Origin of the sequence: Bacillus sp. GC_Bacil_1 (genome assembly GCF_026540675.1) — a bacterium.
Lineage (GTDB): Bacteria > Bacillota > Bacilli > Bacillales > Bacillaceae_G > Bacillus_A > Bacillus_A cereus.
On record NZ_JALNUG010000009.1, the window covers coordinates 168,807 to 225,314 of the forward strand.

The following is a 56,508-nucleotide window of genomic DNA, read 5'->3' on the forward strand; positions in this document are numbered from 1 at the left end:
GAGAATTCTTTTGGATAACAGTTTCACTTTATAGCGTTTTGAACATACTACAAGAAGTAGAACTGAACTTATAGGAGGTCGCAGTTATGAATAAATATAAACGTATATTCCTAGTCGTAATGGACTCTGTGGGAATCGGTGAAGCACCAGATGCTGAGCAATTTGGTGATTTAGGATCTGACACAATTGGTCACATTGCTGAACATATGAATGGGTTACAAATGCCTAACATGGTGAAATTAGGTCTTGGTAACATTCGAGAAATGAAAGGTATCTCTAAAGTAGAGAAACCACTTGGATATTACACAAAAATGCAAGAGAAATCTACTGGTAAAGATACAATGACAGGTCACTGGGAAATCATGGGCCTTTACATTGATACACCATTCCAAGTGTTCCCAGAAGGATTCCCGAAAGAATTACTTGATGAATTAGAAGAAAAAACAGGCCGTAAAATTATCGGTAATAAGCCAGCTTCTGGAACTGAGATTCTTGATGAACTTGGTCAAGAGCAAATGGAAACAGGCTCTTTAATCGTTTATACTTCTGCTGATAGCGTATTGCAAATTGCAGCACACGAAGAAGTAGTGCCACTTGATGAATTATATAAAATTTGTAAAATTGCACGTGAATTAACATTAGATGAGAAATACATGGTAGGTCGTGTTATTGCTCGTCCATTCGTTGGTGAACCTGGAAACTTTACACGTACACCAAACCGTCATGACTATGCATTAAAACCATTCGGTCGTACAGTAATGAATGAATTAAAAGATAGTGACTACGATGTAATTGCTATCGGTAAAATCTCTGATATTTATGATGGCGAAGGGGTAACTGAATCACTTCGTACGAAGTCTAACATGGATGGAATGGATAAGCTTGTAGATACATTAAATATGGACTTTACAGGTCTTAGCTTCTTAAACTTAGTTGACTTTGATGCATTATTCGGCCACCGCCGTGATCCACAAGGATACGGAGAAGCTCTGCAAGAATATGATGCACGTCTTCCAGAAGTATTCGCAAAACTAAAAGAAGATGATCTATTATTAATTACAGCAGACCACGGTAATGATCCAATTCACCCTGGTACTGACCATACACGTGAATATGTACCATTATTAGCATATAGCCCAAGCATGAAAGAAGGCGGACAAGAGTTACCACTTCGTCAAACATTTGCTGATATTGGTGCAACAGTAGCAGAAAACTTCGGTGTGAAAATGCCAGAATACGGAACAAGCTTCTTAAACGAGCTAAAGAAATAGGGGGATAAACAAATGAATCGTGAACTTATTACAAAATCAGCTTCATACTTAAAAGAGAAATTTCAAGAGACACCACAAGTAGGACTAATCCTTGGATCAGGACTAGGTGTATTAGCAGACGAAATTGAGAACGCAGTAACAGTACCTTACAGTGAAATCCCTGAATTCCCAGTATCAACTGTAGAAGGCCATGCAGGTCAACTAGTATTTGGTACACTTCAAGGTGTAACAGTAGTAGCAATGCAAGGACGTTTCCACTTCTATGAAGGATACGACATGCAAAAAGTAACATTCCCAGTTCGTGTTATGAAAGAACTAGGTGTAGAAACAGTAGTTGTAACAAACGCAGCTGGTGGTGTAAATACATCATTTGAGCCAGGCGATCTTATGTTAATTTCAGACCACATTAACTTCATGGGTACGAATCCATTAATCGGACCGAATGATTCTGAAATGGGCGTACGTTTCCCTGATATGTCTACATCATATACAGTAGAACTTCGCGAAATGGCGAAACAAGTTGCAGCAGACTTAAATATTAAAGTACAAGAAGGTGTATACGTAGGAATGACAGGTCCTGTATATGAAACACCTGCTGAAATTCGTATGCTTCGTACACTTGGCGGAGATGCAGTTGGTATGTCAACAGTACCTGAAGTAATTGTAGCGCGTCATGCTGGTATGAAAGTATTAGGTATTTCTTGTATTTCAAATATGGCAGCTGGTATTTTAGATCAGCCACTTCACCACGATGAAGTAATTGAAACGACAGAACGTGTTAAAGCTAACTTCTTAGCATTAGTAAAAGCAATCGTAAAACAAATGAAGGGGTGACTTCACAATGAGAATGGTGGACCTAATTGCAAAAAAACGTGACGGACATGCATTAACGACAGAAGAAATTAACTTTATTGTTGAAGGATATACAAATGGTGATATTCCTGATTATCAAGTAAGTTCACTTGCAATGGCAATTTTCTTCCAAGATATGAACGATCAAGAGCGTGCTGATTTAACGATGGCAATGGTAAATAGCGGTGATACAATCGACTTATCAGCTATTGAAGGTGTAAAAGTAGATAAGCATTCGACAGGTGGTGTTGGTGATACAACGACACTTGTATTAGGTCCATTAGTAGCTGCTTTAGGTGTACCAGTAGCGAAAATGTCTGGACGCGGTTTAGGACATACTGGTGGTACAATTGATAAATTAGAAGCAGTTCCAGGATTCCATGTGGAAATTGAAAACGATGAATTCATGCGTCTTGTAAATGAAAACAAAATCGCTGTTATCGGCCAAAGTGGTAACTTAACACCTGCTGATAAAAAGTTATATGCACTTCGTGATGTAACAGCAACAGTAAACTCAATTCCGCTTATTGCAAGTTCGATTATGAGTAAAAAAATTGCTGCTGGTGCAGATGCAATTGTTCTTGATGTAAAAACTGGAGCAGGTGCATTTATGAAAACGGATGAAGATGCAAAACGTTTAGCAGAAGCAATGGTACGCATCGGTAATAACGTTGGTCGTAATACGATGGCAGTTATTTCTGATATGAGTCAACCACTCGGTGAAGCTATCGGTAACGCATTAGAAGTACAAGAAGCAATTGATACATTACAAGGTAAAGGGCCGAAAGATTTAGAAGAGCTATGTTTAACACTTGGAAGTCAAATGGTGTACCTTGCTGGACAAGCTTCATCTTTAGAAGATGCACGTGAAAAGCTAATTGAAGTAATGAACAACGGAAAAGCGCTAGAATCATTTAAAACGTTCTTATCAGCGCAAGGCGGCGACGCATCTGTTGTTGATGACCCTTCTAAATTGCCACAAGCACAATTTAAAATTGAAGTGGAAGCGAAAGAAGACGGATATGTATCAGAAATCGTTGCAGACGAAATCGGAACAGCAGCAATGCTTTTAGGAGCAGGACGTGCAACGAAAGAGTCTGAAATTGATTTAGCAGTTGGTCTAATGCTGCGCAAAAAAGTAGGCGATAGCGTGAAGCAAGGTGAATCCCTTGTTACAATTTACGCAAACCGCGAAAATGTTGAAGATGTAAAAGCGAAAATTTATGAGAACATGAAGATCTCTAAAGAACACGTAGATGCACCAACTTTAGTACACGGTATCGTAACGAAGTAATAAAAAAAAGCTGAGGAGATTTCTCCTTGGCTTTTTTTACTATTTTTTGTTTATAATAATAATGGGTGAAATTATGATTAGAATTTGTGCAGTAACAAAAACAGATGAAGTATTATATGATGTTTCTCTAGAAGAAACAAAGAAAGACCATATTGTATGGTATTGGCTAGATTTATATAAGCCAACGAAAGAAGAGTATACATATATTTTGCAAGACCATTTTAAGTTCCATCCCCTTGCAATTGAAGACTGTCTAGAATATGTACAGAGGCCAAAAGTTGATTTTTATGATGGATATAACTTTTTAGTTCTTCACGCGTTTGGAGAAGATGGGCTAGAACCACATGAAATTGATTTGTTTGTTAGTGATCGCTATATTGTTTCTTTCCATTTTTCTCATAATAATGCAATTGAAAGAGTATGGAAAACACTTGGTGAGAAGAGGCGGATTAAGAAAGGGCCTTTACATGTAGCACATACGATCACTGATCAAATTGTAGATGATTATTTCGCACCTGTATATTACATTGAAGACCATTTAAATGCGATTGATGATAATTTAACAGGTGAGACAGCAGGAGCCGTGCTAGAAGAAGTATTTGATATTAGGGCAGATTTATCTAAGTTAAGACGTACAATTATTCCAATGCGTGATTTATTGTATCGTATTTTGAATTCCACTCGTTTTTACGGTATAAGTGATCATGAGATTTATTTTAAAGATATACATGATCATTTACTTAAACTTACGGAAATGATTGAGGCAAGTCGAGAGTTAACGGCGGATATTCGGGATAGTTATTTTTCATTAAACTCACATCATATGAATAACATTATGAAAACATTAACTGTATTCTCGACTATTTTCATGCCATTAACATTTATTGCGGGAGTATATGGAATGAACTTTACGCATATGCCAGAGCTTGGTGGACAATATAGTTATTTTATTTGTCTTCTTCTAATGGCATTAATTGGCGGCGGAATGATGGCCTGGTTTTATAAAAAAGGATGGTTTAAGTAAAAAACACCGAGGATTTCCCCGGTGTTTTTTCTTAACCAATAGCATGTAATACAAACATAGCTAAGAATAAGCATGTAATGATATACATAGATGGTGCGACTTCTTTACGCTTTCCAAGAGCAACTTTTAAGATAGGGTAAGCAATAAATCCGAACGCAATGCCATCAGCGATACTATATGTGAGCGGGATCATGACGATAATTAAGAACGCTGGAAATCCTTCTGAAAAATCGTTCAGAGGAATTTGCTGAATGCTTGTAATCATCAGGCCGCCAATAATAATTAAGATTGGTGCAATGGCACTATCAGGAATTAGTTTGACAAACGGAAGTGCAAACAATGATGCAAAGAATAACAACCCCGTAACGATAGACGTCAGACCTGTCTTTCCGCCTGCAGTAATACCTGCGGCACTCTCTACTGTTGATACGGTAGGGCTTGTGCCAAATAGACCACATGTCATTGCTGAAATTGCATTGGCTTGGTAAGCACGTGGGAATTTACGGTCATCTTCTAATAAACCGTGCAGAAGTCCCATGTTCTCAAAAATAAGCACCATGCTTAAGGAGAATGTTGCAATCCAAAACGGTAAGGAAGAAAGTTTGCCAAATGACATAGCTCCAAAGACATCGCCGTAATTAGCGAATGAGAATGAACTATTTCCGATTTGACTTGTATCAACAAGGCCAAATAGCCATGCAATACCAGTTCCTATTGCAATCGTCCATAAAAAGTTTCCACGTACGTTACGAATAAATAGTACAAGTGCAACGATAAGAGTAAGCACGGTCGCAAGAACGACAGGGTTACTTAATTTACCCATTGCAACAGCAGTATTTGGGTTCGAAACGACTAAACCACCTTTTTGCAATCCGATAAACGCTAAAAATAATCCGATGCCGACAGTAATCGCTTCCTTTAATGACTTTGGAATTGATACTGATAGCACGCGAGCGATTGGTGTAAAAGCGGCAATTGCAAAAATAATACCAGAGATAAAGACAGCAGCCAATGCTTCTTGCCAAGTTAGTCCAAGCGTATGCACAGCTGTGTACGTGAAGAATGCATTTACACCCATACCAGGGACAAGAATAGCAGGTGCATTTGCCCAAAATGCCATGAGTAGACATCCGACAAATGAACTGAAAACAGTTGCTAAAATTCCAGCTTCAAGAGGAATGCCAGCATCGGATAAAATTGACGCATTTACAATCATAATATATACGATCGTGAAAAATGACGTAACTCCAGCTAAAACTTCTTGTTTTGGTGATGTTTCGTGTAAACCTAATTTAAATGTTCTTTCAAGTATTCCTTTCATGTTAAACCTTCTTTTTCATATCCCTCTCCCACCCGTGATATCTCTTTCGTAAGAGCTCACCGTCCTTTATTATATCAGAACATCATGTTTTTACAACAAGGAAAATGATAACGTTTACTTATAAATGAAATTATTTATAAATACGTAAAAATTGCCCGTATTGTTGAAATAATTTCTAATTCTCCCGATTGAATAGGTGGAGCTGCTTGCACATGTAAAGTAGCATAAGACGTAACCTCCCTTGGTAATTGGGCAGATTCTTCAACGAATGAGAGGGGAACAGGATTAATATTTAAATTATATGTACTCGCAATAGCACGAGCTTTTTCTACTGCCTGGTGCAGAGCTTGAATGAGAGCTTGCTCATAATATTTATTTGGATGAGATACTCGGAAACGTAACCCTTTTGCTACATTTGCGCCATTTGAAACGGCTATATCATATACTTCCCCAGCTTTTTGTACATTTAAAACGGTAATTTCATACAAATGCTCTACACGGTATCCTTGTAGCAATGCTTTATCATTTACATATTCGTATTGAGGAGTAATTGTATAAGAAATCGTCTCTATATCTTTATCGGCAATACCAAGCTGTTTAAGTGCATCCAGCAATTGTTTGGATTGCACTGCATTTTCTTCTTGAGCCTGTTTTACATTTTTATCATCTGTTCGAATGCCGAGTGTTAATATAACAACATTCGGTTTTGCTTTTACAACACCTTCTCCTTGTACAGTAATAGTAGCTTCTTTACCAGTATTAGCAGTGCGTACGTTGTGTAAATAAGGATTCATTCCACCCTGCATTTTCCATCACCATCCTTTTTATATGTATATGTGTGAACAAAAAAGAAATTTATATGAAAAAAGTTACATAAATGAGAATGTTGAGGAAAGAAAGCATATACAACATAGGTATTTATAGATTATAATATGTGTAAATATGATAAAAAAGGGACGAGGCTATTGAACGAAAAAAGAGAAACGCTGATTTTAGATTTATCTGCATCATTTCGAAAAATGATACGTTTATTACAAAATGATATTAATACACGTTTTGCAGAACATATGCCATATAATGAATTTTCTGTATTACGTGCGTTATTTTTAAACAGTCCACAGATGGCTTCGCAAATTGCGAGTGAAGTAAACGTAACCTCCAGTCATATTACAGCTGTTACAGATCGTCTCGTACGAAAAGGATTAGTAGAAAGAAAACGTTCTAATTCAGATCGTCGAATCGTGTACTTAGAAATTACAGAGCACGGAAGAGAAGTAACTGAAAAACTTGAAGCTGTGCGTAAAGAATATTATAAAGAGAGATTTAAAGGTTGGAGCGACCAAGAAATAGAAATGGTCTTAGAACTATTTGGCCGCGTATTATAATAAATGAGGATAGGAAGCGAAAGCATTCCTATCCTTTTTCTTTTGAATAAAAATATTTTGAAACTCCGATACTTTAATTAAAAGATCGGAGGAAAGATTATGAAATATATTGCTGCACTTACCATTTTATTTGGTAGTTTTTTCTGTTTTCAAACATTCACGTACGCAGATACGCCTATCCAAGTGGTGCGAAAAGAAGTGAAGTACATCGAAAACGATAATACAGTCTTATATTCGAAATTATGGGTTCGTTCTATGCAAAACGCAGTATTATTCCACCATAGCGATAATATTCGTAATCGGGACACATTACGTAATGTAACAAGTTCATCGCTTGTTAAAGCGAAGCAACTATCTTTTCAGAAAGCAGCACTTTATATACCGAGACTATCGCAATACGTATCAAAAATAGGGAAAGAAAACATTCAAGTGTACTACATTGCGATTCACTATAATGTGAAAAAAGAAAATGCATATCAATTAGATGGCATGAACTATTTTCTACAAGTATTCGTAAAAGAGCGTGGGGAATGGAAAATTGCTGAAAGTATAGTTGCACCGACAGAGCAAATTGTGCAAAATGGTGATGGATTTGGGATGAAAGAAGAGATGGTGTATGGGGATAGGAGAGAGAATGTGAAATAACCTCTTTATTTAGATCGGGATATATAATAAAAAAGCATTGCTCTTGTGCAATGCCTTTTTTATTTAGTTCATATAAGAGTTAAATAATTCATAACATATTTCTTTTGTCATTATATACCTTTTTCGTCAGCTTCTATTTAATGTCATTGTTCCGTGTTTATAGTTTCACATCTAAGATGCTTTTGGAAACATGTATCCACCACCTTAATGCATATTTATTTCCCTACAAAAGCAAACTTCAATTTTAATAGACGTGTAAAAATGAAGTAACTTATGGTAGCGAATAGGAAAAATCCAACATAATAAGACAGAAGTGCATCTCGTCCGCCTAATATTCTACCACCAAGTAGTCCGAAGCATAGAACAGTGCAAATTATGAACCATTTTTGCAAGTTAGGAAACAATAGTATTTTTCCACTTTGTTCGTTCGGTGTACGTGTATATAGAAAGGTTGCTATTGATAAAAAGGTAATGATGTAAGAAAATGGTGTTAATAGTGTCCAAGGAGAAGGTACAGAAATACGCTCCGTAGGATTGTCCTGTGATACACTGGGAAGTTTATTGCCATAGTCATCAAATGTTTCTATCGGGTGGTAATCATAAGTAATAGAAAAATATTCTAATGGTGAAATGATACCTATATGTTGTAAGTACTCATGAGTATGGAGCTCTATTTCTCCGATTGCATCTACAGACCATTGTGCGTGTGAATAAATGAATCCGGAAATTAACCATCCAAAACCGTATGGTAAAAATAATAGAATGATAGTTAAAATACTTTGAGAAAATATATGTCCAGTAAAAGTCCCGATAAATAAGGTGAATGTATAAATAGCGATAAGTACAACGGTAGCATATAGAAAGTAACTATAGAACGGAGCAAAGGTTTGATACTCATTGTGAAACGACATGTTCTTTATTCCGTACATGCTAATCCAGCAAACAATTTGTACTATAATAATATTCAAAACACCAAGCCACCATTTTGTTAAAAAAATATCCTTTCGTTTAAAAGGCATCGAGAATAGAAAATCAGTTGATTGATTATTACGTTCCCATCCAATTAAAAGACAAGCGAGTGCAATTAGAGTAGCTCCTTGAAAGAAGACGGCACCATCAGATGTCTGAAAATAGTAGGAGTAGTAATATGCATAGTCACCAAACTTCATTTTTGATAGTTTTAGTTGCATTTGCGCTTCTTGATAATATTTATAAGGTAGTTGATATAAACTAGTTAACCAGAATAATAGAATTATATATTTTCCTTGCTTCCATTGCCTCATCCATAAAGCTTTATGAAACATGTGAATCCTCCTCAAATGTAGTGATAAAAATATCTTCAAGTGACATTGTTAATTCTTCAATGAGTATAGGTTGCTCTTTATAAAACTTCTCAAGCGTTACAGCTACATTTCCTTCAATTAAAATCGTATATACTTTTCCCGTTTGATTTAATATTTTAATATTGCTTAAGTTTTCTAGTTTTTGAGGTAATGATCGTTCATAAGCAACTTGAATTTTAGCAAATTGTGATTTTGCATCGTCTAGTGATGTAATAGAAGATACGGTATGTCCTTTTAATATGATGATTGTATCTGCAATTTGTTCAACTTCATCTAAATGATGGGTAGATATGAAAATGGTAATCTCTTTTTCTGCAACTTCTCCAACGAGAAACTGTAAAATCTGTCTTTTAACGATAGGATCAAGTCCGTTTGTTGGTTCATCTAAAATAATATATTCTGCCTGTGCAGCAACAGCTAAAATGATGGCAAGCAGTGCCTTCATTCCTTTTGAATAACTACGAATTCGTTTGTTTGGTAAGTTGAAACGTTCTAGTAGTTCGTAGAAATATGGTTCATCAAATGCGGTATAAACTGCTTTATAAAACTTCACGATTTCTTTTACTGTATAACCGTTCAGTATGTTAGTAGAATCCGGGACATATACGATTTTTTGTTTCGTTTCAGGATTCTTATGAATGTCGATATCCTCATATGTAACAGTTCCCTCATCGGGGTCTAAAATGCCGACTATCGTTCGTAATAAAGTTGTTTTCCCCGCACCATTTCTTCCAAGTAATCCGACGATACTACCTTTTTGTAATGTGAAAGAAACATCGTCTAAAATTGTTTGATTATCAATTGTTTTCTTCAAGCTTGTCACTTTCAACATTCGTATTCCCTCCAATCTCTTTATAGTATGAATCTATCCAATCATGAATTTTATCTTTCGTAATACCAAGATAAGAGGCTTCTAATAGTAATTGATGAAATTGCTTTTCAACCATAGCGATTTTCCTTTCGTCTAATGTTGGGGTAATCGATTGGGATACAAATGTTCCTTTTCCTCGTAACGTTTCAATAATTCCTTGTCGCTCTAACTCTTGATACGCTTTACTCACTGTATTTGGATTTATAACGAGTAAAGAAGCGAGTTCGCGTACAGAAGGAAGTTTATCACTTGGAGCCAACATGTTTTTCAATACGAGTTCTTTTATATTTTGAACAATTTGTTCCCATATCGGAGTGTTGCTTCTTGGGTCAAGTTGAATATGCAAGAGCAATGTCTCCTTCCTCATATGTATTAAGTGTACTACTATGTGTAATACACTTAATACAATATAGGGGACGAATGTATTTGTCAACTGAAAATAATAGAAAAAATTGGTATTAAAAAAAGGAGAATTGGAAAAAATAGGTCTGATATAGAATGGAGGGTTAGTCATGAAGCGAGTTTTTGGAATACTTGTTTGTTTCATATTATTGCTTTCTGGAACTTCAGTGAGTTTTGCGCAATCTGAAAAAACGAAGCAGGAGAAAACAGAAGAAACAACGCCGAAGTTAGCGGAACAAGCGTCGTCAGCAATCGTAATTGAGCAAGATACAGGTAAAGTTTTATTTGATAAAAACCCAAATGAAAAATTACCACCTGCTAGTATGACAAAGATTATGACAATGCTTTTAATTATGGAACAAGTTGAAAAAGGAAAACTAAAACTGACCGATAAAGTTAGAGCAAGCGAACATGCAGCTTCAATGGGTGGATCGCAAATCTTTTTAGAACCTGGGGAAGAGATGACTGTAAATGAGATGTTAAAGGGTATTGCAATTGCATCTGGAAATGACGCATCTGTTGCAGTAGCCGAGCACATCGCAGGTTCAGAAGAAGGATTTGTAAATATGATGAACAAAAAGGCGAAAGATTTAGGGCTGAAAAATACACATTTTCAAAATCCAACAGGTCTTCCGGCCAAAGACCATTATTCGACAGCAAATGATATGGCTATAATGGCGAGAGAATTGATGAAGTATCCACTTATTCGTAAATACACAGGTAAGTACGAAGATTATTTACGTGAAGATACGGATAAAAAGTTTTGGCTCGTTAATACGAATAAACTAGTACGTTTTTATCCTGGCGTAGATGGAGTAAAAACAGGTTTTACGACAGAAGCGAAATATTGTTTAACAGCATCGGCTGAAAAAAATGGTATGCGTGTCATTTCAGTTGTCATGGGAGCACCAACATCAAAAGAACGGAACAACCAAGTGACAAAGCTTCTTGACTATGCATTTGGACAATATATGACAAAGAAATTGTATACGCGCGGCGAAAAAATTAAGACAGTTCAAGTAGGAAAAGGGAAAAAAGAAAAAGTAGATTTAGTTGCGTCAGATAATGTTTCTCTTCTTATGAAGAAGGGCGAGAATATGGACAAGGTAAAACAAGAAGTAATTGCTGAAAAGAAAGTAAAAGCACCGATTAAAAAAGGTGACGCGCTTGGCACCCTTGTTATAAAAAAAGATAAAGATGTTTTATTAAAACAAACAATTATAGCAAAAGAAGATGTTGCTGCAGCGAGCTGGTGGGAGTTATTTAAAAGAAGTTTTGGGATGTTTTCAACATCAAAATAGCGGCAAATATTTTGCCGCTTTTCTATTCGTATGTAAGTGAATAATGCTGAAAGGTTTCACTTTATGACGAAATAGTTCTTCTTTTGTCAGCAGGAAGGATTCTTATTTTATATCACGAAAATCTTTATGTATGTGAATAAGTAAAGTTTGAGCATAAGGAGGAAATCGTGTGAGTCTTTCCATGCAATTAGAAGTAAAACGTGACGTCCTATGTGTGAGACTAGAGGGTGAATTAGATCATCATACGGCTGAAGAGTTGCGAACGAAAGTAACAGATATGATTGAGACACATGGTGTTCATCATATTGTTTTGAGCCTAGAGAACTTATCGTTTATGGATAGTTCTGGTCTAGGTGTTATATTAGGCCGATATAAACACGTAAAGGGATTAGGTGGAGAAATGGTTGTTTGTGCAATTTCACCGCCTGTTAAGCGTTTATTTGAAATGTCGGGCTTATTCAAAATCGTTCGCTTAGAAGAAAGTGAAGCGCACGCGCTCGCGACGTTGGGGGTGGCATAGATGAGAAATGAAATGAACCTTCAATTTTCAGCATTAAGTCAAAATGAATCATTCGCTCGCGTTACAGTGGCGGCTTTCATTGCACAACTAGATCCAACGATGGAAGAATTAACGGAGATTAAAACAGTTGTGTCAGAAGCGGTTACAAATGCAATTATTCATGGATACGAAGGAAATGCAGAAGGTATTGTTTATATTTCTGTAATTTTGGAAGAAGCAATGGTGAAACTCACGATTCGAGATGAAGGGATTGGAATCTTTAACTTAGATGAAGCGAGACAACCCCTTTTTACAACTAAACCTGAATTAGAGCGTTCCGGAATGGGATTTACTATCATGGAAAATTTTATGGATGAAGTAGAAGTTATTTCAAACGAATCTTTCGGGACAACAATCCATTTGACAAAATACTTATCAAATAGTAACGCTCTATGCAATTAAGGAGAATAGCCTATGGACATAGAGGTCAAAAATGAGAAGAAGAAACCTCAGTTAAAGGACCACGAGCTAAAAGCGTTAATTCAAAAAAGTCAAGATGGAGATCAACAAGCGAGAGATACAATCGTTCAAAGTAATATGCGCCTCGTTTGGTCGGTTGTACAGCGGTTTCTTAATCGAGGATACGAACCAGACGACCTATTTCAAATTGGATGTATTGGGCTCTTGAAATCGGTAGATAAATTTGATTTATCTTTCGACGTGAAATTTTCAACATATGCAGTTCCAATGATTATTGGTGAAATACAACGTTTCTTACGCGATGATGGATCAGTGAAAGTTAGTAGGTCTTTAAAAGAAACGGGAAACAAAATTCGAAAGATGAGAGATGAGCTTTCGAAAGAATTCGGAAGGGCTCCAACGATTAATGAAGTGGCAGAGGCACTAGAACTAACGCCAGAGGAAGTTGTTCTAGCACAAGAAGCGAGCCGGGCCCCTTCATCTATACATGAAACTGTATATGAAAACGATGGAGATCCAATCACTATTTTAGATCAAATTGCAGATCAATCTGAAACGAAATGGTTTGATAAAATTGCTTTAAAAGAAGCGATTAGAGAACTAGATGAACGAGAGCGCTTAATTGTATACTTGCGTTACTATAAAGATCAAACACAGTCAGAAGTAGCCGAGCGCATAGGCATTTCGCAAGTACAAGTTTCAAGACTTGAAAAGAAAATATTAAAACAGATGAAAGATCGAATAGACGAATAATTGTCTATTCGATCTTTTTATGCCGTTAATAGGAGAGAGATGTTAATTTTCGCAAAAATTAACAGAATTTATTGATAATTTAGTCAATTTAAAATATAATCCAAGTATGAACTTGTCATAAAGGGGGAAGGAAACATGGAAACGAGGCAACAATGGGGAACGAGGGCTGGATTTATTTTCGCAGCGGTCGGATCTGCCGTTGGATTAGGAAACATATGGCGTTTTCCTTATACAGCGTATGAAAATGGAGGAGGAGCATTCTTTTTACCGTATTTATTTGCATTATTAACGACTGGTATTTCATTGTTAGCGTTTGAGTTTGCCCTTGGTCATCGTCATCGTGGCTCAGCACCACTTACATTTTTCCGTATTAGCCCGCGTGCAGAATTTATTGGATGGTGGCAAATGTGCGTAACATTTATCGTTTCAACATATTATGCAGTGATTATTGCTTGGTCTATATCGTATACATACTTTGCAATTACTGGAGCATGGGGAAAAGACACGCAATCATTTTTATTTAAAGAGTACTTACATGTTGCAGATAAGCCAGGACAATTTGGAGGACTTGTACCAGAAGTATTAATTCCGTTAGCTCTCGTTTGGATTATTGTGCTTGGCGTTGCATTTAAAGGAGTTAAAAAAGGAATCGAAGTTGTTAACCGTATATTTATTCCTTTATTAGTTGTTATGTTCCTTATTATCGTTGTTCGTGCAGTGACGATGGAAGGTGCTATGCAAGGACTAGATGCATTCTTTAAACCAGATTGGAGTCGTATTTTTGATGGGAAAGTATGGCTTGCTGCTTACGGTCAAATATTCTTTAGTTTATCTTTAGCATTTGGAATTATGATTACGTATTCTAGTTATTTACCGAAAAACTCGGATACAACAAATAATGCCTTTATTACTGGATTTGCAAACTCAGGATTTGAATTATTAGCAGGTATTGGGGTCTTTGCAGCTCTTGGATTTATGGCAAATAATATGGGAGTACCGGTTGATAAAGTAGCAAGTGCTGGCGTTGGGCTTGCGTTCGTAGTATTTCCCCAAATTATTAATGAATTGCCGATGTCACCGTTGTTTGGTGTTTTATTTTTCTTATCGTTAACGGTTGCTGGAATTACATCACTTATTTCACTCGCGGAAGTATGCTTTGCCGCTGTATCTGAAAAATTCAGTTTAAGTCGGGAAAAAACTATTGGAATTATGGGAACCCTTCTCGTGTTAGTTTCTCTTGTTTTTGCAACACGTGGTGGACTTATGTTCTTAGATGTTGTCGACTATTTCGCTAATAATTTCGGATTAATTACAATTGCACTTGCGGAAGTAGTTACGATAGGGCTCATTTTACGCCGTTTACCAGTTTATCAAAATCATGCAAACTTTGTATCTGATATTAAATTAGGAACGTTTTGGAGAGTGAGTTTACTCGTTATTACTCCGCTTATGTTAGGGTATATGCTAATTGATGGTACAATCCAAAATATTAAAAAGAACTACGGAGATTATCCGACTGAGTTTGTTGTAACGTATGGTTGGTCGATAGCAGCAGCATTCCTCATAGTTGCAATAATCATTGGCCTGAAAAAATGGGATGCACAAATTCATTCGGATTCTGCCAAGCTTGAAAAAGAATGGAAAGATCGAGGTGTTTCATAATGAGTGGATCAGCGATTATGATGATGGTTATTGGAATAGTAGTCATTTGGGGAGGGCTTGCATTAAGTATTGCAAACTTATTTAAGAAAAAGGCATAAGTAAAAAACATCTGTACCAAAATGGTGCAGATGTTTTTTTATGAAAAAATTGTATTAGAAAAAAATTCAATAACCATACTACAACTACGAGGAAGAGTGAAGGGGTGAATGAAAGTTGGAACAAACGATTTATATTAAAATGCGCAATCGTTTAAAAGTTTCTCCTTCGTATGAAGTGAAGCTAGGTGATGTTGCTCAGCTTGCTGGAGATGCTTTCGTAGTTGAAGCGTTACAAAATGAGATTGTTTACAAAATAACAGCACACGATAAGACGCATGTTGTAATTGATGTTATGAAGATAATTGAGATCATTAGGCGAAAAGCGGCTCACATACAAATTAATTTACTCGGTTCTGGACAAACTCTTGTTGAAATTATTTATGAAAAAAAGAAAGTGCACCCAGTTTTCTTTGGACTTGTATGGTTATTACTTTTTATTGGAGCAGCTCTTGCAATCATTTATTTCCATGAGGATGTAAGTATGCAACAAGTACATCAACGGTTATATTACATGATTACTGGAGAATTTAATGCACAGCCACTTTTATTTCAAATTCCTTATTCTGTAGGTCTTGGCTTAGGGATGGTTCTATTCTTTAATCATGTATTTCAAAAACGAATTAATGAAGAGCCGAGTCCGTTAGAAGTTGAGATGTTTCAATACCAACAGTCGCTTGATCAATATGTAATCGTTAATGAAAACAAGGATAATATGAAACAACTTGCCGATGATTGAGTCTGGATTTGTTATTTTAATTGGTTTAGCTGGAGGGATAGCGGTAGGTAGCGGATATGTCGCATTTTTAGCTGTACTTGGTATAATCCCCCGTTTAGCTCAATTAACGAGAAGTGGAAAGCATATTCAATATTTTGAGTGGGCAGTTATTGCAGGTACTTTAACAGGGGCTTGGTGCAGTTTGAAAAACATTACATTTCAAACGTCGCAATATTGGCTCGTTATATTAGGGCTATTTTGTGGTACGTTCATTGGAATGCTCGCTGCGGCATTAACAGAGGTGTTAAATGTTCTACCTATTTTAGCGAAACGAGTAGGGATAGAGGGGAAGATTATTGTTTTACTCGTTGCTCTTGTACTTGGGAAAGTAATAGGCTCGTTGTTTCACTGGATTTATTTCGTAAAGTAGGAGGCAGTATATAAATGACAAGTCAGAAATTGAAGGATGATTACATAAATAAAGTGAAGGAGTATCATCCAAAGCCAAACTATTTACTAAATTGTATCAAAGCATTTCTTGTAGGTGGACTCATTTGTACAGTTGGAGAAGTATTGATGAAATTTTATATACATTATTTTCACTTCAGTGAACAAGAGGCAGGAAACCCAACTGTTGCAACGCTTGTTTTATTATCCGCGATTTTAACAGGATGTGGTGTATATGATAAAATCGGTCAATTTGCTGGAGCAGGATCAGCGGTACCGGTAACAGGATTTGCAAATTCTATGGCGAGCGCTGCCTTAGAACATAAGAGTGAAGGGATTGTTCTAGGGATTGCGACAAATATGTTTAAACTGGCAGGAAGTGTGATTGTATTTGGGGTTGTTGGTGCATATATCATTGGGTTAATAAGGTATACCTTTAAAATTTTTATGTCTTAAAGGAGGGGCTAGTATGAGGTTGACCGGAAAACAAACGTGGGTATTTCAAAACGATATATATGTGAATGCAACGGGTACTGCTGTCGGTCCGAAAGAAGCTGAGGGCCCTCTTGGAAAAGATTTTGATATTTCATATGATGACTTGCATTGTGGAGAGGAAAATTGGGAGCTCGCCGAACGAAGATTAATGTCAGACTCAATTCAACAAGCAGTGCAAAAAGGGAATATAAAAACATCGCAAATTGATTTCTTTTTAGCGGGAGATTTATTAAATCAAACAGTGACAGCAAATTATGTTGCGCGTAAGTGGGGCATTCCTTTTTTAGGAATGTTTAGCGCCTGTGCGACGTCTATGGAGACTTTAGCAGTTGGATCAGCTTTTATAGACGGTGGATTTGCAAATCGTGTCTTAGCTACAGTAAGTAGTCATAATGCAACGGCTGAAAGACAATTTCGCTATCCAACAGAGTACGGTGGGCAAAAACCAGGGACAGCAAATTCAACTGTGACTGGTGCAGGATCTATATTAATTAGTAATGAAAAAAGTGCAATTAAAATTACGGCGGCTACAATCGGAAAAGTGCAAGATTTAGGAATCACAAATCCTTTGGATATGGGGGCAGCGATGGCTCCAGCAGCAGCTCATACAATTCAACAGCATTTTGAAGATTTAAGAAGAAGTGCCGATGACTATGATTTGATTGTTACGGGTGATTTATCAGCTGTTGGGACACCGATTGCAAAACAACTTTTACTTGAGGAAGGTTACGATCTTGGACATATATACAATGATTGCGGATTAATGATTTATGAATCAAGTCAAGAAGAAGTGTTTGCAGGTGGTAGTGGTTGCGCTTGTTCAGCAGTTGTCACATATGGCCATTTATTACACGAGATGCAAAAAGGGAATTTACAACGAATTTTTGTCGTTGCCACTGGCGCATTATTAAGCCCGATAATGATGCAACAGAAAGAAACGATCCCAACAATTGCACATGGTGTCGTATTTGAGAGAGTTAAAGGAGAGTGAATTGTGGATTTTATATATGCATTTCTTGTAGGTGGAGCTATTTGTGTAATTGGGCAACTATTGTTAGATTTCGCAAAGTTAACACCAGCTCATTTAATGGCAACTTTTGTAGTCATCGGAGCAATTTTAGATGGATTTGGATTGTACGATAAACTAATAAAGTTTGCAGGTGCTGGAGCAACAGTCCCTATTACAAGTTTTGGACATTCACTATTGCACGGAGCAATGCATGCAGCAGAAAAACATGGATATTTAGGAATTGGTATTGGCATGTTTAGTTTAACGTCTGCGGGCATTTCCGCAGCGATATTGTTTTCGTTTTTTATAGCACTTATATGTAAACCGAAAGGATAAATCAAATGAGACGAAGGGTTGTTTTGGTCACAGATGGAGATGAATATGCAAAGCGGACAATTGAGCTTTTAACAAAGGAATTTGGGGGAAGGTGTATTTCAGCATCACAAAGTAATCCAACCAAATTGACAGGGAAAAAAGTTGTTGAGCTTATTATGCAAACGCCATATGACCCTGTATTTGTCATGTTTGATGACAGTGGATTTATTGGAGAAGGATCTGGTGAAAAGGCTTTAAAATATGTAGCTACCCATAAACAAATTGATGTGCTCGGTATTTTAGCGGTAGCGTCTAATACGCATCATTGGGAATGGGCACGTGTAGATGTAAGTGTAGATCGGAACGGAAATTTAACCGAGTACGGTGTTGATAAATTTGGACTTCCAGATGGTGAAATTGGCAGAATTAGCGGAGATACAATTTATTGTTTAGATGACTTGAATGTTCCTGTCATCGTTGGAGTCGGTGACATTGGTAAGATGTGCGGGAATGATGAATGGGAGAGGGGATCACCTATTACTAGAAAAGCGATTCAATTAATTTTGGAAAGGAGTGGTTTTTATGACGAAGCCTAAAAAAGTGGATATCCCTATATCAACTTTCATAAGTGATAATGAAAATTATTTAAAGCAGACAGTTGGACTAGGCGTTACATACGATGTTGGCATTCGTAAATTTCAAATTTTGAATAAAGAAATCGGTGTGTTATTTGTAAACGGACTTTGTGATACAAATTATATTATCCCTATTTTAGAAGAAGCGGTGGATACAAATGAGATAAGGGATGTAGAAGAAGATACAGTGAAGCTTTTAGAGAATCGCTTAATCCATCAACAAGTAAGCAAAGTGAAAACGATGGATGAGGTAATGCTCCAAGTATTATCAGGGCTCATTGTGATATTTGTGGAAGGGGAAACGGAAGCGTTCGCGATCGATGTTCGTAGTTATCCAGGGCGAACACCGACAGAACCAGATACCGAAAAGGTAGTACGCGGTGCGAGGGATGGATTTGTTGAAAATATCGTTGTAAATACAGCGTTAATTCGTAGGAGAATTCGAGATCCACGACTTCGAAATGAAATGGTTCGAGTAGGAGATAGATCACAAACGGATATTTGTATTACATACGTTCAAGATGTTGCAAATCCAGATTTAGTAAAGATTATAAAACAAGAATTAAATAACATCGATGTAGATGGAATTACGATGGCGGATAAAACAGTAGAAGAATTTGTTGTAAAGCAAAGTTATAACCCATTCCCGCTTATTCGATATACAGAAAGGCCAGATGTAGCAGCAAATCATCTACTAGAAGGACATGTGTTAGTACTTGTTGACACATCACCAAGTGCTATGATTACACCGACAACATATTTTCATCATTTACAGCACGCAGAAGAGTTTAGACAAAATCCAGCTGTCGGTACATTTTTACGCTGGGTGCGCTTTTTAGGTGTTATATTCTCGTTATTTTTATTACCATTTTGGTTAGTGTTTGTATTTGATCCAACTCTTTTACCAGCAAATCTTGCTTTTATTGGACCGACTAAGATGACGCATTTACCAATCCTATTACAGGTGTTAATGGCAGAGGTCGGACTTGAGTTTTTAAGGATGGCTGCTATTCATACTCCAACCCCATTATCGTCTGCAGCAGGGTTGATTTCCGCCATATTAATTGGTCAAATTGCAATTGATGTAGGTTTGTTTGTGCCAGAAGTAATTTTGTATGTAGCGGTTTCGATGATTGGTGCATATGCAACACCGAGTTATGAATTAGGATTAGGGAATAAGGTTGGGAAATTGTTTGTTATTATTTTAACAGGTCTCTTCCATGAGATGGGATTTGTAATTGGTATGACGATATTAATTTTATTTTTAACGTCTATAAAAAGTTTACAAACACCTTATTTATGGCCGTTTTTACCATTTGATTGGGGCGCGTTAACAAAAATTTTACTCCGTCCAACGATGTCTAGTTTAAAAGTACGACCAAGTATTGTAAGACCTCAAAATGTAAAAAGACAAAAATAAACGGGATTATACACCCGTTTATTTTTTTTAGTAAAAATTTATTGTTTTTTAACAAAAATCAAACATTTTTTGTGTACACTTAGAGTAGATATTGTGTATGGAAGGGGAAGAGTACATGATTAAATTATTTGTAAGTGATTTAGATGACACGCTCGTTTACGATGTGAATCATATGCAAAAAGAAGATGAACGTGCGCTGTGTTGGTTAGCTGAGAAAGGGACAAATATTTGTTTTGCCTCTGGCCGCTTTACACACAGAATTGATGAAGTTGTAAAAAGGTTTTCATTCCCATATTACATAACTGGCTTAAATGGAGCGACAATGTTACTTCCAGGTGGGAATTTATTTCATGAATCGAGTTTTGAAAATACGGTTGCCCAGGAAATATATCGATATATACATAAAAAAGGACTAGCGGATATTGTTTGTGCAAATGAGCAACGATATACAAAAAGGAAAAATGAACATCACCATAATTTTGAAGCGTATATGGGCGTGCATATCGCCGAAATTGAAGCGTTAGAAGAAGAGTTTGGTAAGACTGTACACCCTGCAAAATTGTTTGTTTTTGGAGAAGAAGAGAAAATTGTGACATTAGATCAAGAGCTACGAGATACGTTTCAAGGCGAAGCGGAAGTTTTTATATCAGGTAAACGCTATGTTGATATTATGCCAAGAGGCGTGAGTAAGGGGAGTGCTCTAAAACGACTAATGGACCATTTGCAAATTGAAGCAAATGAAGTTGCTTGTATTGGAGATTCTTTCAATGATATTTCTATGTTTGAAGTAACCCCGCATTCATTTACTCTTCATCATGCCCATCCATATGTAAAGGAGAAAGCAAATCATATAGTGCGTTCGGTTGAAGAGGCTGTTATGAAATTACCGTTACTTGTATAAAAAAGAAGCCCGTCACTGGCGGGCTTCTTTTTTACTTGAATAAAGATTTAACAAAATCAATGATACTTGAGAAGAAATCTTTCACTTTATCTAGAAAACTTTGTCCTTCTTCAGATCCTAAAAAGGCAGAAACGTGTTCTTTTGCTTTGTTTAATTGACTACCAACTTGATTCCAATCGATATTAAGATTCTTCATTTTATCAAATAACGCTACTAGGTTATCTAATTGTTCATCTGTTAATGTAATGCCGAGTTGATCAGCAATTTTTTTAATTAATGAACGTAAATCTTCTGTTGTTTTTGGCTGTTCTTTTGCAATTTCTTCTTTAATTTTTGCAACAAGTTGAACTGCTTTTTCTTCACCAATTTTATCACCAAGCTGGGCTGTTTGTACCATTTCTTCATTCGCTACTTTTTTAACTTCTTCCGGAATTGGTTTATTGGACGCAGTTTCATATGCTTTCATTAATCCAGTTAAAGCTGCAGTTCCTGAAACTTTAAAAGGTGCAGTAATTTGAATTTCTGCATCTTTTACACCTGCTGTAATCAAAGCGTTAGTGTACATTGCATCTGTTACCCAGTTAATGTTCTTTGATCGCACAATAAGACCAGATCCTGGTTTTGTGTATGTAATCATAGAAGAAGAAATTGCTCTCGTACCAATTTGTGCTTTTGGAACAATGCCTTCTAGAAATTTATGTTCTTCCGCATTAGATACAGTAATAATTGTAGCATCTTTCGGTGCTTTCATTTCTTTTAACAGATCTTGTTTTTGTTGTTCGGATAAGTTCTCTCCTAGTGTAACAATTGATTCTCCCTCGATGATGTCTGCAAATGAAGCTGTTGGCATCATAAATACCGTTACAGCTAATAGCAGAGCTAATAATTTCGTTTTCACGAAAAACCGCTCCCTTTCTCTTTCTAAAATTTTCGGGCAACAAAGTTATTATAGTATATATTTCTTATTTGTCACCTAGCTTTTTCCGCATTTTAAAAAAGAAGTATCTAGATTGTCGGATTCTTTTTGTTTCTAGTCATGAATGTGGTAATATAGTGCTGAGATAGTTGAAAGGAGACATATACATATGAAAACTTTAGGATACATATTAATGGAAAACGGTGAAAAAATCGAATTGGAATTTTTCCCAGAAGAAGCGCCAAAAACAGTAGAAAACTTTAAAAAATTAGCAGAGCAAGGATTTTATGACGGTGTTACATTCCACCGTGTTATTCCTGGCTTCGTAAGCCAAGGTGGAGACCCAACAGGTACAGGTGCTGGTGGTCCAGGTTACTCTATTCCATGTGAAACTGATGGAAACCCTCATAAACACCTTGTAGGATCACTTTCTATGGCTCACGCTGGCCGTAACACAGGCGGTAGCCAATTCTTTGTTGTTCATGAGCCACAGCCACATTTAGATGGCGTTCATACTGTATTTGGTAAAGCAACAAGCGGTATTGAAACAGTATTAAAAATGCGTCAAGGCGATGTAATGAAAGAAGTTAAAGTTTGGGAAGAATAAGGTAAGGAAAAAGAGAGCTTTTGCTCTCTTTTTTATTTTTAATGAGATTGAGTACTTCTTCTATAGCTCATCATACAAGTAGTATTGTTGCTAAAATATATTGCTTGTGAGAACAAAGCTTTAACAAATTACATAGAATACATTACATTATATGTTTCAACAAATATTTTTTGTTATATTAATTTTGCTAGAATTGTGCTGTTTTAGGGGAACTATTAACGAAGTGATGTTGAATGATATGTTTCTTTTCATTCCATATAAAATTTTATTTTTTTCACTCTATTTATTAAAGGAATAGTGCTGAAACATAGATTTGACTTTCTTCTTTTCGCTTTGTATGATTATCAAGTTGTTTTAGACTCTTCTCACTCTGTTGAAAATATTGTAAAATGAATGTGATATGAAAAGAGTGATTGAGGGGATTACTAGTTTGTAACTTTTGTGAGAAGGGATAAGGGTTATGTTAATTCGTTTTAAAAAAAGTTATGAAAAAATTGCAATGGGGCTTCTTTCGTTTATGCCAACTGAAAAAGATGTGAAAACATTACAATTGACAATGAAAGAATATGAAGCAAAAGATGATTGGCAATTGTATTTGTGGAAAGAAAATGAAGATTTTGTTGGAATAATGGGGATTGTAAAAAAAGAGAATCAAGTATTAGAAATCCAGCATTTAAGTGTAAATCCGTCCCACCGTCATGTGGGGATTGGAACGAAGATGGTTCAAGAGTTAAAGAGTAAATTTCTTGAGTTTACAATTTGCGGAAATGAGCAAACAGCAAGTTTTTGCGAAAAATGTAAAGGGCTAGAACAAAATATACATTCGTGAAAGCAGGGATAAGTAGTTTATTATCTCTGCTTTCTTTTTTGTAATTGTTCGTTTCGTTCAGTAATGACCTCTGTGCGATCACGCAAAGAGTGCTTGTGTATAATATATTCACTTGGAATAGCATTCAAGTCTTTCCAAGAGAGGTTTTGTTTTTTGCATAACTCTATGCACTGCTTCTCTAACAATGGATCTGATAAGGGTAAAAATAAAGGTACAAAACGTTCTTTTTTATGGATAGATTGCAATCTTTCATTGAGCAAGGAAAGAAGTTGTACTTGATTAATTCCTAAACGTTGTAAAGACACACCGCTTTTTTCTAAAATTGTGATTGCGCTTTTCATCATTTTTGTGGAACCATTCCAGTTAGCACGTCTTTGATGGTATAAAGAAACGGCAATTTGAATGAGACCAACTAAGTAATGATCACGATTTCCTCTTGGTTTTGTCTTCCAGTACTCTTCTAGTATTTCGTGGCATTCAAAATAGTCGTAATCTCCTTGGAAATGAATTAAAAATTGTATGTATTCGGTAGGATACATGTTTTCTCGCCCCTATCTAACGGTTATACATATAAGTGTATCATAGAAATATGAACAATAAACGACTAGGAGATTTCCCCCTAGCCGTTATTGTTCATATTAGCAGAAGCAAGCTGCTCCTACAATAATTAGCAAAATAAACAGTACAACAAGTAATGCGAACCCACCGCTAAAACCACAATCAACGTGACCCATAGTTTTTTGACCTCCTACATTGTTCTTACTACACTGTTATCATATGAAGTGGTGGGCATGATGACATAGGCATCGGTCTATTTTTAATTAAATTTCTTAAAAAGGTTGGATAGAACATGAGTATGCTCTATACTTATGTTGTTATAGAAAAAATGTGGTGGGATGCTTTGTGCAATATAATTTTAAAGTAGAGGCTTTTGAAGGGCCTTTAGATCTATTGTTACATTTAATACATCGTTATGAAATTGATATATATAATATTCCTGTAGCAGATATTACAGAGCAATATTTATCTTATGTGCATACGATGAAAGAACTGCAATTAGATGTTGCAAGTGAGTATTTAGTAATGGCCGCAACGTTATTACAAATTAAAAGTAAAATGTTGTTGCCGAAACATGAAGAAGATGTACTTGATAACGGTGATGATTTTATAGATGATCCTCGTCAAGAATTGATGGAGAGGTTAATTGAATATAAGAAATATAAGCAAGTTGCTACTGAGTTAAAAGAAAGAGAACAAGAAAGAGCACAGCTATATACACGTCCACCAATTGACTTTACATCGTTGCAACAAGAAGAAGAGACAAGCTTGCCTCTTGATGTTACGTTATATGATATGCTAGCGGCATTTCAAAAATTAATGCGCCGTAAAAAGGCAAAAAAACCTGTAACAACACGTATTACTCGTCAAGAAATACCAATTGAACAGCGAATGACTGATATTTTAAAGCAATTAAAAATAAAGGGTGGTCGCCAAAGTTTTCATGATTTGTTTGTTGATGATGAACGTGAAATAATGGTTGTAACATTTTTAGCAGTTCTGGAACTTATGAAAAATCAACAAATCATAATTGAGCAAGAACATAATTTTGATGAAATTTTCGTATCAAGCTCTAATAAATCTGCATAGAGCAAGTATATGAAATTGGGATAGAAACACTTTATCCCGTGCTATGTTTTAATGTATCGTTTGGAACAAGAGAAAAAATATTGAACCGAACGCATTGATTGTGATTCGGTTTTTTGATGTGTATTTTTATGGGAAAATAGAAGGAAGGAGCTCGTGAAATGGATAGGAAAGAACAAAAGTCAATTATTGAAGGCCTTTTATTTGTTTCTGGTGATGAAGGGATTTATCCAGAACAAATAGCGAAAGTTCTTGAAATTGAAATGAATGAAGTAATTAATATTTTAGAAGAAATGCAACAAGAATGTGAAGGTGCAAACCGTGGTTTGCAAATTGTACAGTATGCAAAAGTATATCGTTTTGCTACAAAGAAAGAACATGCTTCATATTATCAAAAATTAATAGATACACCAACAGCTGCTTCGCTCTCACAAGCTGCCCTTGAAACGTTAGCGATTGTTGCATATCGTCAACCAATCACAAGGACTGAAATGGAAGAGATTAGAGGGGTTAAAACCGATAAGGCGTTACAAACGTTGGTTTCACATTTACTTATAAAAGAAATGGGAAGAGCGGAAGGACCAGGGCGTCCTATTTTATACGGAACAACAAAAGAATTTTTGGACACATTTGGATTGAAAACATTAGATGATTTACCGCCGCTTTCTGAAGAGAATGAACAAATGAATGAAGCAGATTTATTCTTCGGTTCCTTACAAGAGATATCGAAATAAAAGCTTAGCATTTTGCTAAGCTTTTTTTGTATATCAATTATTTACAGTGCCATACTAAATGAAAAAAGGAGACGAGTTATGAGAGGTATGCGGATTATTCTATTATTAGTTTCTGTTTTATTATGTTTTTCTTTAAATAGCGCATCAGCTAAAAGGTATATGATGTCCATTCATACTACGTCTCCTTTACATATGCATCGGCAACATCTTAGTAAAATGAAAGTGAGCTTTTTAAAAGTGGGGCAAGGTGATGCAACACTTATCATAATGCCAAACGGACAAACAATGTTAATTGATGGAGGACCTTATGAAGCAGGAGAAGTTATTATTCAGAAATTAATTGAGAAAGGGATTAATCATTTAGATGTAATTGTCAGTACGCATCCCGATATGGATCATATAGGGGGGCTAATTCCAATTGTAGAGCAAATGCCGGTATCGCTTATATTAGATAGCGGAAAAACATATAGTTCTCTTACTTATCATACATATCGGAATAATATTAAAAAAAGAGGGATACCTTTCGTTTCGGTAAAGGAAGGGCAATATATACCGCTGGATCCACATGTTTCTATACAAGTATTAAACAATGGGAAATCAAAAGATGAAAATAATGAATCCTCAATTGTTTTAAAGGTGCGATATGGAAAAGCGGATTTTTTATTAATGGGTGACGCGGATGTACGGACAGAACATGAAATATTAAAACAATTTGATGTACATGCAGATGTTTTAAAAGTGGGGCATCACGGTTCGTATACTTCAACAAGTGAAACGTTTATAAAAAAAGTGGTACCGCAGTTTGCTATTCTGTCTTACGGGAGTAGTAATCCGTATGGACATCCTCACCAAAGTGTAGTAAAACGCTTAAAAAGGCACGGTATAATGGTATATAGAACGAATAAACGTACAGTAGAAATAGAAACAGATGGTGAACATGTTATGTTAGAGTCTAGCGGGTTAATGCCATTGTTGAAGTGATTTCTATATTAGGGGTGGATACTGTCCCTTTTTGGAAAAATGAATAATATATATTATAATTATAAAGGACGTAAGAAATTTCCTTTTTTGTTGAATAAAAAGGAAATTTCATTAGAATGTATAGACAACTACTCGTGCATATATTAAGATGGAACTAGGCGAATAAGGTAATAGTAACAAGTAGGTATTTCATGGGAAAGGATCGATGAAAATGAAAACGCAAATTGTCATCAATGCCAAAATTTACACAGGTCAAGATATAGTGGAAAACGGATTTATCCGTTACGCAGAAACCATTAAAGAAATTGGTTTGATGGCTCAATATGTACCACAAGAAAATGAAACTGTTTTTGATGCTACAGGGAAGATTGTAATTCCAGGTATGATCGATGTTCATATTCATGGAGGATACGATATTGATGCGATGGATGCAAATAGCGATGGGTTAGTAACTCTAGGTAAAGAAATGTTAAAAGAAGGGGTTACAACTTACTTCCCAACAACAATGACACAAGCTCCAGAGGCAATTGAAGCAGCGCTAACCGCTGCGAAAGAAGCAAAAGAAAAAGGAGCACATTTCGAATATATTCACTTAGAAGGACCTTATGTTTCAAAGAAACGTGCAGGTGCACAACCACTTGAACATATCGTTCCTGCAAATATTGAGCAATTTAAACAATGGCAAGAAGCAAGTGGGAATTTAATTAAATTAGTAACATATGCACCAGAAGAAGAGGGAGCATTAGAGTTTGAACAATATCTTGCTGAAACTGGTGTAGTTGGCACAATGGGGCATACAGATGCAATTGATGCGCAACTAAAAAATAGAAAGATTACACATGCGACACATTTATACAATCAAATGCGTGGATTACATCACCGTGAACCAGGGGTTGTTGGTCATGTGTTATTAAATCCAGATGTAATGGTTGAAGTAATTACAGATGGTATTCATATTCACCCTGATATGGTGAAATTAGCATATAAGTTAAAAGGACCGAAAAAAGTAAGTGTTATTACTGACGCAATGCGCGCAAAAGGTCTTGAAGATGGATTATATGAGCTTGGCGGACAGCCGGTACATGTAAAAGATGGTAGTGCTCGATTAGAAGATGGAACGTTAGCTGGTAGTATTCTAAAAATGGATCAAGCTTTCCGAAATGTAATTGAATTTACAGGTTGTTCAATCGAAGATGCAGTACTGATGACATCAGTTAACCAAGCAGAAGAGTTTGGATTAAATAATAAAGGTGCATTAGCGGTAGGAAAAGATGCAGACTTTGTTGTGATGAATGAAGATTTACATGTATATGATACGGTTCGTTTAGGAATTCATATGAAGGAAGGGAAGTAATTAAATGAATATTCTTGTTGTAAAAACTCCAGAAGAACTAGCAGAAGCAGGTTATAAATTAATTGAAGAAGTTGTAAAAACAAAAGAAAATCCAACATTAGGAATGGCTACAGGAAGCTCTCCATTAGGTATTTATGCAGAAATGCGAAAAAATAAACTTGATACAAGCCGTGTAACCACTGTAAACTTAGATGAGTACGTAAATTTACCACATGAAGATAAAAACAGCTATCACTATTTCATGCAAGAACAGTTGTTTGATTATCTTCCATTTAAACAAACTTATGTACCAAACGGGATGGCAAGTGATTTAGAGGAAGAGTGCAAACGTTACGAGGGCATTCTAGCTGCTAACCCAGTTGACCTACAGATTCTTGGAATCGGTGAAAACGGTCACATCGGATTTAACGAGCCAGGAACACCGTTTAATTCTCCAACGAACATTGTTGAATTAACAGAATCTACACGCCAAGCAAACCTTCGCTTCTTCGAAAAAGAAGAAGATGTGCCAACTCATGCGATTACAATGGGAATTGGAAGCATTATGAAAGCGAAACAAGTTCTACTTGTAGCTATGGGTGCTAAAAAGGCAGAAGCTGTTAAAGAATTATTGCAAGGTGAATATAGTGAAGAGTGTCCGGCTACAGTTTTACAACGTCATCCGAATGTAACCGTAATCGCAGATCAAGAAGCTCTATCTTTATGCAGTGAGGCGATTGCTGATGAACATCGACAAGTATTCACCATTTCCGATCTATTATCAGATTCAAGAGTGGGTGAAACAGCTAATTGAGGACGGCGAATGGAAGCCGGGAGATAAAATCCCATCTGAGAATGAACTTTGTGATAAGTTCGAAGTGAGTCGTATGACAATCAGACAGGCGATTAATAATTTAGTGGAACAAGGCTATTTATATCGGAAGCGTGGAATTGGAACATTTGTCCAACTTCCGAAAGTGGAACAAAAATTGCAAGGAATGACGGGATTCACAGAAGATATGATTTCTCGTGGAATGAACCCAAGTAGTCAATTACTTAGTTTCCGCCTAGTTCCAGCTACTGCTAAAATAGCAGACCGGTTGAGAATACAGGAGGGGGAATCGGTTTATGAAGTGAGGCGTATTCGCTTAGCTGATGATGAACCGATTGCTTTTGAGACGACATATTTGTCGCCAGCTCTTGTAAAAGATATTAACGAAGAGATATTGCAACAATCTTTATATGAACATTTAGAGAAAAAACTGGGCTTTAAACTTGTTAGCGCTACTCAGTCAATTGAAGCTTCTGTTGCGACGGAAAATGAAGCTGAACATCTGCATATTCCTAAAAAGGCGCCTGTACTTGTAATGCGTCAATGGTCATATTCAGAAGGTGAGATACCGCTAGAGTACGTGAAATGTATTTATCGTGGAGATCGTTATAAATTTATTACGAATATCGCACGTAACAAATAGTATATTTCAGTTTGTGAAGTACAGTCGAAATGAAAATGGATAACATGTAAAGAAATAAAAATACGACTCATCCTTATAAGGAATGAGTCGTATTTTTATTATGAGCAATTACGTGGTTAACAGCATCTTTGACGTGATTTACTACATAGTGAGCGTGTTTTTTTACTGCATCATCTGCTTGCGACATAGCAAAACTGTGAGGAGTTAAAGAAAACATAGGAATATCATTGTAAGAATCCCCTATACAAGCAATTTCCTCAGGTTTTATTTGAAACTCATTTAATAAAACAGAAATGGCAGAGCCTTTACTAACATTCGGTGGCATTACATCTAAACATTGTTCTGCTGAGATGAAAGTACTAACTTTCCCGTGGAATTTTTCATCAATTTTTTTTTGAAGGAGTTGTAAGCTCTCCTTTGTTCCACCGACAGAAATTTTATTTGGGAAAATTGTATCATCAATCTTCTGTAGTAAGTTTGGTTCTTCAACAGAAGTCATTGTTACTTGTTGTTCAAGTTCTTGAATAAAAGGTGTTTTCTCTTCAATGTAATAATTATGCTCATCACTTACATAACGGAAATAAGGATTTTCATTCGTCATAGCTAACAAATCGGGAAGTATGCTGGAATCAAAAGTTGCAGATAATAGTTGTTTATTTTCATGTGTATATACAAAAACACCATTTACACTAATACGATGAAAATTTGTATTTACAGCTTTCATTAAGTCTGCAATTTCATTATCAAGTCTTCCGGAAGCGAAGCAAAGAATAACATTTTGCTCGGCGAGGCTGCGTAGTGCCGCAACATCTTGTTCATCAATAAGACCTCCGTGTTGCATCATTGTACCATCGATATCACTTACAAACATTTTAATCATGCTGTTATCTCCTTTCTATGTACAGTTGCTCTTACATTATACGCATCATATATAAACATGTCTAAAAAATGAATTTTTATTAAATGGCAGATGTTTTACATTGACGACAAAGAAGAATATTCTGTAACATAAAAGTAGGCTATTTAAGTACGAGGGTGGTGTTATATGAATAATTATCTAGAAATTAAAAAAGTTTTAAATAATAATGTCATCATTGCTAGCCATCCTGAACACGAGGAAGTAGTAGTGATTGGTAAAGGAATTGGATTTGGGAAAAAAGCGAAAGATGTATTGGAGCAAGAACAAATCGAAAAAATGTTTGTCTTAAAAAATGAACGTGATCGTGAACAATATAAATTATTAGTGCCGCATGTTAGTGAAAAATTAATTGAATTGATGAACGATATTATGCTGTACATTCAAGAAAAAGCGAAATCTCCACTAAATGAACATATTCATATTGCGTTAACAGATCATATTTCATTTGCAATTAAAAGGTTAAAACAAGGACTTACAATTGATAATCCTTTTTTAGTTGAAACAAAAATGCTCTATCCAGAGGAATATGAAATTGCGGAAGGTGTTGTAGAACTTTTAAATTCTCGTTTGCAAATTACATTGCCAGAAGGAGAAATTGGTTTTATTGCACTTCACATTTACAGTTCGCTTACAAATTCTGATTTATCTTCAGTTAATCAAAACTCCCGTCTCATTGCACAACTTGTATCTTTAATTGAGACAAACTTAGAAATTACATTAGATCAAGAGAGCATTCATTATTTACGCCTTATTCGTCATCTTCAATATGCTATTGAGAGGGTGAAAAAAGGAGAAAAAGTAGAAGAATCGCAAAGTTTTGCTGATTTATTAAAGGCGGAGTATCCAGTTTGCTATAACGTAGCTTGGAAGCTAGTTAAGGTCATGCAAAAAGAGTTGCAACTACCTGTATATGAAGCTGAAAGTATTTATTTAACGATGCACTTGCAACGCTTAGTCAAGGCAGAGCATGTGTAATAATTCATATATTTTTGTCTAAAATGAAAACGTTAAAAAAAATGATTGAATCGCTTACAATAGTTATGTATAATAACTATTGCAAAGTTATACAAATTTCGACAAACACATTAAGGTGAGTAACGAAAACGTTTGCCTTAATTATAGTGAACTTATACGTAAACCTATTTTTGACACGTGTTACTGATTCGATCAGGCATGAGTGGAGAAAAGTAAGGAATGTAAGCTAGAGAAAGGGATATACTACCCTTTGTATAGCTATCGTTCTATCTTTTTTTCCTCATGTCTTTTTGGCGTTTGTCGGAAGGTATCAATATAGATAAGAGAGGAAGGGTTTCCATGTTTAAGAAGATCTTTGGTGTTCTTCAAAAAGTCGGAAAAGCGTTAATGCTTCCAGTAGCGATTTTACCGGCAGCAGGTATTTTACTTGGATTTGGTAATGCATTTCAAAATCCACAGTTAACAAATGTTATTCCTGCTTTAAAAGCAGATTGGTTCGTAATGGTTGCAAAAATTATGGAACAATCTGGTGATATTATTTTCGCTAACCTTGCATTATTATTCGCAGTTGGGGTAGCAATTGGTTTAGCTGGTGGAGACGGAGTAGCTGGTTTAGCAGCATTCGTCGGTTACTTAATTATGAACAAAACGATGAGTGTGTTCTTAGAAGTAGATAAGCTAGTGAAAGTAACAAGTTCTGGAGCAGACCCAGTAAAAATTGGATTTGCAGATCCAGCGTATGCAAACGTATTAGGTATTCCAACGCTACAAACAGGGGTATTTGGTGGTATTATCGTCGGTATAGTAGCGGCATATTGCTATAATAAATACTTCAACATTGAATTACCATCATACTTAGGTTTCTTTGCAGGTAAGCGTTTCGTACCGATCGCAACTGCAACATTCTCTTTAATAGTAGGTATTATCATGTGCTTCGTTTGGCCATACATTCAAGGTGGCTTAAACACGTTCTCACATCAAATGATTGATGCAAATAGAACAATCGCAGCATTTATATTCGGTTTAATTGAACGTTCATTAATTCCATTTGGACTACATCACATTTTCTATTCACCGTTCTGGTTCGAATTCGGTCAGTATACAAATGCAGCTGGCGAATTAATCCGTGGTGACCAAAAAATCTTTATGGCACAGTTAAAAGACGGTGTAGAATTAACAGCAGGTACATTTACAACTGGTAAGTATCCGTTCATGATGTTCGGTCTTCCAGCAGCAGCTTTAGCAATGTACCATGAAGCACGTCCAGAAAATAAAAAATTAGCAGCAGGTATTTTAGGTTCTGCAGCATTAACATCTTTCTTAACAGGTATTACAGAGCCACTTGAATTTTCATTCTTATTCGTAGCGCCAGTATTATTCGGAATTCACGCTGTATTTGCTGGTCTATCATTTATGACAATGCAAATTTTAGGTGTTAAAATTGGTATGACATTCTCTGGTGGTTTAATTGACTTCCTATTATTCGGTGTACTACCAGGCCGTACAGCATGGTGGTGGGTAATTATTGTTGGTCTTGTACTAGCAGTTATTTACTACTTCGGATTCCGCTTTGCAATCCGTAAATGGAATCTAAAAACACCTGGTCGTGAAGAGGCAAATGCGAATGACGGTGCAGGAAAAACAGAAGCAGGCGAACTTCCTCGTGAAGTATTAGTAGCACTTGGTGGTAAAGAAAACATTGCTTCTTTAGATGCTTGTATTACTCGTTTACGTGTTCAAGTTAACGAACAAAAGAATGTAAACAAAGACCGCTTAAAAGAACTTGGAGCAGCTGGTGTACTTGAAGTTGGAAATAACATTCAAGCTATTTTCGGACCGAAATCTGACACGTTAAAATCACAAATTCATGATATAATGTCAGGTCGTACACCTCATGTTGAAAAAGAAGAACCTGTAAAAGTGGAAGAAACTCCTCAAAAAGTTGATGAAAATGAAACAATTGTATCACCAATCGAAGGGAAAATCTTACCAATTACAGAAGTGCCTGACCAAGTATTCTCAGGAAAAATGATGGGAGACGGATTTGCAATTGAGCCAACTGAAGGAACAGTAGTTTCTCCAGTTAACGGTGAAATTGTCAATGTATTCCCTACAAAACATGCGATTGGTATTCAATCTGAAGGCGGAAAAGAAATTTTAATCCACTTTGGTATTGATACTGTAAAATTAAATGGTGAAGGATTCGAGGCACTTGTAGCACAAGGTGATAAAGTGAAGCAAGGCCAACCATTATTAAAAGTAGATCTTGCATTTGTAAAAGAAAATGCACCATCTATCATTACACCAATTGTATTTACAAACTTACAACAAGGGCAACAAGTCGAATTGAAAAAAGATGGAAATGTTAAGAAGGGCGAAACCGCTATTATTGACATTCAGTAGGAATTTGACGCAAAATGTTTATAATTATAATAGGCGATGTGGTTGACCGAACATCGCCTATTATATACAATAGATGATGTAGTACTCACGTCTATACAACTAAAAAAAACTGTAATTTAAAGGAGATAAATAATCATGGAAAAAATCTTTAAAGTAACTAGCGACTCAGGAATTCATGCTCGTCCAGCAACTCTACTTGTAAACACTGCAAGCAAATTCGGTTCTGACATTAACTTAGAGTATAACGGAAAGAACGTTAACTTAAAATCAATCATGGGCGTTATGTCTTTAGGCATTCAACAAAACGCAGAAATTAAAATCACTGCAAATGGTGATGATGCAGCTCAAGCACTAGCAGCTATCGAAGAAACTATGAAAAACGAAGGATTAGGAGAATAATGACTCTTAACATTCAAGGGATCGCTGCATCAAGTGGGATTGCTATTGCAAAGGCTTTCAGACTTGAAAATCCTGAATTTAACATCGAAAAGAAATCAATTACAAACGAAGCTGCAGAAATTGCACGCTTAGACGCTGCGCTTGAGAAAGCAAAAACTGAATTAGAAGCTATTAAGGACCACGCATTTGCTGAGCTAGGTGCTGACAAAGCTGCGATCTTTGAAGCACATTTATTAGTGTTAAATGATCCAGAACTAGTAAACCCAGTAAAAGATAAAGTAAATAGCGAAAAAGTAAATGCTGAATTTGCAATGGATGAAGTTGCATCAATGTTTATTTCTATGTTTGAAAACATGGATAACGAATATATGAAAGAACGTGCTGCGGACATTCGTGATGTAACAAAACGCGTTCTTGCACATTTACTAGGAATTAACTTCTCAAATCCTGGTACAATTTCTGAAGAGGTAATCATTATTGCTGAAGATTTAACACCATCTGATACAGCTCAGTTAAACCGTAAGTATGCAAAAGGTTTCACTACTGATATCGGTGGACGTACATCTCACTCTGCAATTATGGCTCGTTCTATGGAAATTCCAGCTGTTGTTGGTACGAAAGTTGTTATGGAGAAAATCCAAAACGGCGATATCGTTATCATTGACGGTTTAGATGGAGAAGTAATTGTAAACCCATCAGAAGAAACTCTTCGTTCGTTTGAAGAAAAGAAAGCGAAATTTGAAGAGCAAAAAACTGAATGGGCAAAATTAAAAGACCAAGCTACTGTAACAAGTGATGGACATCACGTTGAGCTTGTTGCAAATATCGGAACACCAAATGATGTACAAGGTATTATCGATAATGGCGGAGAAGGCGTTGGCTTATACCGTACAGAATTCTTATACATGGGTCGTGACAATCTTCCAACAGAAGAAGAGCAGTTCGAAGCGTATAAAGCAGTTCTTGAAGGTGTAAAAGAAGGTCAACCAGTCGTTGTTCGTACACTTGACATCGGTGGAGATAAAGAGCTTCCATACTTACATTTACCAAAAGAAATGAACCCATTTTTAGGATACCGTGCAATTCGCTTATGTCTTGATGAGCAAGATGTGTTCCGTACACAACTTCGTGCATTACTTCGTGCTAGCGTATACGGTAACTTAAAAATTATGTTCCCAATGATTGCAACTCTTGATGAGTTCCGTCAAGCAAAAGCAATTTTATTAGAAGAGAAAGCGAAACTTGTAGAAGCGGGTACAACTGTTTCTGATTCTATTGAAGTTGGTATGATGGTTGAAATCCCAGCTTCAGCAGTATTAGCAGATCAATTCGCGAAAGAAGTTGACTTCTTCTCTATCGGAACAAATGATTTAATCCAATACACAATGGCTGCAGACCGTATGAACGAACAAGTATCATACTTATACCAACCATATAACCCATCTATTTTACGTCTTGTAAAAATGGTTATCGATGCTGCTCATAAAGAAGGCAAATGGGCTGGTATGTGTGGTGAGATGGCAGGCGATTCACTTGCTATCCCATTATTATTAGGATTAGGTTTAGATGAGTTCAGTATGAGTGCAACATCTATTCTTCCTGCAAGAACACAACTAAGCAAGTTGTCAAAAGCAGAAATGGAAACATTAGCAGAAAAAGCATTAATGATGTCAACTGCTGAAGAAGTTGTTGAACTAGTTAAAAGCATATAACCAATAAAAAAACCTGAGTCGATTTGAAATCGGTCTCAGGTTTTTTCTATGAGAAAAATAAATCTTATTTTCTTACTATAGAGGATAAGGAACGGAATTAGATAGCGATAGCAACGATATCAGTTGGGCATACACGTAAAATACCAGTAAAAGTATTTCGATTTTGATTGTTCTTATCGTCTTTATTGTTATCTTTGTCGTCTTTGTTATTACGAGCTAAAGCAGAGAAAAGAGCAACACCGTTAGCGAAACCTTCAAAAATTACATTGTTGAAAGTGCCATTACCTCTAATGCTTAAAAGAGAAAGTTCTGTTCCAACTGAAATGCTAGCAAGTACGTTACATACAGCTGGTTGTTGTGGTCTAACTACTTCTCTCTCTTTCTCTTTCTCATGATGTCTGCACTCTCTTTCATGATGATGACAGTCTCTAAAGTTATCACAGCATCCAAATGATCCAAACATAATCCTCATCACCCCCTTCACACTTATAATCTATGTAAGTTCGGTAGTGAGTGACTGGACAGAGAGTGGAATTTTTTCTAGGGGATTTTCTCATTTTAAATGACTAGCTGGGTGTTTAGTATGGAATGATGTTTAAAATAGGGGAAATATAACAAAAAAATGTAAAAACCACCGAAATAAATGAAATAGGTAGCCTTTACACTTTTTTACTTTTATATAAAACGATGATATATACAGGAAGAGCTAGGAGTAGTGGTACAATGGATCGTGCAGTATGTTTTTCTGATTCTAATTGGAATGCTTCTTCTTTTGGGAATTGTAAAATGGAGATGTTTGCGGCATCACCAATAAAATATAGAAGCAGTACAGTTACTATGTAACATAAAAGTGCGATAAAGCTTCCGTATGAACTCAATGAAAATCCCTCTCTTGTTATCTATTTGTTATCATTGTATCACAATTGTAACAAAAATACACGGGTATATTTCAACACCTAAACAAAATTCGACACAAAACGTCAAGTTTATTTATGATAAGGGAATAGAATATACTTTTCCCTTATCATAAATGTCGAATGATTTGTAGTAATATTACAAAAGTATGACAGAGAATAAAAAAACGAAGGCAATGTAGTTACCTTCGTTTTTTATTATTTTGCCCACTCACTCACTTGCTCTACGCTCATACGAGGTGCAGGGTGTCCTTTTAAAGTTGATTCACCAATTGTAATAAGCATAATTGGAACGTAACGAGATGAAACGTTAAATTCGTCTGTCAGTGCTTGTGGATTGAAGCCACCAATAGCACAAGTATCCCAACCAGTTGCTTTAGCTGCAAGCATAAGTTGCATTGCTGCTAAAGATGCATTTGAAAAGGCAGCATCTCTTGGGAATTGTTCACGAGCATATGCAGATTCAATATTTTTAGCTAAGCGTTCTTTTGCTTCTTCTTTCATAAATCCTTGTTCTACAATTGGACCATATACTGGCTCAACATTTTTATAAGCTTCTAAATCACCTAAAATAGCGACTACTGCAGAAGCATCAAGAATTTGTTGCTGGTTATAAGCTATTGGGTGTAATCGTTTTTGTACATCTTCACCTTGAAAAACAAGGAATTTCCAGTGTTGCAAGTTCCAAGCGGAAGGTGCTTGTGCTGCGGCTTTTAAAATCTCATGTAATTCTGTAGATGAGATTTCTTTATTTGGGTTGAATGCACGTGTAGATGTGCGTTCATATAGAACGTTAAAAAAGTTGTCGTTTGTCATTGTATATCCTCCAAATTGTATATCGAATTATTTTCAAAAAAATAATATACACTACTTACATTTTGTAAGTTATCGAATTTAAGAATATAATATCTTTATTTTAATTGTCAAGTTTTAAAAATAAGCTAGGGCATTCATACAAACGATACAATTCCTACAATCATACACTAAAAAAGGAATTTATAGAGTGAAAAGCGAAGATAACATTCTCAATTAGCTTGTTAATATGTATCTCTCACAAATTAAAGTTTATTGGAGAACAGTCTTTTAAAAAAGTTTGTGAGGAATTCAGTAGAACAAGATATATGAAGTGAGTGAAGACTAGTGATGAACATACTACATTTTTTATTAGAGAATACGGTTTTCCAAAATGTGTTACAAGATCTGCAGTTAAATGTCCTTTATATAGAAAATGGATGTAAGCATCAACAAACGGTAGAAAATATCCATCCAAAATGTATGTTTATAGCAAATAGTTTTGAAGAGGGCGAACTATTATTTCAAAGAACGAAACCACACATTATCATTACGTATGTAACAGATTATTCTCAAATAAAATATATAAAGAATATGTATACTCCGCACAGTACATTCATTGTCATTTGGGATCAACAAATAACAAAAGAATTCACAGATGTACTTGCATTAGGAATACGTAATATTGTAATAGCTCCTGTAACTCCGCAAGCAGTGTTAGAGGAAGTGAATAAGAGTTTGTATCAACTTTCTTTAGTAAGGCAAGTCGGTTTGCAGCAGGAATTGCTTCAAACGATGTTTGATTTTCAAAATGATCTATTATTTATAGTAGAAGATGATGAGATTGTTGATTGTAATACAAATTTTTTAGCTTTTTTTGGATATGAAAATCTGTTTGCCTATCGTGAGCAACATTTAGTATTTGCTGAACATTTTATTAGAGAAAGTGGATACTATTCGACGACGCATGATATCACATGGTTAGACGATACTTTATCAAGTGGTAGAAGAATTAAGATGCTAAATTATGAAGGGGTAGTATCCACTTTTTTATTACGTGCGACACCATTGCCAGAAGATTTATCAAGATTTATTGTAAAGTGCACGGAAATTACAGAATTAGATGAAATCTATCAAGAGCAAGAAAGACTTGCTATGGTAGATTCATTGACAGAGATTTATAATCGTTTAAAGTTTCAACAAATACTAGAGGTAGAGTGGGAAAAGGTAATACGTAGTGATGAGAAAATAGCTATCATTTTATTTGATATAGATAATTTTAAAACGGTTAATGACACATATGGTCATGATTTTGGTGATTTGGCATTAATACAACTTGCAGAGCTTATGAAATCTAAAGTGGAGCAACAACATGTATTTGCAAGATGGGGAGGAGAAGAATTCATTATATTAGTGACAAATACAGTAGAAAAGGAAGCATTTCAAGTTGCGGAGTCATTACGATTCTTCATTGAAACAAAGCAATTCACTGGAATTTCGAAGCTAACAGCTAGCTTTGGAGTTGCGTTATATGAACAAGGAACTACAAGAGAAGAATTAATGCAACGAGCGGACATTGCATTATATGAAGCGAAAAAAAATGGGAAGAATCAAGTATGTGTGTATAGAAAAGAAAAAATGTAATTTTTCGCAACAAATTGTTGCGATTTTTTTTTATTGTTTGATAATAGAATAGGGGGACAATTTTTAGTGAAGGAATTATGGAGGATCAATATGATAAAAAAAGTAATGGTGATGGCTTCACTGTCTGCTATAGTTGGCGGCGGAGTATACTATTTTCTTGTTAGCCCCAATATAAAGGAAAACACTGTATTAACAACTAAAGTGAATCCTACTATTGAATCAGAAGTACAAGGGAATATAGAAGAAAAAGAAGAGCAACAAATTGATTATGCTAGCATATCTCAAAAATTAGATCAATATTTAGTCGGAAAGCAATTTAATGGAACAGTTTTGGTAACAGATAAAGAGCGTGTTATATTGAATAAAGGATATGGGTATGCTGATGTTCAAAATAAAATAGAAAATACGCCTCAAACAAAATATCGTATTGGTTCTATTACGAAAACAGTTGTTGCCACATCTATTTTACAGTTGCAAGAACAAGGTAAATTGAATATTCAAGATAATGTAAATAAATATATTCCTTCATTTCCGGAGAATAAAAATATTACACTATATCATTTGTTAACCCATACCTCTGGTTTACCTGAACATGCGAAAGGAAATGTGAATGCTGCTTCCCGTTTACAGTTAGTTAATTGGATTGGACGTCAAAATTTAGAATTTCCTGCAGGAACAGGTTGGAGATATACAGATTATAATTATATGGTTCTTGCTTATATAATAGAACATATCTCGAAAAAACCTTTAGGAGATTACATAAAAGAAAACATATTTGTAAAAGCAGATATGCATGAATCCGGTATGGGAAATATGGTACCTGGAGATAAAAATTTTACAAAGGGTTATGTGAAAAAAAATCAAGAGCTTGTACCAGCGCAGAAGTTAGGCATGGATTGGCTATATGGTTGTGGTGAGATGTATACGACAGTTGGAGATATGAAGAAGTTAGACGAAGCAATTATAAATGGAAAACTTCTTTCTGAACAAAGTATACAAGCAATGTTTTCGCCTTCAGCAGAACGGAAATATGCATTTAGTTTTTATATATATCCAGATTATTTTCATAATCATGGTGTATTATCTGGTTGGAACACTTTCAATAATTTTAATAAAGAAAAAGGAATTTTTGTTATGTTATTTTCAAATGTAAAAAATAGTATGGATGATGACTTTAATAAAGAGTTCCGAAAGATGGTAAATGATTTATTAGAACAAAGGGGATGAGAAAATGGAACATAAAACTTTATCAATAGGTTTCATTGGTATTGGTGTAATGGGAAAAAGTATGGTTTATCACTTAATGCAAGATGGTCATAAAGTATATGTATATAATAGAACGAAAGCAAAAACAGATTCTTTAGTGCAAGATGGTGCACAATGGTGTGATACGCCAAAAGAGTTAGTGAAGCAAGTTGATATTGTAATGACAATGGTTGGATATCCACATGATGTAGAAGAAGTGTATTTTGGTATAGAAGGAATTATAGAACATGCAAAAGAAGGTACGATAGCAATTGACTTTACGACATCTACACCTACTTTAGCAAAACGTATTAATGAAGTTGCAAAAAGCAAAAATATATATACGTTAGATGCACCTGTCTCAGGAGGAGATGTTGGTGCGAAAGAAGCAAAACTCGCAATTATGGTAGGTGGAGAGAAAGAAATATATGATAGATGCTTACCTTTACTTGAAAAGTTAGGAACAAACATTCAATTACAAGGACCAGCTGGGAGTGGACAACATACAAAAATGTGCAATCAAATTGCGATTGCTTCCAATATGATTGGAGTATGTGAGGCTGTTGCTTACGCGAAGAAGGCTGGATTGAATCCAGATAAAGTGTTAGAGAGTATTTCAACAGGGGCAGCAGGTAGTTGGTCATTAAGTAATTTAGCTCCTCGAATGTTAAAAGGAGACTTTGAGCCAGGATTTTATGTAAAGCATTTTATGAAAGATATGAAAATTGCTTTAGAGGAAGCAGAAAAATTACAATTACCAGTCCCAGGCTTAAGTTTGGCGAAAGAATTGTATGAAGAGTTAATTAAGGATGGCGAAGAAAATAGTGGAACACAAGTATTATATAAAAAATATATAAGGGGGTAAACGAGGTGGACCTTCAAAAGTTTGATGAGATGATTGATACTGTACAGCGAGCTACTTGTATGCAAATTAATGAAAAACAAAAAGAAGCTTTTAAACAAAAATATGATTTTGAACCAGACTTTGAATATGGAAGAGATGAGAAGGGGCATTATGTAATTCGAACCTCTAAAAAGATGTTAGAAGAAATGGAGTTTTATTTGGCATTGAAATATGATCGTGATGGAGTGGATCTTTATATGCAAGCTGAGATTGACGGTATATTTCATGTATCTGTTAGCTATGGTGAAGATGCCCTACATCTACAAGAATTGTTTCAATTTCTAGAAGAAAATAAATAAAAGTCCTCATTTGAGGACTTTTATTTATTTAGTCATTATAAGTTAGAAGCGCGGCGACATCGTTCAACCGGGAATGGGATAATTTGTGCGATGTGATTAGGACCAAATTGTTTTGTACGAGCATGGCGTATTATATAAAAAGCACACAGAATTGAAACAGGAATAGCGCCGAATAAACCAAAAAATAAAGCGCTTACACAAGATGCGACAAATCCTAAAACACCAATTTCTAACTCTTCCATAATAGCTCCTAAAATAACAGGAAATGCTCCACATGTAACTCCAAGTATAAGTGCGATAAGTAAGCTCATGATTATCCCCCTCTGTTTGCGATATTATTTTCCTTCTTAGTTAATTGTAGTATATCACATTTAAAACAGAATTTTCAGAAATATTTCAATAAATGTTCAATAAATGTTCAAAAAATACACTTGAAAAATCAAGGCGTTAAATTTGTGATGAAATGGTACTTTTGAGTAAATAAAAAATCAGGCTTATTTCAAAAGTGAAATAAGCCTGTTCCATAGGAGGATGTATATATGTAGAGTGAATAAAAGTTTGGAAAAGGGGATCCAAGTCCTTTTATTCAACTAACTACCTTAATAGATTGGAACCCAGCCTTCAGTTGTTACAAAAATACGAATAGCTACAACTTGACGATTATCTTGCAAGGTAAAATAATGTCTTGCATTTTCTGGAACAGATATTAGATCGCCTGGCTCAAGTTCAACATCAAAGAATTTCCCATCTTTGCCTTCAATAGCGAAAATGCCATGACCACTGACGATAAAGCGGACTTCGTCGTCTGTATGATGATGTTCTTTTTGGAAATTAATTAATAATTCGTCAAGGTTAGGTGTGCTATTTGAAAGTGAAATTACATCATGTGCTTTATAACCTCGACGTGCTGAAACATCAGCGATTTCTTTTGAAAAAACAGCTAATATTTCAGCTTTGTTTTCATCTGTTAAAGAATAATTTTCATTTAAATGAGTAGGAAGTTTAGAAATATTCCATTTCTCATATAAAACGCCTTCCTCTTGTAGAAATTTAGATACTTCCACTTCATTTTCAATACGAGTATTTACTTCATGAATACGAATTTGCGCCATTAGAAACGCCTCCTTGAATTGATAATAGTTTTATATGAAATTGGAATAAAAACTCATAAGCTTCTAATCTCTTCTTTGCATCAAAGCTATCTCGGCCCCATACGGTAATACCGTGGTTACGGATTAATACCGCTCCCGAATCACCTTGTATATGCTTTCGGAAGTTTTCTCCAAGCGTTGGGATATGGGCATGGTTTTCGATAATAGGAATGTGAATTGTTGCCCCTTCTTCCCAAATATCGAGAGCTTTAATAATTTCTTGATTTTGAAGGGTAACTGCATCACTATATAAATTTGTGATGACATTATTATCAGTTGTATGAACATGAAGTACGCACCCGGCATTCGTATTGTTATAAATATGTGTATGCAATATTGTTTCTGCTGAAGGGCGTAATTCAGTCTCTAAAACGGGAACTCCTACATGATCTACTAATAGAAAATCATCTGGAGTGGTTTTTGTTTTATCTTTACCGCTTGCTGTAATGAGAAAAGTAAGTGGCTCATGACTAACTTTTATAGAAATATTACCACTTGTTGCTGGGAACCAATTTCGAGTTGTTAATTCTTTTTTTATCTCGCTTAAGTCATACCATTGACGAAAAAGTTGTTTCATGATTTCACCTCCAACAAATGTTTTAATTCATTTTGAATATCATGGAATGTTTCAAACGGTGTATAAGCAATATAATTCTCTTCACACTTTGTAATAAGGAAGTCACGAGCAAATACTTTATCTGCTTGTTTCGCAGCTTGTAAATCAGTAATTGAATCTCCAATCACAATATGGAAGTCATTCGTATCACTCAATTTACGGATGAGTGATGATTTACATAATCCGCAATGATTTTGACAATGATGATCACAAGGATGAGGCCAATTCACCGTAATGTATTCATTTGAAAAATCTGTTTCATTACAGTAAATTTGCTCTTTTGGAATGAGTCCTTGTAAGAGTGGATAGACGAAGAAATCCATTCCACCTGATATAACGTAAAAAGAAATGTTATTTTCATTTACAAATTGTATAAATTCATGAAAACCATTACGAATTTCAGCAGTTTCTATTAAAAATTGAATAATTTCATCGTGCAGATGAGTAGGTATTAATCGAAATAATTGAGAAACACCTTCTTGAATAGATAGCTCTTGTGATAAAATTCTATTCTTTACTTCTTCAGCTTCTGGTGGTGCGAATTTTTCCATAATGGACATAATGTTATCATTATTTGTAATCGTGCCATCGAAATCACAAAATACTTGAATACTCATAATTTCACCTCATGAGAGGGATTTCCCCATATTTGTAGTGCACTATGCAAATTTATGTCATCTACTTCATGGAGTGGTTTATTTTGCAAAGTAGCATCAATTGCAGTACGGAAAGCTTTACCACCGCCTTGCGCTCCATTTGGATGTCCATGTATCCCGCCGCCAGCATTAATAACAACATCTTTACCGAAATCTCGTACAATAAAGGGAACGAAACCAGGGTGAATACCAGCAGATGGAACAGAAAAGCTCTTCTTGAAAAATGCATCGTCTTCAGTTAAATATTTTGAGATAGCAAGAGCTTCCTCTTTTTCTAGCGCAACACTTCCGTATGGAGATGGGAATAATGAAAAGTCAGCCCCAGCATAGCGTAGTAGCTTTCCGAGTAATAATGGAGATGAAATTCCATATAACTTAGATGCTGAATAAGCACCACTTACAGCAGGGTGTGCCATAATAGGAACTGGGATTTCATCATCTTCTGCAAGTGATTGCAGTACATCTAGTCCGTAAGCAAATACGTTAAATAATAGAATATCAGCTCCAGCTTGCACTGCACGTTTCGCATTTTCTTTTAAATCAAAAGTTCGTCCTGTTAAATTTACGGCATATAACGTTTTATGTCCGTATGTTTCATATACGGATTGTAAAACTTCTTTTCCAGATACAATGCGTTTCGTAAGTGGTGTTAATGCATTTTCAAATAATATTTCATCATCTTTTACTATATCTACACCACCACTTGCTTGATCACGTAATTGCGTTTTTAAATACCCAATATTTCGTCCAATCATTCCTTTAAAAATACTCATTAAAAGGGGACGATCATGCACTTGTAAAAGGTTTCGAATCCCATCTATCCCGAATTTTGGACCAGGAAAATGTTCTTTCAATTCTTCTGAAAAAGTTAAGTCAATTAATTTTACTTCGCCATCAAGGGATAGCTTTCCAAATGTAGTCGTTAAAATTGCTGGTAAATCTGGACTGAAGTTTAATAACGGATATTCGATTTTAATAATTCCGCGTTTTACTTTTTTACGTAAATACGAATTCGTATGTTCATGTTTAGCTAATTCCTCAATATGAATGACGTTGCCTTTATGTTGCTTTAATTGTTCTTGCAATAATTGTGGCAAATGAGTCCAAGAGCCAATTGTTAAACCAAGTGCAATTTGCTCAGCCTTTTTTTCTAAGTTATGTGAATCATCATGGATTAAATACGTCGCTATAATTCCGCTCATTGTTATAACCTCCTAGTTAAATAAAAAAACCTCTCAGCTAAGGAGAGGTTTTTTTACAACCAGCTCCTTATCTGTCAGCATAATGCTGCGAGAATTAGCACCGTGTCTACGATTGTAGATCGGTTGCCGGGTTTCGTCGGGCTCGTCCCTCCACCTGCTCTTGATAAGAAGTATTTAGAAATGTTTAAATTTTTAAGATAACTGAATTTTGTCAGATATTTTTCATGTTGTCAATTACTTTTTGAAAAAATTTAATTTATCAATTCGATTAATGGCTTCTCGTAATCTATCTTCTGTATGCAAGAGACCAACACGGACATACCCTTCGCCATGTTCACCAAATCCAACACCAGGAGCAACTGCAACGTGTGCTTTTTCTAGTAAAATATCAGAAAATTGCTCGGATGTATAACCTTCTGGTACAGGAAGCCATGCAAAGAATGATCCGGTTGGAATGTCTACATTCCAACCAATTGAGTGACAAGCTGAAATAAGAGCGTTTCTCCGAGATTCGTAACTATTTACAAGATCTACTACACAAGACTGTGAACTTAATAGTGCTTCGCGAGCAGCATCTTGAATTGCACCAAAAATACTAACATACATATGATCTTGCAATAGGTTAATGGTTTCGATGACACTTTCATTTCCAACTGCAAAAGCAATACGCCAGCCAGCCATATTGAAAGTTTTTGATAACGTGTAAATTTCAATTCCTATATCTTTCGAACCATCTGCTTGCAAGAAACTAACAGGTTTTTGACCATCAAATCCGATAGCACCGTAAGCGAAATCGTGAACAACTAATATATTATGTTTATTAGCAAAATGAATGGTTGTATCAAAAAAATCTTTTGATGCAGTAGCACCTGTAGGGTTATTTGGATAGTTTAAAAACATTAACTTTGCCCGTTCAGCGATAGAGTCGTCAATTTTTTTATAATCCGGTAAAAAATGATTTTCTGCAATAAGCGGCATGGTTTCAAAGTGTGCCTTTGCTAAGGCAACCCCAGATAAATAATCTGGATAGCCTGGATCCGGAACGAGAATTGTATCACCAGGATTTGTAAAACAAATTGGTAATTCTACTAGTCCAGCCTTCCCACCAAACAAAATAGCAACTTCAGTTTTTGGGTTTAATTCGACGCCGTATTCACGTTTATAGAATGTAGTCACGGCTTCCTTTAAGCTTTCATGTCCGCGAAATGGCGGATATTTATGATGAATGGTCTTTTCGGCAGCATCTTGTAAAGCTTTTACGATATGCTGCGGTGTTGGTTGATCTGGATTACCTTGACCTAGATTAATAACATCGTGACCAGCTGCAACGACTTTGTTAACTTTTGCAACAAGTGAAGCGAAAAATTGTGTTGGCAATGATGTTACTATCTCAGAAGGTTGAAATAATTTCATACTTTCCACCTCTTTTGAAAGTTGTTACAATTCTAGTGACAAATGATATAATCTTTCCAGTATTTTGTAAAGAAAAAAATAAGAATGGGGCTGAAAAAATGAAAGTCGCATGTATTCAAATGGATATTGTTTTTGGAGATGTAGAAAAAAATATTGAGAATGCTAAAAATAAAATAAGCGAAGCTATGAAGGAAAGGCCAGATGTTATCGTCTTACCAGAACTATGGACAACAGGATATGATTTAACGAGACTTTCTGAAATTGCAGATAGGGATGGAGTGGAAACGAAAGAAAAGTTAATAGAATGGGCGAAGCAATATGATGTACATATTGTTGGTGGTTCTATAGCAAAGCAAACAGAGCAAGGCGTTACAAATACGATGTATGTTGTAAATAATGAAGGACAGCTAGTCAACGAATATAGTAAAGTACATTTATTTCAGCTTATGGATGAACATAAATATTTAATAGCCGGTAATGGTACGGGCGAATTTAAGCTGGATGATGTTGAATGCGCTGGAACAATTTGTTATGATATTCGTTTTCCAGAGTGGATGCGTGTCCATACTGCTAAAGGGGCAAAAGTATTATTTGTTGTAGCAGAATGGCCATTAGTTCGTTTAGCACATTGGCGTTTGCTATTGCAAGCAAGAGCAGTTGAAAATCAGTGTTATGTTGTTGCATGTAATAGAGCGGGAAAGGATCCAAATAATGTATTTGCGGGTCATTCTTTAATTGTGGACCCTTGGGGTGAAGTTGTAGTAGAGGCGAATGAAGAGGAATCAATTTTATTTGGAGAGCTTGAATTCGAGAAAATTAAAGAAGTACGTAAAGGAATTCCAGTTTTTGCGGATCGCCGTCCAGAATTATACAAATAAAATGTTGACAAGTGATTTTTATTCTTGGTATAGTCTTCAACATAAAGTTAAAAATTCAAAAAATTATACAACTCTTATCAAGAGCAGGTGGAGGGATTTGGCCCGATGAAGCCCAGCAACCGACCGTAATACCATTGTAAAATGGGGCGTTTATTACGCCAAAAGGCACGGTGCTAATTCCAGCAGAAAGTAAAACTTTCTGGCAGATAAGAGGGGAGAAGATAAACTTCAAACCTCTTTCTTAGTGGAAAGAGGTTTTTCTATGTTAGAAAAACCTCTGAATTTAAAAAGGGGGAGAAGACGATGGGATATTATTCATTAACAGAAATAACAGCTGTACAATATGCGAAAGATCATGGCTATTTTGAAGCAAAGGCAAATGTCGTTTGTCATGAAATTGGAGACGGAAACTTAAATTACGTGTTCAAATTAGATGATGGAGAGAAATCAATTATAATAAAACAAGCACTGCCTTATGCGAAAGTAGTTGGTGAAAGCTGGCCATTATCTATAAAAAGAGCAACGATTGAAAGCAAGGCATTACAAATTTTTGCGCAGTATGTACCGGATTATGTTCCAGTAGTGTACAGTCATGATGAAGAGTTAGCGATAACGGTAATAGAAGACTTATCAAGACTAACAATTACAAGAAAAGGATTAATAGACGGAGAAGAATATCCGCTTTTATCCCAGCATATCGGCCGTTTTCTAGCACATGTTTTATTTTACACTTCAGATTTTGGTTTACAGTCAGAAGAGAAGAGGGTACTAGAAGGTACCTTTGTAAATCCGGACCTTTGTAAAATTACAGAGGAATTAGTGTTTACAGATCCGTTTGGACATTATGATACAAATGATTATGAGCCAGATTTACAGCTAGTGGTTGATGAACTTTGGAGTGATAAAACTTTAAAACTAAAAGTAGCACAATATAAATATAAGTTCTTAACAAGAAAAGAAACTCTTATTCATGGTGATTTACATACTGGTAGTATTTTTTCGTCACCTTCTGAAACGAAAGTGATTGATCCAGAATTTGCGACATATGGCCCATTTGGATTTGACATAGGTCAATTTATTGCAAATCTATTACTAAATGCTTTATCTAGAGAAGAAGAAAAAAGAAGTGTACTATTTTTCCATATAGAAAAGACGTGGAGTTATTTTGTGGAAAAATTTACAAAATTATGGATTGGAGAAGGTGTAGAAGCATATACGAAAGAAAAACAATGGTTACCAATTATTTTGCAAAATATCTTTACTGATGCAGTTGGATTTGCCGGATGTGAACTGATTCGTAGAACAATTGGTTTAGCTCATGTAGCAGATTTAGATGAAATAGAAAATAAAGAAACAAGAATTCAAGCTAAGAAACAAGCGCTATCCTTAGGTAAAGAACTAATAAAATATGAATCTAAAAGTGCTGATATTCAACTGTTTCGAACATTATTTCAACAGACAGTTTCAGGGGGCGTAAAAGCGTGAGTACAATTGTTACTGTTCCGAGATCTGTAAGCTGGAAAGGTGATGCAATTGCGGTATTAAATCAAACGAAATTGCCGCATAGCACAGAATACAAAACATTGACGACTATTGAAGAGGTTTGGAAAAGTATCGTAATGTTAGAAGTACGAGGAGCGCCTGCAATTGGAATTGTAGCTGCATTTGGCTTGGCGCTTGCATCAAAAAAATATAACACTGTACATATTGAAGAATTTCAAAAGAAGTTTAATAGAGATTGTAATTATTTAGGAACGTCACGCCCGACAGCAGTAAATTTATTTTGGGCAATTGATCGTATGAGAGAATCTATTCGAGAGATTACTACAATAAAAGAAGCACAAAAAACATTAGAAGAAGAAGCGCTTCGCATTCAGCAGGAAGATGAAGAGGTGTGCCGAAATATTGGGGAATATGCGTTAACATGTTTTAAAGATGGCGATAATATTTTAACAATCTGTAACGCTGGAAGTATCGCAACTGCCAGATATGGAACTGCATTAGCTCCCTTTTATATTGGAAAAGAGAAAGGTGTGCGTTTACATGTATATGCGTGTGAAACGAGACCAGTTTTACAAGGTGGTCGCTTAACGACCTGGGAATTGAAGCAAGCAAATATTGATGTGACCCTTATTACAGATAATACTGCAGCTCATGCTATTCAAACGAAAGAAATAAATGCAATTATTGTAGGGGCGGATCGAATTGTCGCAAATGGAGATACGGCAAATAAAATAGGGACAATGAATTTAGCTATTTTAGCAAAGCACTTTGATATCCCATTTTATGTTGCTGCGCCACTGTCAACATTTGATGTTACGAAAGAAACTGGAGCCGAAATAATTATTGAAGAAAGAGATGAAACAGAAGTTACGAAAATCTTTGGAAAACAAGTAGCACCAATTGGAACGAATGTTTATAACCCTGCATTTGACGTAACACCGAACGAATTAATTACAGGAATTATTACTGAGAAAGGTATTATAAGCGGGGATTATAAACGAGAAATTGCATCATTATTTGAAAAACAGGCTAATACATAATAGCTTGTTTTTTTATGCCTAAATGCATTGTTTTCTCTTACTTATATAATGAAAGGAGGAGAAGAGGATGGAAGAGTGGATCAAGATGATAGGTAATGTAGGGTTTCCAATTGTTGTAACATTATATTTACTCCACCGTATTGAAAGTAAATTAGAGGGGGTAATTGTTGCAATTGAGAAGCTCCCGCGGCAATTACTAAAGTACGAAGATCCTCGCAATAAAAAATAAAGTTTGCTCTTCTTGAGCAAACTTTATTTTTTATTGAGCAGTATAGCCACCATCGATAACGACAGCTTGACCAGTAATACCTTTAGCTTTTTCACTCGCTAAAAACATAGCATAATCAGCGATTTCTTGTACTTGTAATAAGCGCTTTTGTGGGACGAGTGGATAAATAACATCTTCTAAAACATTTTCAAGTGGTACATTTCGTGTAGTAGCTAAGTCTTGTAGTTGATTACGTACAAGAGGGGTATCGACATAACCAGGGCAAAGGGCATTAACAGTAATACCATGCGTAGCACCTTCTAAAGCGGCAACTTTTGTTAATCCAATTACGCCATGTTTTGCACTATTGTAGGCAGCTTTTCCAGCAAACCCGACAAGGCCGTTAATAGAAGCGACATTAATAATACGACCATATTTTTGTTGTTTCATAATCGGAAAGGCATGCTTAATTGCGATAAACGGAGCAATTTGCATAATTTGAATTAGTAGCTCAAACTTTTCCGTTGGAAAGTCTTCAATGGGTGAAACGTGTTGCATTCCTGCGTTGTTAATTAATATATCTAATGAACCGAAATGACTAACTGTTTGAGAAATTGATGCTGTAATTTCCTCTTCAGATGTAACGTCACATTTTAAACCGATAGCTTGAAAACCTTCACTTTGTAATTGCTCAGCAGCTTCTTTCGCACGTTCTTCAAGACGATCAGTAATCACAACTTTTGCACCTTCTTTTGCAAAAGCACTTCCCATTTCATATCCAATACCACTCGCAGCACCTGTTAAAAAGACAACTCGATTTGTAACCATGATGAAAAACATCCCTTCATAATAAAGTTTTCATAGTGCTCTATTTAGAGAGGTTATAATGAAAATCCTGCAAACATTTGGAAAAAATATCGTTAGCTATCTTGTTTTGCAAAATAGTCTTTGCTATACTATTTTGTAAAGCAAGATACTTACGCTTATCTATCTTGTAAAACAAGATAGTAGGAGGATTTGAATTATGTCGACAAGTCAAATGCTGAAAGGGATCTTAGAAGGATGCTTACTTGCTATTATTTCTGAAGGCGAAATATACGGTTATGAAATGAGTGAGAAGCTAGCAAAGTATGGTTTTACAATGGCGAGTGAGGGAAGTATTTATCCGTTATTAATACGAATGCAAAAAGAAGGACTAATAACAAGCGTAATGAAGGAATCTCCATCTGGTCCAAAGAGAAAATATTACACATTAACAGAAAAAGGCGAGGAAGCACTTGATGAATTTATGGATCGCTGGGAAGCGATGCAAAGTAGTGTAGAACGTCTACTTGAAGGGAAGGGAAGGAGAAAATAATGTTATCAAGTGAAGCACGAAAGTTTTTGTTAGATATGAGATTATTTTTGACGGCAAAGAGTGTGAAAGAAAGTGATATTGAAAACTTTTTAGAAGACGCAGAACTTCATTTAATAGAAGGTGAGAGTGAGGGGAAGAGTGTAGAAGATATTTTCGGAAGCTCACCGAAAGAATATGCAAATGAACTTGTAAAAGTGATGGAAAGAGATAGACAGGAAACGTGGAAGCAAATTGGTTTTACAGTAATGAATATCGTATCTTTTTGGATTATTGCTTCTATCTTAATAGTGAATAATGGAATGTTACAGATTTCACTTATTCAGTGTATCGGTTACAGTTTTTCATTGATTTTAGTTGTTATAGGTCCTAATTTTCTACTTCGCAAAATGACCTTCGTCACAAGCTTTACAAAAACATGGTTTTCCATGTGGTCTTTAGTTATGATTGCTCCATTGTTTTTATTAGGAGCTGTTACGATATTAGATGTGATATATCCTACAAAAATGCTCACATTCACCGAAGTCCAAAGTTATATAGTAGCTGGTGGGATTTTTATGATAACAGTAGCTATAAATATATATTTTGAAGGATGGTTTAAAAACTTATATTTAATCATTCCGCTTTCTATTATGTTAATGTTTAAAACATTTACATCTGAAGATCTCATGCCAATGTTATTTCAAATTATATGTTTATACGGAAGTTTGTTTATTTTAATTTTCCTTGAAATTATGATGAAGACGAATAGAAGAGAAATGGTTAAATAAGGGAGGGGTTATAATGAATGTTTCTAAAGAAGGAGAAAAGTTTTTAATCGATACGAAAGTATATTTAATAACAAAAGGGATTAAAGAAGAAGAGGTGGACGCCTTTCTAGAAGATGCAGAGCTTCATTTAATAGAAGGTGAAAAAAAGGGGAAGACGGTAAGGGACATATTTGGTGACTCACCAAAAGAGTATGCGGAAGAATTAGCGAAAGAGATGGAGAAGGATAAAAGCGGGAGTATAAAGACTATTTTAGGAATGATAATTGGAATAGGAGGATATTGGTTACTTACAAATATTTTATTTGGAAATCCGAATCAACAATTTACGTTAACGAATGTACAGTTAATCGGTTATCCTATCGTTTTAATCATTACGATTATTGGAACGATTGTTGCGTTTAGAATGTCTTCTTTTAAAAGTAAATTAGTAGAGTTTGGAATTATTTATGTAGTAGTGATGATACCTATTTTATTATTAGTGTTATTAATATTTATGAATAAATGGTATGGGACGCCAATTTTACAATTGTCGACAATACAGACATATATATTAGCAGTAACTATATTTTTATTACTTCTTATTGGTGAAGTATATGTTCTTGGTTGGATGGGTGTTGTGGTACTAATTGTTCCTCTTGCGATTATGTTCTTATTTAAAGACTTAGAAGAAAGAAATGTATTTTGGGGAATTGCAAAGATCTTACTTATGTATGGAAGTATATATGGATTAATGAGATGGTCTTTAAAAATTGAAGAAAGAAAAATTGGGAACTAGAAATTCAATAAAAAGCGGCTGCTCTGGATATGCAAAAAATTATTTCCAAAGAAATATTATATAGGGATTTTTAGAGGGATTACATTTACATTTAGTTGTCTATTTTTATTTCTAGCAGCCGGAATTTGGTTTGTTGATTGGAACAAGTTGTTTTAAACAGTAACATGAGGGTTACTGTTTTTTTCTTTGTAGTAAAGAGCTTTGTAAAGAGAGCGCTTTTTGTTCTGCTGTTAATAAGGAATGAATATGAACGTTTTCTGGACGAGGGACTATTGGATACATAAGATTTGTTGGAGAAGGGTGGTGCTCCGAACCGGTTGGAGAATGAGGATCTGCATGAGTAAGTTTTCCATGAATACGTCTTGTAAATAAAATATGACCGATTTCGTGAGCGAGCGTATATATATTTTTCATAGGGGCAGCCGAATTTGTTAAAACGATATAGCCAGTAAGTTGCTGTTGTTTTGCTAAAGAATAAGCGCAGGCAATTACTGCTGTTTCTTTGAAATAATCACTGCCAATATAACAAATATAAAGGTCGCATTCAGGAGCTTCATTTACACATGTTTGGAAAAAGGATGCCAACTTTTCTTGACTTTGAATGGAATTTTTATAACTGATTTCACGGTCAAAAAAACGGAAAAGTTCATTTAATACAATTACTTCTTGAATTTGAAATGTAATGGGGTGCCAAATTGATTCTGCAACAGCTAAATCTTTTGCGATGCGGTCATCAGAAATATCGGCACCGGGAGTAATACAAATACATATATTGACGTATGGATCCATAAGGAACACCTCAAATGAAAAAAGTTCTTCCTATAATATATGTGGGAAAAAGATGTCATGTATGGATAAACGCCTTCTTTATTGAATATATAGATGACAAGTCGAAAAAATTTCATAGTTCTATAACATTGTGTGGTCGTCTTTTTGATATAGTAAAGGAAAGGGGGAGAATATATGTATACATTAAAAATCGTTTCAGACAGAGAAGCACTTTATCAATTTGCGAGTTATGTAAGAGTTGTACAAGGGGTTGAAGATGTATATGTAGAGGTGGGAGAACCTTTATATGAACATCCTTTAATGAAGTTTTATGTACATATTAAGCTGAAAGAAACATATGAGCAGCATAAAGCGTTACAGGAAATAGCAAGATTAGTAGAATTGGGCCGTTTTACATATGTCCATTATCGTAATGATGAAATTGAGGAAGCTTTTGAAGCTGTAAAATATGAAAGTTTTAAGAAATAAAGGTGAAAAAATGGAGGCGAAAGCTTCCTTTTTTTCTTTAAAATTACATGAACAAAAAGAGAGAAATTTTGTTATGATAAGGGAGGTTAGGGAAAGGGGAATTTACATATGGGGTATATTGAAGAGTTACGAAAAGTCGTTGGTACAAGACCGCTTATTCTCGTAGGATCAGCAATCATTATATTAAATGATAATCAAGAAGTATTGCTTCAATATCGTTCAGATACATATGATTGGGGTGTACCTGGCGGGGCGATGGAACTGGGTGAAACGACAGAAGAAACGGCACGTAGAGAGTTATTTGAGGAAACGGGGTTAACTGCAAAAATAATGCAATTTCTTGGTGTTCTATCAGGAAAAGAAGTATATTTCCGTTATCCGAATGGCGATGAAATTTTCAATGTCATTCATCTGTATCAGGCACATCATGTGAGCGGGGAATTAAAGCTCGATCATGAAGGGTTGAAACTTCAATATTTTCCAGTAGATAAGTTGCCAAAATTGAATGAAACGACAGAGAAAATTTTACAAAAGTTTTTATATGCACTGACAGAATAGAAGGTTAATTCCTTCTATTTTTATTATATTAAATATTTTGATTTTTTAGTATGTTTATAGTATGATAGTTGTAGATATACATCTTATGGAATTTCACCTAAAAACTGACTAGGGTACATAAGAGAGGGGCAAGTACAAAATGCATAATGTTGTTATTACAGCTGCAGTTCGTTCGCCAATTGGAACTTTTGGAGGAGCGCTAAAAAATGTAACGCCAGTAGAATTAGCTGTTCCTGTACTTCAGGAAGCTGTAAAACGAGGCGGGGTAGAACCACATGAAGTTGATGAAGTAATTTTAGGTCATTGTATTCAAAGAACTGATGAAGCAAATACGGCGAGAACAGCTGCATTAGCGGCAGGATTTCCTGACACAGTTACGGGATATACAATCCAACGTCAATGTTCTTCAGGTATGCAAGCAATTATGTCAGCTGCAATGCAAATCCAATTAGGTGTAAGTGATGTTGTTGTTGCAGGTGGAGTAGAAGCGATGAGTTCGAGCCCTTATGCATTGAAACAGCACCGCTGGGGACAACGTCTACAGCACGGAGAAATTCGTGATACGGTGTGGGAAGTGTTAGAAGATCCGATTCACCATATTATGATGGGTGAAACAGCGGAAAATTTAGTTGAACAATATGAAATTACAAGAGAGGAACAAGATGAAGTTGCTCTTCGCAGTCATACATTGGCACTGAAGGCAATCGAGTCTGGACACTTTGACGATCAAATTGTTCCTATTACAATAAAAGAACGTAGAAAAGAAGTAGTATTTTCGAAGGATGAGCATCCACGTGCAGATATTACAGCGGAAAAATTAGCAGGGTTAAAACCAGCATTCCGTAAAGATGGGTCTGTAACTGCAGGTAATGCATCTGGCCTGAATGACGGAAGTGCAGTTCTAGTATTAATGAGCGAAGAAAAAGCAAAAGAAAAAGGCTTACAACCGTTAGCTAGAATTGTTGGATATTCAGTAGCTGGAGTAGACCCGAAAATTATGGGTATTGGACCAGCACCAGCAATTCGTAAAGGTTTAGAAAAAGTGGATTGGTCATTAGAAGATGCAGATTTACTTGAAATTAATGAAGCTTTCGCGGCTCAATATTTAGCTGTAGAGAAAGAGTTAGGTTTAGACCGTGAAAAAGTGAACGTAAACGGTAGTGGCGTAGGACTTGGGCATCCAATTGGTTGTACAGGGGCTCGTATTACGGTAAGTTTAATTCACGAATTAAAAAGACGTGGGTTAGAAAAAGGAATTGCCTCT

The 56,508-nt window shown here is 35.6% G+C and carries 66 protein-coding genes, 1 pseudogene and 2 riboswitches (1 of these 69 cut by a window edge); of the genes and pseudogenes, 47 read left to right on the plus strand and 20 right to left on the minus strand.

Translation table 11 applies throughout. The features are described from left to right. The first annotated feature begins 86 nt into the window (after nucleotides 1-86). The 4 genes from deoB to corA all read left to right on the plus strand — a co-directional run bounded on the left by deoB (nucleotide 87) and on the right by corA (nucleotide 4,441). Complete coding sequence (deoB, locus tag OXT04_RS15825; RefSeq protein WP_001046079.1) at nucleotides 87-1,271, plus strand: phosphopentomutase; 1,185 nt, start codon at nucleotides 87-89, stop codon at nucleotides 1,269-1,271. Between the two features lie 12 nt (nucleotides 1,272-1,283). Further along, complete coding sequence (locus OXT04_RS15830) at nucleotides 1,284-2,105, plus strand: purine-nucleoside phosphorylase (RefSeq protein WP_001078446.1); 822 nt, start codon at nucleotides 1,284-1,286, stop codon at nucleotides 2,103-2,105. A 7-nt stretch (nucleotides 2,106-2,112) separates the two neighbouring features. Continuing rightward, nucleotides 2,113-3,417, plus strand: a complete 1,305-nt coding sequence (locus tag OXT04_RS15835; RefSeq protein WP_001243080.1) for a pyrimidine-nucleoside phosphorylase — start codon at nucleotides 2,113-2,115, stop codon at nucleotides 3,415-3,417. 61 nt (nucleotides 3,418-3,478) lie between these two features. After that, nucleotides 3,479-4,441 (plus strand): magnesium/cobalt transporter CorA, encoded by a 963-nt coding sequence (gene corA, locus OXT04_RS15840; protein ID WP_002026281.1) that lies wholly within the window; start codon nucleotides 3,479-3,481, stop codon nucleotides 4,439-4,441. 31 nt (nucleotides 4,442-4,472) lie between these two features. Here corA and OXT04_RS15845 read toward each other — a convergent pair whose 3' ends face one another. Further along, nucleotides 4,473-5,762, minus strand: a complete 1,290-nt coding sequence (locus OXT04_RS15845) for an NCS2 family permease (RefSeq protein ID WP_000676248.1) — start codon at nucleotides 5,760-5,762, stop codon at nucleotides 4,473-4,475. A gap of 134 nt (nucleotides 5,763-5,896) precedes the next feature. After that, on the minus strand, nucleotides 5,897-6,568 hold the full coding sequence (locus OXT04_RS15850; protein ID WP_098284571.1) for an SIMPL domain-containing protein: 672 nt from the start codon (nucleotides 6,566-6,568) through the stop codon (nucleotides 5,897-5,899). Between the two features lie 159 nt (nucleotides 6,569-6,727). On the opposite strand from OXT04_RS15850, the gene OXT04_RS15855 reads away from it, so the two are divergent. Next, entirely contained in the window at nucleotides 6,728-7,147 is a 420-nt protein-coding gene (locus OXT04_RS15855; RefSeq protein ID WP_001003307.1) for a MarR family winged helix-turn-helix transcriptional regulator, read from the plus strand. A gap of 99 nt (nucleotides 7,148-7,246) precedes the next feature. Next, nucleotides 7,247-7,792 carry a hypothetical protein gene (locus OXT04_RS15860; protein WP_097924721.1) on the plus strand — a complete coding sequence of 182 codons (546 nt, stop codon included), beginning with the start codon at nucleotides 7,247-7,249 and terminating at the stop codon, nucleotides 7,790-7,792. Between the two features lie 215 nt (nucleotides 7,793-8,007). On the opposite strand, the gene OXT04_RS15865 is transcribed toward OXT04_RS15860, so the two are convergent. From OXT04_RS15865 to OXT04_RS15875, 3 genes are read right to left on the minus strand one after another with little or no spacing between them, the layout of a single operon-like run. Next, nucleotides 8,008-9,096: an ABC-2 transporter permease gene (locus OXT04_RS15865; protein WP_000468508.1), complete on the minus strand. Its 1,089-nt coding sequence runs from the start codon at nucleotides 9,094-9,096 to the stop codon at nucleotides 8,008-8,010. After that, nucleotides 9,086-9,967 (minus strand): ABC transporter ATP-binding protein, encoded by an 882-nt coding sequence (locus OXT04_RS15870; protein ID WP_000922125.1) that lies wholly within the window; start codon nucleotides 9,965-9,967, stop codon nucleotides 9,086-9,088. The genes OXT04_RS15865 and OXT04_RS15870 overlap by 11 nt, the downstream gene beginning before the upstream one ends. Then, complete coding sequence (locus OXT04_RS15875) at nucleotides 9,933-10,352, minus strand: GntR family transcriptional regulator (protein ID WP_000548028.1); 420 nt, start codon at nucleotides 10,350-10,352, stop codon at nucleotides 9,933-9,935. Before OXT04_RS15875 ends, OXT04_RS15870 begins: the two co-directional genes overlap by 35 nt. A 166-nt stretch (nucleotides 10,353-10,518) precedes the next feature. On the opposite strand from OXT04_RS15875, the gene dacF reads away from it, so the two are divergent. The 14 genes from dacF (at nucleotide 10,519) to OXT04_RS15945 (ending at nucleotide 21,138) form a co-directional block, all read left to right on the plus strand. Next, nucleotides 10,519-11,709 (plus strand): serine-type D-Ala-D-Ala carboxypeptidase DacF, encoded by a 1,191-nt coding sequence (dacF, locus tag OXT04_RS15880; protein WP_000831976.1) that lies wholly within the window; start codon nucleotides 10,519-10,521, stop codon nucleotides 11,707-11,709. Nucleotides 11,710-11,878: 169 nt separating this feature from the next. Then, on the plus strand, nucleotides 11,879-12,229 hold the full coding sequence (spoIIAA, locus tag OXT04_RS15885; RefSeq protein WP_000059135.1) for an anti-sigma F factor antagonist: 351 nt from the start codon (nucleotides 11,879-11,881) through the stop codon (nucleotides 12,227-12,229). Next, entirely contained in the window at nucleotides 12,230-12,670 is a 441-nt protein-coding gene (spoIIAB, locus tag OXT04_RS15890; protein WP_001243398.1) for an anti-sigma F factor, read from the plus strand. A gap of 12 nt (nucleotides 12,671-12,682) precedes the next feature. After that, nucleotides 12,683-13,441 carry an RNA polymerase sporulation sigma factor SigF gene (gene sigF, locus OXT04_RS15895; RefSeq protein ID WP_000350729.1) on the plus strand — a complete coding sequence of 253 codons (759 nt, stop codon included), beginning with the start codon at nucleotides 12,683-12,685 and terminating at the stop codon, nucleotides 13,439-13,441. Nucleotides 13,442-13,576: 135 nt separating this feature from the next. Next, a complete protein-coding gene (locus OXT04_RS15900) occupies nucleotides 13,577-15,103 on the plus strand; it encodes a sodium-dependent transporter (RefSeq protein ID WP_000450088.1) in 1,527 nt (508 codons plus the stop codon). After that, entirely contained in the window at nucleotides 15,103-15,201 is a 99-nt protein-coding gene (locus OXT04_RS15905) for a methionine/alanine import family NSS transporter small subunit (protein WP_000016826.1), read from the plus strand. Before OXT04_RS15900 ends, OXT04_RS15905 begins: the two co-directional genes overlap by 1 nt. 115 nt (nucleotides 15,202-15,316) lie before the next feature. After that, nucleotides 15,317-15,937: a stage V sporulation protein AA gene (locus OXT04_RS15910; RefSeq protein ID WP_016512343.1), complete on the plus strand. Its 621-nt coding sequence runs from the start codon at nucleotides 15,317-15,319 to the stop codon at nucleotides 15,935-15,937. Continuing rightward, a complete protein-coding gene (spoVAB, locus tag OXT04_RS15915; RefSeq protein WP_043352414.1) occupies nucleotides 15,930-16,346 on the plus strand; it encodes a stage V sporulation protein SpoVAB in 417 nt (138 codons plus the stop codon). The genes OXT04_RS15910 and spoVAB overlap by 8 nt, the downstream gene beginning before the upstream one ends. A 14-nt stretch (nucleotides 16,347-16,360) precedes the next feature. Beyond that, nucleotides 16,361-16,819: a stage V sporulation protein AC gene (gene spoVAC, locus OXT04_RS15920; protein ID WP_000203808.1), complete on the plus strand. Its 459-nt coding sequence runs from the start codon at nucleotides 16,361-16,363 to the stop codon at nucleotides 16,817-16,819. 13 nt (nucleotides 16,820-16,832) lie between these two features. Further along, nucleotides 16,833-17,849, plus strand: coding sequence for a stage V sporulation protein AD (spoVAD, locus tag OXT04_RS15925; protein WP_001241138.1), 1,017 nt, complete (start codon nucleotides 16,833-16,835; stop codon nucleotides 17,847-17,849). A gap of 3 nt (nucleotides 17,850-17,852) precedes the next feature. Next, nucleotides 17,853-18,203: a stage V sporulation protein AE gene (spoVAE, locus tag OXT04_RS15930; protein ID WP_000345907.1), complete on the plus strand. Its 351-nt coding sequence runs from the start codon at nucleotides 17,853-17,855 to the stop codon at nucleotides 18,201-18,203. Between the two features lie 5 nt (nucleotides 18,204-18,208). Next, the gene (gene spoVAEA, locus OXT04_RS15935; protein ID WP_001254416.1) at nucleotides 18,209-18,778 is read left to right on the plus strand and encodes a stage V sporulation protein SpoVABEA; all 570 of its coding nucleotides are present in this window, start codon (nucleotides 18,209-18,211) and stop codon (nucleotides 18,776-18,778) included. Then, nucleotides 18,765-20,237, plus strand: a complete 1,473-nt coding sequence (gene spoVAF, locus OXT04_RS15940) for a spore germination protein SpoVAF (RefSeq protein WP_000165595.1) — start codon at nucleotides 18,765-18,767, stop codon at nucleotides 20,235-20,237. Before spoVAEA ends, spoVAF begins: the two co-directional genes overlap by 14 nt. Before the next feature lie 97 nt (nucleotides 20,238-20,334). After that, a complete protein-coding gene (locus tag OXT04_RS15945) occupies nucleotides 20,335-21,138 on the plus strand; it encodes a Cof-type HAD-IIB family hydrolase (RefSeq protein ID WP_141537024.1) in 804 nt (267 codons plus the stop codon). 31 nt (nucleotides 21,139-21,169) lie between these two features. Here the strand turns inward: OXT04_RS15945 and OXT04_RS15950 are convergent, their stop codons facing one another. Next, nucleotides 21,170-22,036: a DUF1002 domain-containing protein gene (locus OXT04_RS15950; RefSeq protein ID WP_000850513.1), complete on the minus strand. Its 867-nt coding sequence runs from the start codon at nucleotides 22,034-22,036 to the stop codon at nucleotides 21,170-21,172. A 187-nt stretch (nucleotides 22,037-22,223) separates the two neighbouring features. Here OXT04_RS15950 and OXT04_RS15955 point away from each other — a divergent pair, with 187 nt between their 5' ends. Together OXT04_RS15955 and ribT are read left to right on the plus strand one after the other, a co-directional pair. Next, a complete protein-coding gene (locus OXT04_RS15955) occupies nucleotides 22,224-22,661 on the plus strand; it encodes a peptidylprolyl isomerase (protein ID WP_000853788.1) in 438 nt (145 codons plus the stop codon). 460 nt (nucleotides 22,662-23,121) lie between these two features. Then, nucleotides 23,122-23,490 carry a GNAT family N-acetyltransferase RibT gene (gene ribT / locus OXT04_RS15960; RefSeq protein WP_000908401.1) on the plus strand — a complete coding sequence of 123 codons (369 nt, stop codon included), beginning with the start codon at nucleotides 23,122-23,124 and terminating at the stop codon, nucleotides 23,488-23,490. Nucleotides 23,491-23,510: 20 nt separating this feature from the next. Here the strand turns inward: ribT and OXT04_RS15965 are convergent, their stop codons facing one another. Together OXT04_RS15965 and OXT04_RS15970 are read right to left on the minus strand one after the other, a co-directional pair. Further along, the gene (locus OXT04_RS15965) at nucleotides 23,511-24,029 is read right to left on the minus strand and encodes a DUF309 domain-containing protein (RefSeq protein ID WP_097822474.1); all 519 of its coding nucleotides are present in this window, start codon (nucleotides 24,027-24,029) and stop codon (nucleotides 23,511-23,513) included. A 99-nt stretch (nucleotides 24,030-24,128) separates the two neighbouring features. After that, on the minus strand, nucleotides 24,129-24,224 hold the full coding sequence (locus tag OXT04_RS15970; protein ID WP_000510194.1) for a YjcZ family sporulation protein: 96 nt from the start codon (nucleotides 24,222-24,224) through the stop codon (nucleotides 24,129-24,131). Between the two features lie 169 nt (nucleotides 24,225-24,393). Between OXT04_RS15970 and scpA the strand changes: the two genes are divergently transcribed. From scpA to OXT04_RS16000, 6 genes are all read left to right on the plus strand, one after another. After that, nucleotides 24,394-25,137, plus strand: a complete 744-nt coding sequence (gene scpA, locus OXT04_RS15975; protein ID WP_001199751.1) for a segregation/condensation protein A — start codon at nucleotides 24,394-24,396, stop codon at nucleotides 25,135-25,137. A gap of 158 nt (nucleotides 25,138-25,295) precedes the next feature. Continuing rightward, nucleotides 25,296-25,868 carry a segregation/condensation protein ScpB gene (gene scpB / locus OXT04_RS15980; protein ID WP_000375171.1) on the plus strand — a complete coding sequence of 191 codons (573 nt, stop codon included), beginning with the start codon at nucleotides 25,296-25,298 and terminating at the stop codon, nucleotides 25,866-25,868. A gap of 78 nt (nucleotides 25,869-25,946) precedes the next feature. Continuing rightward, on the plus strand, nucleotides 25,947-26,849 hold the full coding sequence (locus tag OXT04_RS15985; protein ID WP_267415841.1) for a ComEC/Rec2 family competence protein: 903 nt from the start codon (nucleotides 25,947-25,949) through the stop codon (nucleotides 26,847-26,849). Between the two features lie 211 nt (nucleotides 26,850-27,060). Next, on the plus strand, nucleotides 27,061-28,203 hold the full coding sequence (gene nagA / locus OXT04_RS15990) for an N-acetylglucosamine-6-phosphate deacetylase (RefSeq protein ID WP_002094130.1): 1,143 nt from the start codon (nucleotides 27,061-27,063) through the stop codon (nucleotides 28,201-28,203). Nucleotides 28,204-28,207: 4 nt separating this feature from the next. Further along, a complete protein-coding gene (gene nagB / locus OXT04_RS15995) occupies nucleotides 28,208-28,996 on the plus strand; it encodes a glucosamine-6-phosphate deaminase (protein ID WP_001024213.1) in 789 nt (262 codons plus the stop codon). Further along, nucleotides 28,926-29,657, plus strand: a complete 732-nt coding sequence (locus OXT04_RS16000; RefSeq protein ID WP_014894892.1) for a GntR family transcriptional regulator — start codon at nucleotides 28,926-28,928, stop codon at nucleotides 29,655-29,657. Before nagB ends, OXT04_RS16000 begins: the two co-directional genes overlap by 71 nt. 73 nt (nucleotides 29,658-29,730) lie before the next feature. On the opposite strand, the gene OXT04_RS16005 is transcribed toward OXT04_RS16000, so the two are convergent. Further along, nucleotides 29,731-30,537: a Cof-type HAD-IIB family hydrolase gene (locus OXT04_RS16005; RefSeq protein ID WP_000594250.1), complete on the minus strand. Its 807-nt coding sequence runs from the start codon at nucleotides 30,535-30,537 to the stop codon at nucleotides 29,731-29,733. Between the two features lie 165 nt (nucleotides 30,538-30,702). Here OXT04_RS16005 and glcT point away from each other — a divergent pair, with 165 nt between their 5' ends. The 4 genes from glcT (at nucleotide 30,703) to ptsP (ending at nucleotide 36,065) form a co-directional block, all read left to right on the plus strand. Then, on the plus strand, nucleotides 30,703-31,551 hold the full coding sequence (gene glcT / locus OXT04_RS16010; RefSeq protein WP_001067322.1) for a glucose PTS transporter transcription antiterminator GlcT: 849 nt from the start codon (nucleotides 30,703-30,705) through the stop codon (nucleotides 31,549-31,551). A 339-nt stretch (nucleotides 31,552-31,890) separates the two neighbouring features. After that, a complete protein-coding gene (ptsG, locus tag OXT04_RS16015) occupies nucleotides 31,891-33,954 on the plus strand; it encodes a PTS glucose transporter subunit IIABC (RefSeq protein ID WP_061659903.1) in 2,064 nt (687 codons plus the stop codon). A 135-nt stretch (nucleotides 33,955-34,089) separates the two neighbouring features. After that, nucleotides 34,090-34,353: a phosphocarrier protein HPr gene (gene ptsH, locus OXT04_RS16020; protein WP_000411080.1), complete on the plus strand. Its 264-nt coding sequence runs from the start codon at nucleotides 34,090-34,092 to the stop codon at nucleotides 34,351-34,353. Then, a complete protein-coding gene (gene ptsP, locus OXT04_RS16025) occupies nucleotides 34,353-36,065 on the plus strand; it encodes a phosphoenolpyruvate--protein phosphotransferase (protein ID WP_000174216.1) in 1,713 nt (570 codons plus the stop codon). The genes ptsH and ptsP overlap by 1 nt, the downstream gene beginning before the upstream one ends. A 97-nt stretch (nucleotides 36,066-36,162) precedes the next feature. Here ptsP and OXT04_RS16030 read toward each other — a convergent pair whose 3' ends face one another. The 3 genes from OXT04_RS16030 to OXT04_RS16040 all read right to left on the minus strand — a co-directional run bounded on the left by OXT04_RS16030 (nucleotide 36,163) and on the right by OXT04_RS16040 (nucleotide 37,795). Next, on the minus strand, nucleotides 36,163-36,528 hold the full coding sequence (locus OXT04_RS16030; RefSeq protein ID WP_000468017.1) for a DUF3915 domain-containing protein: 366 nt from the start codon (nucleotides 36,526-36,528) through the stop codon (nucleotides 36,163-36,165). Between the two features lie 196 nt (nucleotides 36,529-36,724). Next, complete coding sequence (locus OXT04_RS16035) at nucleotides 36,725-36,943, minus strand: hypothetical protein (RefSeq protein WP_000100485.1); 219 nt, start codon at nucleotides 36,941-36,943, stop codon at nucleotides 36,725-36,727. A 234-nt stretch (nucleotides 36,944-37,177) separates the two neighbouring features. Continuing rightward, the gene (locus OXT04_RS16040) at nucleotides 37,178-37,795 is read right to left on the minus strand and encodes a nitroreductase family protein (protein WP_000180387.1); all 618 of its coding nucleotides are present in this window, start codon (nucleotides 37,793-37,795) and stop codon (nucleotides 37,178-37,180) included. Nucleotides 37,796-38,122: 327 nt separating this feature from the next. On the opposite strand from OXT04_RS16040, the gene OXT04_RS16045 reads away from it, so the two are divergent. The 4 genes from OXT04_RS16045 (at nucleotide 38,123) to OXT04_RS16060 (ending at nucleotide 41,863) form a co-directional block, all read left to right on the plus strand. Next, on the plus strand, nucleotides 38,123-39,415 hold the full coding sequence (locus OXT04_RS16045; protein ID WP_001023187.1) for a GGDEF domain-containing protein: 1,293 nt from the start codon (nucleotides 38,123-38,125) through the stop codon (nucleotides 39,413-39,415). A 90-nt stretch (nucleotides 39,416-39,505) separates the two neighbouring features. Further along, entirely contained in the window at nucleotides 39,506-40,642 is a 1,137-nt protein-coding gene (locus tag OXT04_RS16050) for a serine hydrolase (protein WP_000592904.1), read from the plus strand. 4 nt (nucleotides 40,643-40,646) lie between these two features. Further along, nucleotides 40,647-41,525, plus strand: a complete 879-nt coding sequence (locus tag OXT04_RS16055) for an NAD(P)-dependent oxidoreductase (protein WP_000400437.1) — start codon at nucleotides 40,647-40,649, stop codon at nucleotides 41,523-41,525. 5 nt (nucleotides 41,526-41,530) lie between these two features. After that, nucleotides 41,531-41,863 (plus strand): DUF3909 family protein, encoded by a 333-nt coding sequence (locus OXT04_RS16060; protein ID WP_000365617.1) that lies wholly within the window; start codon nucleotides 41,531-41,533, stop codon nucleotides 41,861-41,863. A 35-nt stretch (nucleotides 41,864-41,898) separates the two neighbouring features. Here the strand turns inward: OXT04_RS16060 and OXT04_RS16065 are convergent, their stop codons facing one another. From OXT04_RS16065 to OXT04_RS16090, 6 genes are all read right to left on the minus strand, one after another. Continuing rightward, the gene (locus tag OXT04_RS16065) at nucleotides 41,899-42,174 is read right to left on the minus strand and encodes a hypothetical protein (RefSeq protein WP_000054658.1); all 276 of its coding nucleotides are present in this window, start codon (nucleotides 42,172-42,174) and stop codon (nucleotides 41,899-41,901) included. 288 nt (nucleotides 42,175-42,462) lie between these two features. Further along, the gene (locus tag OXT04_RS16070; protein WP_097822473.1) at nucleotides 42,463-42,975 is read right to left on the minus strand and encodes a 1,2-dihydroxy-3-keto-5-methylthiopentene dioxygenase; all 513 of its coding nucleotides are present in this window, start codon (nucleotides 42,973-42,975) and stop codon (nucleotides 42,463-42,465) included. After that, entirely contained in the window at nucleotides 42,953-43,591 is a 639-nt protein-coding gene (locus tag OXT04_RS16075) for a methylthioribulose 1-phosphate dehydratase (protein WP_000811341.1), read from the minus strand. The genes OXT04_RS16070 and OXT04_RS16075 overlap by 23 nt, the downstream gene beginning before the upstream one ends. After that, nucleotides 43,588-44,247: a 2-hydroxy-3-keto-5-methylthiopentenyl-1-phosphate phosphatase gene (gene mtnX / locus OXT04_RS16080; RefSeq protein WP_000027487.1), complete on the minus strand. Its 660-nt coding sequence runs from the start codon at nucleotides 44,245-44,247 to the stop codon at nucleotides 43,588-43,590. The genes OXT04_RS16075 and mtnX overlap by 4 nt, the downstream gene beginning before the upstream one ends. Then, nucleotides 44,244-45,488 carry a 2,3-diketo-5-methylthiopentyl-1-phosphate enolase gene (mtnW, locus tag OXT04_RS16085; RefSeq protein WP_097822472.1) on the minus strand — a complete coding sequence of 415 codons (1,245 nt, stop codon included), beginning with the start codon at nucleotides 45,486-45,488 and terminating at the stop codon, nucleotides 44,244-44,246. The genes mtnX and mtnW overlap by 4 nt, the downstream gene beginning before the upstream one ends. Nucleotides 45,489-45,552: 64 nt before the next feature. Beyond that, nucleotides 45,553-45,658, minus strand: a riboswitch (SAM riboswitch). Nucleotides 45,659-45,722: 64 nt separating this feature from the next. Then, a complete protein-coding gene (locus tag OXT04_RS16090; RefSeq protein ID WP_072940328.1) occupies nucleotides 45,723-46,901 on the minus strand; it encodes a pyridoxal phosphate-dependent aminotransferase in 1,179 nt (392 codons plus the stop codon). A 14-nt stretch (nucleotides 46,902-46,915) separates the two neighbouring features. On the opposite strand from OXT04_RS16090, the gene OXT04_RS16095 reads away from it, so the two are divergent. From OXT04_RS16095 to OXT04_RS16110, 4 genes are all read left to right on the plus strand, one after another. Next, complete coding sequence (locus OXT04_RS16095; RefSeq protein ID WP_016512349.1) at nucleotides 46,916-47,779, plus strand: carbon-nitrogen family hydrolase; 864 nt, start codon at nucleotides 46,916-46,918, stop codon at nucleotides 47,777-47,779. Between the two features lie 71 nt (nucleotides 47,780-47,850). Next, a riboswitch (SAM riboswitch) is annotated at nucleotides 47,851-47,992 on the plus strand. 90 nt (nucleotides 47,993-48,082) lie between these two features. Continuing rightward, nucleotides 48,083-49,264 carry an S-methyl-5-thioribose kinase gene (gene mtnK, locus OXT04_RS16100; protein ID WP_097822471.1) on the plus strand — a complete coding sequence of 394 codons (1,182 nt, stop codon included), beginning with the start codon at nucleotides 48,083-48,085 and terminating at the stop codon, nucleotides 49,262-49,264. Then, the gene (mtnA, locus tag OXT04_RS16105; protein WP_000104616.1) at nucleotides 49,261-50,322 is read left to right on the plus strand and encodes an S-methyl-5-thioribose-1-phosphate isomerase; all 1,062 of its coding nucleotides are present in this window, start codon (nucleotides 49,261-49,263) and stop codon (nucleotides 50,320-50,322) included. Before mtnK ends, mtnA begins: the two co-directional genes overlap by 4 nt. Nucleotides 50,323-50,389: 67 nt before the next feature. Then, entirely contained in the window at nucleotides 50,390-50,551 is a 162-nt protein-coding gene (locus OXT04_RS16110; RefSeq protein ID WP_000393338.1) for a YvrJ family protein, read from the plus strand. Nucleotides 50,552-50,581: 30 nt separating this feature from the next. Here the strand turns inward: OXT04_RS16110 and OXT04_RS16115 are convergent, their stop codons facing one another. Further along, nucleotides 50,582-51,358, minus strand: coding sequence for a 3-hydroxybutyrate dehydrogenase (locus OXT04_RS16115; RefSeq protein WP_000258450.1), 777 nt, complete (start codon nucleotides 51,356-51,358; stop codon nucleotides 50,582-50,584). A gap of 196 nt (nucleotides 51,359-51,554) precedes the next feature. On the opposite strand from OXT04_RS16115, the gene OXT04_RS16120 reads away from it, so the two are divergent. The 4 genes and pseudogenes from OXT04_RS16120 to OXT04_RS16135 all read left to right on the plus strand — a co-directional run. Beyond that, nucleotides 51,555-51,887 (plus strand): PadR family transcriptional regulator, encoded by a 333-nt coding sequence (locus OXT04_RS16120; RefSeq protein ID WP_000107977.1) that lies wholly within the window; start codon nucleotides 51,555-51,557, stop codon nucleotides 51,885-51,887. Then, on the plus strand, nucleotides 51,887-52,654 hold the full coding sequence (locus tag OXT04_RS16125; RefSeq protein WP_000952892.1) for a DUF1129 domain-containing protein: 768 nt from the start codon (nucleotides 51,887-51,889) through the stop codon (nucleotides 52,652-52,654). Before OXT04_RS16120 ends, OXT04_RS16125 begins: the two co-directional genes overlap by 1 nt. Before the next feature lie 13 nt (nucleotides 52,655-52,667). Next, nucleotides 52,668-53,429 (plus strand): DUF1129 domain-containing protein, encoded by a 762-nt coding sequence (locus tag OXT04_RS16130; RefSeq protein ID WP_001103075.1) that lies wholly within the window; start codon nucleotides 52,668-52,670, stop codon nucleotides 53,427-53,429. A gap of 12 nt (nucleotides 53,430-53,441) precedes the next feature. Then, a pseudogene (locus OXT04_RS16135) lies at nucleotides 53,442-53,585 on the plus strand (DNA-binding protein); the annotation flags it as partial. 15 nt (nucleotides 53,586-53,600) lie between these two features. On the opposite strand, the gene OXT04_RS16140 reads toward OXT04_RS16135, so the two are convergent. After that, complete coding sequence (locus OXT04_RS16140; RefSeq protein ID WP_000371605.1) at nucleotides 53,601-54,218, minus strand: ImmA/IrrE family metallo-endopeptidase; 618 nt, start codon at nucleotides 54,216-54,218, stop codon at nucleotides 53,601-53,603. Nucleotides 54,219-54,392: 174 nt separating this feature from the next. Here OXT04_RS16140 and OXT04_RS16145 point away from each other — a divergent pair, with 174 nt between their 5' ends. The 3 genes from OXT04_RS16145 to OXT04_RS16155 form a co-directional block, all read left to right on the plus strand. Then, nucleotides 54,393-54,686, plus strand: coding sequence for a DUF3928 family protein (locus OXT04_RS16145; RefSeq protein WP_000288330.1), 294 nt, complete (start codon nucleotides 54,393-54,395; stop codon nucleotides 54,684-54,686). Nucleotides 54,687-54,794: 108 nt separating this feature from the next. Next, a complete protein-coding gene (locus tag OXT04_RS16150) occupies nucleotides 54,795-55,244 on the plus strand; it encodes an NUDIX hydrolase (RefSeq protein ID WP_000540529.1) in 450 nt (149 codons plus the stop codon). Between the two features lie 139 nt (nucleotides 55,245-55,383). Then, nucleotides 55,384-56,508, plus strand: the 5' portion of a protein-coding gene (locus OXT04_RS16155) for an acetyl-CoA C-acetyltransferase (protein ID WP_000552075.1). 51 nt of this gene lie beyond the right edge of the window; 1,125 of the gene's 1,176 nt are visible here — the first part of the coding sequence; the start codon lies at nucleotides 55,384-55,386; its stop codon lies off the right edge, out of view.

Coding starts and splice junctions, on each gene's coding strand:
- deoB (WP_001046079.1), top strand. CDS start 87: ATGAATAAATATAAACGTATATTCCTAGTCGTAATGGACTCTGTGGGA.
- OXT04_RS15830 (WP_001078446.1), top strand. CDS start 1,284: ATGAATCGTGAACTTATTACAAAATCAGCTTCATACTTAAAAGAGAAA.
- OXT04_RS15835 (WP_001243080.1), top strand. CDS start 2,113: ATGAGAATGGTGGACCTAATTGCAAAAAAACGTGACGGACATGCATTA.
- corA (WP_002026281.1), top strand. CDS start 3,479: ATGGGTGAAATTATGATTAGAATTTGTGCAGTAACAAAAACAGATGAA.
- OXT04_RS15845 (WP_000676248.1), bottom strand. CDS start 5,762: ATGAAAGGAATACTTGAAAGAACATTTAAATTAGGTTTACACGAAACA.
- OXT04_RS15850 (WP_098284571.1), bottom strand. CDS start 6,568: ATGCAGGGTGGAATGAATCCTTATTTACACAACGTACGCACTGCTAAT.
- OXT04_RS15860 (WP_097924721.1), top strand. CDS start 7,247: ATGAAATATATTGCTGCACTTACCATTTTATTTGGTAGTTTTTTCTGT.
- OXT04_RS15865 (WP_000468508.1), bottom strand. CDS start 9,096: ATGTTTCATAAAGCTTTATGGATGAGGCAATGGAAGCAAGGAAAATAT.
- OXT04_RS15870 (WP_000922125.1), bottom strand. CDS start 9,967: ATGTTGAAAGTGACAAGCTTGAAGAAAACAATTGATAATCAAACAATT.
- dacF (WP_000831976.1), top strand. CDS start 10,519: ATGAAGCGAGTTTTTGGAATACTTGTTTGTTTCATATTATTGCTTTCT.
- spoIIAB (WP_001243398.1), top strand. CDS start 12,230: ATGAGAAATGAAATGAACCTTCAATTTTCAGCATTAAGTCAAAATGAA.
- sigF (WP_000350729.1), top strand. CDS start 12,683: ATGGACATAGAGGTCAAAAATGAGAAGAAGAAACCTCAGTTAAAGGAC.
- OXT04_RS15900 (WP_000450088.1), top strand. CDS start 13,577: ATGGAAACGAGGCAACAATGGGGAACGAGGGCTGGATTTATTTTCGCA.
- OXT04_RS15905 (WP_000016826.1), top strand. CDS start 15,103: ATGAGTGGATCAGCGATTATGATGATGGTTATTGGAATAGTAGTCATT.
- spoVAB (WP_043352414.1), top strand. CDS start 15,930: ATGATTGAGTCTGGATTTGTTATTTTAATTGGTTTAGCTGGAGGGATA.
- spoVAC (WP_000203808.1), top strand. CDS start 16,361: ATGACAAGTCAGAAATTGAAGGATGATTACATAAATAAAGTGAAGGAG.
- spoVAD (WP_001241138.1), top strand. CDS start 16,833: ATGAGGTTGACCGGAAAACAAACGTGGGTATTTCAAAACGATATATAT.
- spoVAEA (WP_001254416.1), top strand. CDS start 18,209: ATGAGACGAAGGGTTGTTTTGGTCACAGATGGAGATGAATATGCAAAG.
- spoVAF (WP_000165595.1), top strand. CDS start 18,765: ATGACGAAGCCTAAAAAAGTGGATATCCCTATATCAACTTTCATAAGT.
- OXT04_RS15945 (WP_141537024.1), top strand. CDS start 20,335: ATGGAAGGGGAAGAGTACATGATTAAATTATTTGTAAGTGATTTAGAT.
- OXT04_RS15955 (WP_000853788.1), top strand. CDS start 22,224: ATGAAAACTTTAGGATACATATTAATGGAAAACGGTGAAAAAATCGAA.
- ribT (WP_000908401.1), top strand. CDS start 23,122: ATGTTAATTCGTTTTAAAAAAAGTTATGAAAAAATTGCAATGGGGCTT.
- OXT04_RS15965 (WP_097822474.1), bottom strand. CDS start 24,029: ATGTATCCTACCGAATACATACAATTTTTAATTCATTTCCAAGGAGAT.
- OXT04_RS15970 (WP_000510194.1), bottom strand. CDS start 24,224: ATGGGTCACGTTGATTGTGGTTTTAGCGGTGGGTTCGCATTACTTGTT.
- scpB (WP_000375171.1), top strand. CDS start 25,296: ATGGATAGGAAAGAACAAAAGTCAATTATTGAAGGCCTTTTATTTGTT.
- OXT04_RS15985 (WP_267415841.1), top strand. CDS start 25,947: ATGAGAGGTATGCGGATTATTCTATTATTAGTTTCTGTTTTATTATGT.
- nagA (WP_002094130.1), top strand. CDS start 27,061: ATGAAAACGCAAATTGTCATCAATGCCAAAATTTACACAGGTCAAGAT.
- nagB (WP_001024213.1), top strand. CDS start 28,208: ATGAATATTCTTGTTGTAAAAACTCCAGAAGAACTAGCAGAAGCAGGT.
- OXT04_RS16000 (WP_014894892.1), top strand. CDS start 28,926: ATGAACATCGACAAGTATTCACCATTTCCGATCTATTATCAGATTCAA.
- OXT04_RS16005 (WP_000594250.1), bottom strand. CDS start 30,537: ATGATTAAAATGTTTGTAAGTGATATCGATGGTACAATGATGCAACAC.
- glcT (WP_001067322.1), top strand. CDS start 30,703: ATGAATAATTATCTAGAAATTAAAAAAGTTTTAAATAATAATGTCATC.
- ptsG (WP_061659903.1), top strand. CDS start 31,891: ATGTTTAAGAAGATCTTTGGTGTTCTTCAAAAAGTCGGAAAAGCGTTA.
- ptsH (WP_000411080.1), top strand. CDS start 34,090: ATGGAAAAAATCTTTAAAGTAACTAGCGACTCAGGAATTCATGCTCGT.
- ptsP (WP_000174216.1), top strand. CDS start 34,353: ATGACTCTTAACATTCAAGGGATCGCTGCATCAAGTGGGATTGCTATT.
- OXT04_RS16030 (WP_000468017.1), bottom strand. CDS start 36,528: ATGTTTGGATCATTTGGATGCTGTGATAACTTTAGAGACTGTCATCAT.
- OXT04_RS16040 (WP_000180387.1), bottom strand. CDS start 37,795: ATGACAAACGACAACTTTTTTAACGTTCTATATGAACGCACATCTACA.
- OXT04_RS16045 (WP_001023187.1), top strand. CDS start 38,123: ATGAACATACTACATTTTTTATTAGAGAATACGGTTTTCCAAAATGTG.
- OXT04_RS16050 (WP_000592904.1), top strand. CDS start 39,506: ATGATAAAAAAAGTAATGGTGATGGCTTCACTGTCTGCTATAGTTGGC.
- OXT04_RS16055 (WP_000400437.1), top strand. CDS start 40,647: ATGGAACATAAAACTTTATCAATAGGTTTCATTGGTATTGGTGTAATG.
- OXT04_RS16065 (WP_000054658.1), bottom strand. CDS start 42,174: ATGAGCTTACTTATCGCACTTATACTTGGAGTTACATGTGGAGCATTT.
- OXT04_RS16070 (WP_097822473.1), bottom strand. CDS start 42,975: ATGGCGCAAATTCGTATTCATGAAGTAAATACTCGTATTGAAAATGAA.
- OXT04_RS16075 (WP_000811341.1), bottom strand. CDS start 43,591: ATGAAACAACTTTTTCGTCAATGGTATGACTTAAGCGAGATAAAAAAA.
- mtnX (WP_000027487.1), bottom strand. CDS start 44,247: ATGAGTATTCAAGTATTTTGTGATTTCGATGGCACGATTACAAATAAT.
- mtnW (WP_097822472.1), bottom strand. CDS start 45,488: ATGAGCGGAATTATAGCGACGTATTTAATCCATGATGATTCACATAAC.
- OXT04_RS16090 (WP_072940328.1), bottom strand. CDS start 46,901: ATGAAATTATTTCAACCTTCTGAGATAGTAACATCATTGCCAACACAA.
- mtnK (WP_097822471.1), top strand. CDS start 48,083: ATGGGATATTATTCATTAACAGAAATAACAGCTGTACAATATGCGAAA.
- OXT04_RS16110 (WP_000393338.1), top strand. CDS start 50,390: ATGGAAGAGTGGATCAAGATGATAGGTAATGTAGGGTTTCCAATTGTT.
- OXT04_RS16115 (WP_000258450.1), bottom strand. CDS start 51,358: ATGGTTACAAATCGAGTTGTCTTTTTAACAGGTGCTGCGAGTGGTATT.
- OXT04_RS16120 (WP_000107977.1), top strand. CDS start 51,555: ATGTCGACAAGTCAAATGCTGAAAGGGATCTTAGAAGGATGCTTACTT.
- OXT04_RS16125 (WP_000952892.1), top strand. CDS start 51,887: ATGTTATCAAGTGAAGCACGAAAGTTTTTGTTAGATATGAGATTATTT.
- OXT04_RS16130 (WP_001103075.1), top strand. CDS start 52,668: ATGAATGTTTCTAAAGAAGGAGAAAAGTTTTTAATCGATACGAAAGTA.
- OXT04_RS16140 (WP_000371605.1), bottom strand. CDS start 54,218: ATGGATCCATACGTCAATATATGTATTTGTATTACTCCCGGTGCCGAT.
- OXT04_RS16145 (WP_000288330.1), top strand. CDS start 54,393: ATGTATACATTAAAAATCGTTTCAGACAGAGAAGCACTTTATCAATTT.
- OXT04_RS16150 (WP_000540529.1), top strand. CDS start 54,795: ATGGGGTATATTGAAGAGTTACGAAAAGTCGTTGGTACAAGACCGCTT.